Below are 57,411 nucleotides of genomic sequence, written 5' to 3'. Positions count from 1 at the left end.
TCGATCTTGCCATCGTAATAGCCGAGCGCTTTGAGATGCGTCTGCAGTTCTTCGCGCTCATTCATCGTGATTGGCGTGAAAGGACGGTTCCAGTCCTGACGCAGGCCCTGATAACCACCGATACGATCTGCAAGCAGGCCAACGGCAAGAGCGTATTTATCTGCATTATTATAGCGCTTGATGACGGAGAAGTTCTTGGCCATCAGGAAAGCCGGTCCCTGACGTCCGTCGAGGACTTTCAGTGTAACTTTCTCATTGGCATCCGGGAAAGGACGGCCATTGGCACGAACGACACCCAGTCTCTGCCACTCGGCGGCTGAAAGTGAACCAGATGGGAATTTGCGACCGGCAGGAAGCACAACTTCATAGCCCCATGTGCGGCCCGGTTGCCAACCATTGCGATGCAGAAGATTTGCAGCAGTGCCGAGCGCATCAGGAACCGAATTCCAGATATCGCGCTTGCCATTACCGTCCATGTCGACCGCATAGGCCTGATAGCTCGTCGGGATGAACTGGGTATGTCCCATCGCACCTGCCCACGAACCGGTCAGGTGTCCACGGTCAATATCGCCGGTCTGGAGAATTTTCATCGCGGCAATGAGCTGCGTGCGGCCAAACTTGGCACGACGCTGGTCAGCATAGGCCAGTGTGGCGAGCGAACGGATCGTGTCCATCATGACATCGTCACGCTTGAGGATCTCGCCGTAATTGCTTTCCATCGACCAGATGGCCAGCAGGATATTACGGTCTACAGAGAAGCGCTGTTCGATGCGCTGGAGCCATGGACCCCATTTTTTCGCCATGCTCTGGCCGACAGCCACGGAATGCTCATTCACGCGATTGTCGATATAGTTCCAGACAGGCTCGTTGAACTCTGGCTGAAAGCGCGCCTTGCGCAGCACTTCAGGATCGGGCGAATCGACGCCCCTGAACGCACGGTCGAACGTCGATGGAGATACGCCATTCTGGATAGCTGTGGTGCGGAAACTGGAGACCCATTTTCGGAAATTAGCATCAGCGAAAGCGCTGCCTGTTGTCAGGCCAGACACGAGCATTGCCACCGCAACGGTCGCTGTAATCTTGGCGCGCATTCCTCGTCCCAGAGTGAATGGAAATCGCAGCATTCTGTGTTTCCCTTCTGCAATCATGTTTCTGCCGTGTCGAACGGCGAGTTGCCTGTCATGCCGGGCCTGCTTCAATCAGATTGCATCAAGTTGTTAATACTATCCAGTGTTGAATTTGGGGCCGACCCTTTTCAGGTTCACATTAGAGGCTCCAGGTTAGCATTTGGTTTACCATGCCGAAATCGTCGAAAAAAATGCAGAAAGTTTTGCGGAATTTTTGAATCAAGTAAGATTAAGGTAAGGTCATCGAATGTGATGGGGGAAAAGACGGAACTTCGTCATTCCTTAATGAAAACGCCCTATTTGAAATGCAATGGTTTCAATGCTTTGATAGCACAACCGTGTTAGTGAAAAAAATCGAGGAGACGAATGAGTTCGATCCGCAAAATCCGTAAGGCAGTTTTCCCCGTCGCCGGTCTTGGGACCCGCTTTCTTCCAGCGACCAAGTCCATCCCCAAGGAAATGCTCACCGTTGTCGACAAGCCTGTCATCCAATATGTGGTGGACGAGGCACGCGAAGCGGGTATCGAACATCTGATTTTCGTCACTGGACGCAACAAGGCTGTCATCGAGGATTATTTCGATGCACAGGTCGAGCTCTATTCGACCCTGGCTGAACGCGGCAAGACGGCGGAGCTTGAGCATCTGCAGGAATTGCAGCCGCAGCCAGGCACCACCAGCTTCACCCGCCAGCAGGTTCCACTCGGCCTTGGCCATGCGGTCTGGTGTGCACGCGAACTGGTCGGCGATGAGCCTTTTGCACTGCTTTTGCCAGATATGGTCATGCAGTCGAAGAAGGGTTGCCTTAAGGAAATGGTCGAGCTTTATGAGCAGACCGGAGGCAATGTCATTGCCGTGCAAGAATGCGATCCCGAGGAAGCCCATAAATACGGCATCGTCGGCAAAGGCAGTGCGATCGGCAACGGCTTTGAAATCAACCAGATGGTTGAAAAGCCTGCCAAGGGTACCGCCCCTTCCAATCTTTATATCAATGGCCGCTATATTCTTCAGCCGGAAATCTTTGAACTGCTGAGCAAGCAGGAAAAGGGTGCTGGCAATGAAATCCAGCTGACCGACGCAATGCTGAAGCTTGCCGATGCGCAGAAGTTCTTCGGCTTCGATTATCATGGCCGCACATTCGACTGCGGTTCAAAGTCCGGCTTTATTGAAGCCAATGTGGCTTTTGCCCTTTGGCGCAAAGATATTCGTCCAACAGTCGAAGTGTCGATTGCCGATCTTCTCAAGACGATCAAGCCAGAATAGGCCAACAGCATCGGCCAAAAATCGAAATCGATCTTTGAAAAGCACGATGCGTAGACTAAATAGTTTAGAGCGCCATGCGTCCGAAAGGACGCATGGCGCTCTAAACGTCATTCAGAAAAAACAAAACCCGCTTTCAGAATTGAAGGCGGGTTTTTTTGTTCAATATAGATGGTCGCTCCTTTGGCATGAAATTCGCTTCCTTAAAACGACAAGGCGAGAGCATCATCGGAACATGACAATAACAACTGATCATCTGAAAGCGCTTTCGACGCAGCGCGTGAGTGGGCTGGGGCAATTGTCGCTTCAGTTCAAGGATGGCCGTACGCGGATTGCAAAGCTTTATCAGGAGGGGGCAGCCAAGATTCGCATGCCGCGAACGGCGGCTGATCCGCTCGAGGCAATCCTCATCAATACGTCCGGTGGGCTGACTGGGGGAGACCGCCTGAGATGGGATGTGGAACTGAGCGAAAACGCATCTGCTGTTGTCACCACACAAGCTTGCGAACGGATCTATCGTTCCGGCGGCGGCGAGGCTCGCATTGCAACAAGTCTCAAACTCGCAAAAGGCACGCGTCTTGCATGGCTCCCACAGGAAACCATTTTGTTCAACCAGTCTGCAATCACACGCAGGCTTGATGTCGAGATGGAGAAAGCTGCTGAGCTTCTGATCGTGGAAGCAAATGTGTTCGGGCGTCTCGCCATGGGCGAAACGGTTGAGCGCGCCTTGTTTCATGATCGCTGGCGTGTGCGACAGGAAGGGCGATTGGTTCATGCAGAAGAATTGCGCCTTGGGCCTGACGTTGCGGAGCAACTGCAGGCGCGCGCGGTAGCAAATCAGGCGTTGGCAATTGCCACGGTTTTGATGGTTTCGGATGACGCGGGCCGGCATCTTGATGCGGCGCGGACGATTGCCGGTGAGAATGGCGGTTGCAGCATCGTGGTGGCAAATCAGGCATCCAAGCTGATTGTTCGGCTCATTGCGCGCGATAGCTATGAACTACGCAAACGGTTGGTGCCGTTGTTGGTGCTGCTTAATGGAAAGGCAGCGCTGCCTAAAGTTTGGTCAATTTAAGCCGGGTGTGGCTGTGCCGCCTTTCATGAAAAACGATTTGGAACAAAGTTATGAATTTGACGCCGAGAGAAAAAGACAAGCTTTTGATCGCGATGGCCGCCGTGGTCGCACGTCGTCGTCTGGAGCGAGGTGTAAAACTCAACCATCCCGAAGCAATTGCACTCATCAGTGATTTTGTCGTTGAGGGCGCAAGAGATGGGCGCTCTGTAGCCGATCTCATGGAAGCTGGAGCGCATGTGATTACGCGTGAGCAGGTGATGAAAGGTGTGGCCGAGATGATCCACGACATTCAAGTCGAGGCAACTTTCCCGGATGGCACCAAGCTAGTCACCATACACGAACCAATTCGCTAGTGTGGTGGATTTGAAGTTCCGATCATTTGTGTTGCATCCACGTTTAGGAACTTCAAATCCGTAAACCACACTAGGTTCAATATTCTACCAGTATGACTTGGAACCCGAATTTCGGGTTCGCCATACTAGAGCAAGAAGACATAAAAGAGAGAATGAACATGAAGAAATCGATACTTCTTGCAACAGCAATGGCGCTCACGGCAAGTCCGGCTTTTGCGCATCTGAACCCTGCGGAGCATGGCTCATTTGCTGCGGGCTTCACGCATCCGATTTCAGGGGTTGACCATATATTGGCTATGGTGGCAGTCGGTCTCTGGGCTGCAATGCTTGGCGGGCGGGCGCTGTTCGCTGTCCCTGCCGCCTTTGTCGGCGTGATGTTGTTCGGTTTTGTTGCGGCACTCGCGGGTCTGCCGGTTCCGTTCGTTGAACCGGTTATTCTCACGTCGGTGGTTGTGATTGGTCTTTTGGTTGCTTTAGCACTTCCGGTTTCGGCTGTTGCTGGTGCCATGATTGTTGGCTTCTTCGCATTCTTCCATGGCCATGCCCATGGTGGTGAAATCGGTGGAGCGGCTTTCCTCTCCTATGGGTCTGGATTTGCTCTCGCGACGATCCTGCTTCATGCCGCAGGCATTGGCGTAGGCCTTGCAGCGGGGCGTTTGATGACCGGACAAAACGGACGCCTTGTATTGCGCGTTGCAGGTGGTGCGACAGCGCTTGGCGGTCTCATGCTGATGGCTGGGTGAGGTGAGCGATGATACCCGGAGAAATCATTACCGCCGATGGCGACATAGAGCTCAATCAAGGCCAGCCGACGATCACTCTCAAGGTTGCCAATACGGGTGATCGTCCCATTCAGGTTGGTAGCCATTATCATTTCTATGAGGTCAATGCTGCACTGTCTTTCGATCGCGAACAAGCGCGGGGTTTTAGGCTCGATATTGCAGCGGGAACCGCAGTTCGTTTCGAGCCGGGACAGGAGCGTGATGTCACGCTGGTGCCGATCAGCGGGAAACGCGAAATTTATGGTTTCCGTCAGCTTGTCATGGGCAGGCTCTAATCTAGGAAAAAGGGGAATCCCATGCCAGCCAGAATTAGTCGCGCCACTTATGCGCAGATGTTCGGGCCAACGACCGGCGACAAGGTTAGGCTTGCCGATACGGAGCTGTTCATTGAAGTTGAGAAGGACCTGACCGTTTATGGTGAAGAAGTTAAATTCGGCGGCGGTAAGGTTATCCGTGACGGCATGGGGCAAAGCCAGTTGTCACGCGCTCAAGGCGCGATGGATACCGTCATCACCAATGCGCTGATTCTCGATCATACCGGCATCTACAAGGCCGATGTCGGGTTGATGAATGGGCGCATTGCGGGCATCGGTAAAGCTGGCAATCCTGATACCCAACCGGGCGTGACGATTATCATTGGGCCGGGTACGGAGATTATCGCAGGCGAAGGCCGTATCCTCACAGCTGGCGCAATCGATTCGCACATTCACTTCATTTCACCGCAGCAGGTGGAAGAAGCACTCACTTCCGGCGTCACCTGCATGGTTGGCGGCGGCACTGGTCCTGCGCATGGCACGCTTGCAACCACCTGCACGCCCGGGCCGTGGAACATTGCCCGTCTCATCCAGTCCTTTGACGGCATGGCGATGAATTTCGGCGTGTTTGGCAAGGGCAATGCTTCGCTGCCGGGCGCTCTCGAAGAAATGGTGCTTGCTGGTGCGTGCGGTCTGAAACTGCATGAGGACTGGGGAACGACCCCGGCCTCTATCGACAATTGCCTTGCTGTCGCGGACCGGTTTGATGTGCAGGTGGCAATCCACACCGACACGCTCAATGAATCGGGCTTTGTCGAAGATACGCTTGCTGCTTTCAAAGGTCGTACGATCCATTCATTTCACACGGAAGGTGCAGGTGGCGGGCACGCACCCGATATCATACGAGTCTGCCAATATCCGAACGTATTGCCCGCTTCGACCAACCCGACACGGCCTTATACGGTGAACACCGTGGCCGAACATCTCGATATGCTGATGGTCTGCCATCACCTGTCACCGTCCATTCCTGAAGACATAGCCTTTGCTGAAAGTCGCATCCGTAAAGAAACAATCGCCGCGGAAGATATTCTGCATGACATGGGTGCTTTCTCGATCATCTCGTCCGACAGTCAGGCCATGGGTCGTGTCGGCGAAATGATTATTCGCTGCTGGCAAACCGCCGACAAGATGAAGCGGCAACGAGGCGCACTCTCTGAAGATGTACCAGGCAATGATAATTACCGTGCCCGTCGGTATGTTGCGAAATATACGATCAACCCGGCAATTGCGCATGGCATGTCGCATGAGATTGGTTCGGTGGAAGTTGGAAAGCGCGCCGATCTGGTGTTGTGGAATCCGGCATTCTTTGGCGTGAAGCCAGATTTCGTATTGCTTGGCGGTTGGATCGCGACTGCCCCGATGGGCGACCCGAATGCTTCTATCCCCACGCCGCAACCCATGCATTACAGGCCTATGTTCGGCTCGTTCGGCAAGGCGCGCACCAACAGCTCGGTAACATTTGTATCTGAAGCCGCGATGAGTGCCGGTTTGCGGGAGTCGATTGGCGTCGACAAGCAGATGATTGCGGTCAAAAATACGCGCGATGGTATTGGCAAACGCTCGATGATTTTGAACAATGCGATGCCAGAGATGGAAGTTGATCCAGAAACCTACGAAGTGCGGGCCAATGGCGAGCTTTTGACCTGCGAGCCGGTCGATGTCGTCCCCATGGCACAACGCTACTTCCTGTTTTGAAGGTTTGAAATGTTAGAAGTAAAGTCGATAATCCGCGCTCATGAAGTGATCGATGCTGTCCCTGCGGGACATGTAATCCTCGAACGCGATGAGCGTCATCTGCGCCGCAAAGCCATAGCGCTTGAAGACGGTGAGAAAATCTTTCTGGATTTTGCAGAGCCGGTGGTGCTCGACCATGGCGACCGGTTGGTGCTGGAAGATGGGCGCGAGATCGAAATTCGTGCCGCCCGAGAGGCGCTTTATGAGGTTCGGGGTCGTGATGCACTCCATATAGCCGAACTTGCATGGCACATTGGAAATCGGCACTTGGAGGCACAGATTGAACCGGATCGCATCTTCATTCTGCGGGATCACGTAATCAAGGCGATGCTTGAAGGGCTTGGCGCCAAAGTCATCGATACCGTTGAAATCTTCAGCCCATTGCGGGGAGCCTATTCGGGCGGGCATTCCGCACATGATCACCAGCATCACCACCATGACCATCACCACCACGATCACGACTGATCAGAACATTGCTTTGCTGCGCTTGATGGCTTGGCTTTCGCCGGTCTTTCCGGTGGGCTCGTTCAGCTATAGCAATGGGCTGGAACGTGCGGTTCATGATGGTTTGGTCAGTGGCGTTGAGAGTCTGAGGGACTGGTTGCAATCGCTGGTCAGCTATGGGTCTGGCTGGAACGATGCGGTGCTATTTGCCGAAAGCTGGCGACAGGCCGTTTCAGGTGGCGATCTTCAGGAGGTGGCGGAGCTTGGCGCAGCACTGACAGGTTCACACGAACGGGACATGGAAACCATGCTGCAAGGCTCGGCATTTCTGGTGGCTGCCAAAACTTGGGATCATGCAGTTTTCAGACGCCTGCCGTCTGAATGCGCTTATCCTGTTGCGGTGGGTGCAGTGTCCGGCGCGCACGGTATTCCGCTGGGATTGGCACTGAGCGCCTACCTTCAGGCTTTTTGCATCAATCTTCTGCAAGCATCCATCCGGCTTTCCGTTACCGGGCAAACGGGTGTCATAAGCCTGATGGCAGCTATGGAGCCAACGCTTGTTACGACGGCTGCAAGGGCTGCTCAATCCACATTGGATGACCTTGGTTCGGCAACATTTCTTGCTGAAATCATGGCCATGAAACATGAAATACAGCATTCGAGGCTTTTCCGCTCATGACACAGAAAAACGGACCTTTGCGCGTTGGTATCGGTGGCCCCGTTGGCTCGGGAAAGACGACTTTAACGGAAAAACTCTGCAAGGCCTTGCGTGAGAAATATTCGATCGCAGTCATTACAAACGATATTTACACGCGGGAGGATGCGCTCATTCTCGCCAAACATCAGGCCTTGTCCGAAGATCGCATCATGGGTGTGGAGACAGGCGGGTGTCCGCACACGGCGATCCGCGAAGATGCTTCAATCAATCTTCAGGCGATTGCCGAGATGAACAAGCGGTTTCCTGATCTGGATATCGTTTTCATCGAATCTGGTGGCGACAACCTTGCAGCAACATTCTCGCCCGATCTCGCGGATCTGACGCTTTATGTGATTTCAGTTTGTCAGGGCGAGGAAATACCGCGCAAAGGCGGACCGGGCATTACGCGGTCTGACTTTCTCGTCATCAACAAGAGCGATCTTGCGCCCTATGTTCATGTTGATCTCGATATCATGAATGGCGACGCTGTGCGGATGCGTGGCAAGCGTCCTTATGGATTCACCGATCTGCATCGCGGCAAGGGCGTGCAGGAGGTTGTGGATTTCATTCTGGAGAATGGCAATCTTTAGAGCCCCATGCGTCGGCACATGGCGATGAAACTCTTAACCGCCTGCGATGCCTCGCTTTTACGGAAAGCCAGCGCCACATCAGATGTGGTTGGAATACCTGTCACATCAATATATCGGATGCCGGGCAAGCCCACAGCACTCAAGGATTTTGGCGCAAGCGCCACGCCCATCCCGATAGATGCGCGGCTCGCAATTTCGGTGAAATCAAGTGCTTGAGCGCTGATGTTGGGTTCAAAGCCTGCGCTGTGACAGGCTTCGATTGTCGTGCCATGAAAGCCTATATCAGCAGGCTGGCGCGGGGTGATGAAAATCTCGTCTTTTAAAGTTGGCAGTTCGATGGTGGATTGGTGCGCGAGCGGATGGGTTTCGCTGAGCACTGCAACAAGCGGCTCCTTTCTTACCACAAGGCTCGTCAGTCCGGGCAGAAGAAGAGCGGGCCAGCGTACAAAACCTATATCGAGCAAGCCCTCGGAAATGCGCGTTAGTTGCATCCGCAGCTCCATCTCGACCAGATTGACGGACACGCCGGGATAATCCTCCTTGAATTTGTGAATGGTCTCGAACACGACGCCGGAATACGCAGCAGAGGCGACATAGCCGATGGAAATCTGGCCGATTTCCCCCCGTCCGGCTCGATTGACTGCAATCATCGTCGCATCCACTTGCATGAGGATTTTGACGGCCTCACGGTAAAGCACTTCGCCCGATTGTGTGAGTTGAACGGCGCGGCGAGAGCGGTCCAGAAGTGGCGCTCCCAAAATTGCTTCCAGAGCCATGATTTGCTGGCTCAAGCCCGGTTGTGCGATGCCGAGTTTTGCGGCCGCGCGTTCGAAGTTTTTCTCCTCAACAAGCGCACAGAAATAGCGCAAATGACGCAGTTCAAAGGATTTGGACTTGAGGAGCTTGCTGCGGGGATCGGGCATGGCTGTTTCTTTGAATAATTCAAAACAATGGCGGCTTTGATTATCATAATTCGTACTTATGAAAAATGCGCTCTTGAATTATTGGATAGATTGGGAAAAGATGATTATTAGGGTCCAGTTTAAATTTTGAGGGGATCAAAGTGAAAATTCTGGCCCGAAACCGCCACGCATTATCGGTTGTCATGCTTTCCGGCGCGACGGTTGCCACCATTGTTGGAGCACGTGCGCAGGAAACCACGAGCCCCACCGTGCTTGCGCCGATTGTCGTGAACAGCGGTTCGGAAGATCCCACAGCTCCCGTCAAAGGTTATGTCGCCAAAACCAGCATCAGCGCGACCAAGACCGGCACTCCGCTGGTCGAGACCCCACAGTCGATTTCGGTTATTACGGCGGATCAGCTGAAGGCGCAGGACGCACAGACCCTCGGACAGGCACTTGGCTACACACCGGGCGTGGTTTCAGAGCCCTATGGTTCTGATCCGCGGTTTGACTCGCCACTGATCCGTGGTTTCGATGGTCGTCAGGTGCAGTTTCTCAATGGTCTCCGCCTGATGCGCACGGCGGGTGCTTCAGCGGTTGATCCTTATATGCTTGAGCGCATCGAAGTTGTGCGTGGCCCGGCTTCGGTGATGTTCGGTCAGGGCAATCCCGGCGGTCTCATCAATATGATCAGCAAGCGCCCGACCTTTGAGAAATTCGGCGAGATCGGTGTGCAGGCTGGCAGCTATAACACCTACGGCACCTTCTTCGATGTGGGTGGCCAGGTTATGGAAAGTGACCAGTTCGCCTATCGCTTCACAGGCATGGTGCGCAAGGCTGGCACGCAGACGGACGATCTCGACAATGATCGTTACTTTATCGCACCTGCATTCACGTGGAAGCCCGATGAAGACACTAAGCTCACGATCCTCACCAGCTTTCAGCATGACAACCCAAGCTCACCTTCGGGGCTGCCACCACAGCTTACGCTGAACGCGACCAGCTACAGCCTGCCGCGAGATTTCTCTGTTGGCGATCCGAGCTATGATGATTCAAGTCGTAACGTCGTCAATCTCGGCTATGAGCTTGAGCATCGTCTCAATGAAACGTGGACCTTCCGACAAAATGCGCGCTACACCAATCAGCGCTGGGATTATACGGCGCTTGGTATGGCGTCGACTGGGCTTGCCAAGGACGGTCGTACCATCAACAGGACTGCAACTGTTCAGAACGAGCGTTTGAACACGTTCAACATCGATAACAATCTTGTCGCCGAGTTCGATACAGGTCCGGTGGAACACAAATTCCTTGCTGGCGTCGACTACCGCTACTTTGACAACAATGCTGGCACCCAGTTCTGGAGCGCGACGCCACTCGACGCCTTCAACCCTGTTTATGGCGGCCCGATCAAGTATCTGACGGCAAAGCCAACCGTGAACACGCTAGTCGATTCCCGTATGACGCAAGTCGGTATCTATGCACAGGACGAACTCGTCTATGAAAATTGGCGCGCGACTGTTGGGTTGCGTCAGGATTGGGCATCGACACGCGGCACCTCGACCAACCGAAACACCAATATATCGCGACCACTTGATCAGGATGATCAGAAGCTGAGCGGTCGCGCAGGCCTCGGTTATGTGTTTGACAATGGCATCGCGCCCTATGTCAGCTATGCAACCTCGTTCGAACCTGTTGCTGTTTCGGCGACTGCTGGCGTGCTACAGCCGACCACCGGGAAGCAATGGGAAGCGGGCGTAAAGTACCAGCCAAATGGCTGGGATGGTTATTTTGCAGCAGCCGTTTATGACCTGCGTCAGCAGAATGTACCAAATACCGTCTCTCTGCCCAACGGTACAACCACTACTGAACAGATCGGTGAAGTACAGGTTAAGGGGCTGGAACTTGAAGGTGTGGCCAGTCTTGCCCAAGGCCTCGATCTGCGCACAGCTTATACATACATGAAGGCGGAAATCGTTGGCGTCAAGGATGACGGAAATCGCCCCGCAAACGTTCCAGAACATGCGGCAAGCGTCTGGCTGAATTATGCCTTCCAGGAAGGTTCAGCGCTTGAAGGTTTTGGTGTTGGTGGTGGTGTGCGTTATATCGGCCAGCGTTATGGAGATACCGCAAACACCTATGATCTGGATGCGGTCACTTTGACTGATGCTGCGATCCACTATCAGAAGGATGGCATCAGAGCGTCGCTGAATATCAAGAATATTGCGGACAAGAAGTATGTCGCAAGTTGCAGTTCATTCGGATGTAACTATGGTGACGGCAGAACCTACATGAGCAAGCTGACATTTACATGGTAACAGACCCGCAGCGCGGATCGATATTCTCTGATTTGAAACTAAGCCGCCGGAAAGCTCTTGGCCTTCTGGCGGCTTTGGCTTTGCCAAATGTGGCGCGGGCCAACCCATTTGCACGCATTGCGGCAATCGATTGGGCCATGCTCGAATGTCTGGTGGCATTGGGTGTCACGCCAATTGCAGCAACCGAGCTGATCCGGTTTCGTGAAGATGCGGTTGAGCCGCAATTGCCTGCTTCGGTTGTCGATCTCGGTCTGCGTGGCTCACCGAATTTCGAGCTGCTCTATCTGCTCAAGCCTGATCTGATCCTGAGTTCCCCTTTCTATACCCGGCATGAAGAGGCGATGAAATCGATGGCGCCGATCATGACGTTGCCGTTTTACGTGCGCGGCGAGGGGCCCTATGAGAAGTCGCTGCAAGCTGTAACGGCGCTAGGCGATAAGCTTGAACTCAGCGCCAAAGCTTCAAGTGTTATTGAGGCTCAGGCGAAGTTTATTGCCGAGACCAAAGAGACGTTAAAGCCTTTTGCATCGCGCCCGACCTACCTGATCAATATTGGCGATGCGCGCCATTTCCGCGCTTTCGGCAATGACAGTATGTTTGGTGATGTGCTGGAACGGCTTGGTCTGCCAAACGCCTGGACGGATCGCTCGCGCTTTACATTTGCGGCCCCCGTTCCGCTGGAAAATCTGGCAGCAAACCCTGATGCTCGCATCGTCATTATCTCGGATATTCCAGTTGAATCGCGCAACAGCCTGCGCAACAGCGTGATATGGCAGTCGCTTAAGCCGGTCCGAGAAGGCCGGGTTTATATGCTTGATAATATCAATCCCTATGGCGGCATAACTGCGGGGTTGCGGTTTGCCCGGCTTCTGAAAGAAGCCTTGCAGGCAAGTGGGGAGACATCCCTGTGACCATTGGCAAACTCACTTCGAGCGCCGTAATCGGCGTTGCTATTGCTCTTGGATTGTTTCTCTGGAACGCCAACGCCTTTCTTCCATTTGGCGAGTGGCCTGCGCTTCCATTTGATCCGCAAAGTATGAGCACCGAGCAGGTCATTCTGGCCTATGCATTGTTGCCACGCGCATCGGTGGCGATTTTTGCTGGTGCAGCTCTAGGGTTGGCTGGTGCCTTGTTACAGCGGCTTTTGAACAATCCGATTGCGGACCCCTCGACCCTGGGTGTGTCGTCGGGTGCGCAGCTGGCGATCGTAACTGCAACGCTTTTCTTCCCAACCGTACTTGATCAGTTTCGGTGGATAGTGGCGCTTTCCGGTGCAGGCGTGGCCACTGCAATCGTGTTTCTGCTAGGCTGGCGCAATCGGCTTGAGCCGGTCACGATGGTCGTTTCCGGTCTTCTGATTGGCGTCACGTGCAGCGCAATCTCCGCTGCAATGACGCTATCGCAGGGCCAGTATCTCATGTCGCTGGTGACATGGAATGGTGGTTCGCTGAGCCAACAGGATTGGTCATCGACCATTGCGCTTGCGCTGCAATTCTTTGTTTGCCTCATTGCTGCAATCATGCTGAGCCGCCCGCTGACACTCGCAGGCCTTGGCGATAGCAGCGCTCGCTCGCTGGGCGTTCCGTTGGCATGGCTTCGCGTGACGGTCGTTGCGGTTGCCGTGATTCTTAGCGCGAGTGTTGCTGCCAATGTCGGTCTTGTCAGTTTCATCGGTCTTGCGGCGCCAGCAATCGCGCGTGGCTTCGGTGTCAGAAAGCCGAGTTCCATTCTGCTGGCCTCGCCCTTTGCAGGCGCGTGTCTCCTCTGGATTTGCGACGGTGCGGTGCAGCTTTTCGGCGCTAATCTTGGCGAAACTTTCCCGACAGGGGCAGTTACCGCGCTCATCGGCGGGCCTTTGCTATTGTGGCTTATTCCGCGTGTGCGGACGGCCTCGTCGCAACAGTCTTCGCCTGCGCAAATCGTCAAGCGTGCATCCAATGTGAAACTTGTTGTGCTACTCGCAGCACTGCTGGTTGCTGCCTTTCTTGCTCTCGCACTGACGCGGACACCGCAGGGCTGGTTGCTTCTGACGGGCGAAGACTTCCGTGAGATTTTACCTTTACGCTGGCCCCGTCTTCTGGCCGCCGCTGCTGCCGGAAGCCTGCTCGCCATGGCAGGCGCAGTTCTGCAGCGCCTGACCGGTAATCCGCTTGCAAGCCCTGAAGTGATCGGCGTCAGTGGTGGTGCAGGCATTGGCTTTGCCATAGCACTCACAATTTTTGCGGCACCGAACAATGCGCAACTGCTGCTTTGCGCTGGTATCGGCGCATTGATTGCCATGCTTGTGGTCTTGAGCTTTGCGAGCCGCAGAAGGTTGTCATCCGCACGCTTGCTCCTCGCTGGTATTTCGGTTGGTTCGCTCGCTTCAGCCATTCTGAGCATCTTCCTTTCCATCGGCGATCAGCGCTCATGGCAAATCCTTTCATGGCTTAGCGGCTCATCGGCCACGGCAACGCCTGAAAGTGCGATCTTTCTTGTTGTGTTGACGTTTGGTGTGATTGGGCTGGCATTGCTTGCTTCCCGCTGGCTGACGATCCTGCCGTTGGGACAGACCATTCCGATCTCGCTCGGTTTACCCGTGCGTGGGGCGCGGATGCTCACAATTTTTCTGGCCTGTATTGCAAGTGCGGCTGCATCATTGCTGGTCGGGCCTTTGAGCTTTGTGGGTCTGATGGCGCCGCATATGACGCGTCGTATGGGCTTTGATCAGGCCCGGTCGCATGTGATCGCCTCGGCGGTGCTTGGTGCGTTATTGATGGTGATTGCCGATCTTGGTTCGCGCAATGCGACCTTCCCCTATGAATTGCCTCTTGGCCTTTTCGCAGCTCTGGTCGGTGCGCCCTACTTGGCCTGGGCATTAGGCCGAAAGGGATAGTCTGATGGGCACGAAAGCGCCGCTTTGGATCGATTCATCAGAGCGCTACGGACTTGTGAGCCGTGCTCTGCATTGGGCCATGGCCTATATTCTGCTCTGGCAGTTCGTGATGATCCTGTCGTGGAAACTGGTTGGCCCATCGCCTCTGCTTGATGTGATCAGTGGTTTCGGTCCGGGGCATGGGACTGTCGGGCTTCTGACGATTGTGTTGGTTGTTGTGCGGGCCGTCTGGACTTTTATCAATCGCAACCAACGTCCTCCGCATGCAGCAGGACCCATGGGTAAATTGGCGCGTGTCGCACACAATGCATTCTATGTACTGTTGTTTGCCATTCCAGCACTCGCGCTGTTTCGCGCTTATGGCAGCGGCAAGGGACGCGAGCAGTGGGGCATCAATATCGTGCCTGCGACTGGAGAGAAAGTGGAATGGATGATGGCACCTGCAAACGCGCTGCACAGCCTGCTTTCATGGGGTCTGTGCATTTTGATTGTCGCGCATATATCGGTCGCGTTGTTTCACCGCTTGGTGCTTAAAGATGGTATTCTTTCGCGAATGGCTGGCCCGATGCGATCCAAAATCAAAGTTTTGCCGCTAGGAAATCGATAAAGGCGCGGATGCGCGCGGCAAGGTGAGGGTGGCCGGGAAAAACCGCATGGATTTTCTCAGGCTCGGCAGGCGACCATGCCGCAAGCACCTCCACCAGCTGCCCCGATGCAAGATCATCCGAGACGGTATGTTCACCCGTTTTCATCAGTCCGCCGTCTTCGATGCAGATACGTCTCAGGATCGTGCCGTCGCTGCCGAGAAAGTTTCCAGAAACCACCTGTCGAACGGTCTGGCCGGTTTGCGGGTCCGCGAACTCCCACTCGCTTGGCTGAAAATTATAGCGTAGGCAATTATGCGCTTTGAGGTCTTCTGGCCTTTGAGGCGTGCCGTGTTTTTCCAGATAGCCCGGGGAGGCCACCACGAGCCGTCGCATCAGTGTGATGGGACGGGCTTTCAAAGCCGAATCCTTCAACGCACCTGAGCGGATTGCCAGATCGGTGCGTTCCTGCCAGAGATCGATAATGCTGTCGTTGAGCGTTATGTCGAGTTCGACCTCTGGATAAAGCTTCAGAAACTCCGGTACCAGTGGCATAATCACGGTAGCACCGAAGCCGACCGTCGAACTGACCCGTAATGGGCCACGCACTGCCGCCTGTGCACCATCGGTAATCCGAGCTTCCATCTCCGTGAGTTTGTCCAGCAGGCCGCGCGCTTCCGCCAGATAGACCTCGCCTTCCGGTGTGGGTGTCAGGCTTCTTGTGGACCGCACCAGCAATCGCACCTGCAAGCGATCTTCCAGCCGTGAGACGAGACGGCTTACTGCGGACGGCGTCATGTTGAGCTGGCGGGCGGCAGCAGAAAAACTACCCGTCGCTACAGCACGCGCGAAGACTTCCATTTCACCGAAGCGATTATCCAAACGATCACCTGTGAATCTAATGAACAGCTGTATTTGATATTATCAGTCTTATCATTTGGTATCCAGAGAGCGATATCAGGGCAACAACAATTTCAGGAACCCCTCCCATGCCTGTTGCTCTTATCGCGCTTACGATCGCGGCCTATGCGATCGGGACAACCGAATTTGTGATTGTCGGTCTTCTGCCGACGGTCGCTTCGGATTTGCATATCACTCTTCCACTCGCCGGATTGATCGTCAGCGTTTATGCGCTTGGCGTTACCTTCGGCGCTCCGATCTTGACCGCTCTGACTGGTCGTCTTGAACGCAAGCCACTGTTGCTTGGCCTCATGGCACTGTTCATTGCAGGCAACATGGTTGCAGCCTCGGCACCAAGCTATGAAATCCTCATGATTGGACGCGTGCTTTCGGCGTTTGCCCATGGTGTCTTCTTCTCAGTCGGTGCAACCATTGCCGCCGATCTCGTGCCTGAAAACAAACGCGGTTCTGCCATCGCCATGATGTTCATGGGTCTGACGGTTGCAATCGTAACCGGCGTGCCGCTTGGCACCTGGATCGGCCAGAATTTCGGCTGGCGCGCAACCTTCTGGGCTGTTTCGGCAATTGGTATCGTCGCACTTGTCGGTATTGCGGCACTTCTGCCGCGCACTCTTCAAAAGGCTGAACCTGCATCGCTCATGGATCAGCTGCGTGTGCTTGGCTCAGGACGCCTGCTGATCGTCTACGGCATGACCGCGCTCGGTTATGGCGGCACATTTGTGGCATTCACCTACCTGACGCCGATCCTGCAAGATATTACCGGCTTCTCGGAAGGTTCCGTCAGTTACATTCTGATGTTCTATGGCATTGCGATTGCTATCGGCAACATCGTCGGTGGCCGTATTTCAAATGACAATCCGGTTCGTGCACTGACCGTACTGTTTGTGTTGCAGGTGATTGTGCTGGTGCTGTTCAGTTTCAGCGCGGTTTCGCCGCTCTTCACGCTGATTACACTTGCCGCTCTCGGCTTCCTGCAATTCGCGAATGTTCCTGGCCTGCAGCTCTATGTCGTGCAGCTCGCCAAGGAACACCGTCCCGGTGCTGTCGACGTCGCTTCTGCACTCAATATTGCTGCCTTCAATCTGGGCATCGCGCTTGGCGCTTGGCTGGGAGGTCTCGTGGTGGAAAGCCAGCTTGGCCTTATAGCCACCCCATGGGTTGGTGCAATTCTGGTTGGCGGTGCTTTGGTTCTTACAGTTCTAAGCGGCGCGCTTGATCGCCGTTCCGAAACCCGCATCGCTACCGCATAAAAATCAAAGGAAAAACAAACAAATGCATAACGTAACAACAAATGGCGCCACCATTCCCGCCCTCGGCCTAGGCACTTTCCGTATGCCCGGCGAGGATGTGCTTCGCATCGTCCCATACGCGCTCAAGGCTGGCTTCCGGCATGTCGATACCGCGCAGATTTATGGCAATGAAGCCGAAGTTGGTGAGGCAATTGCGACGTCCGGCATCCAGCGCGGTGACATCTTCCTGACCACAAAAGTCTGGGTTGATAATTACAAGCACGATGCTTTCATCGCGTCTGTTGATGAAAGCCTTGCCAAGCTCAAGACCGATTATGTTGATCTGCTGCTTCTGCATTGGCCTAATGAGGCTGTGTCGCTTGCCGAGCAGATCGGTGCGCTCAACGAAGTGGCAAAGGCTGGCAAGGTTCGTCACATTGGGGTGTCGAACTTCAACACTGCGCTGATGGCAGAAGCGAAGGCGCTTTCCAATCTGCCTCTGGTGACGAACCAAATCGAGTATCACCCCTATCTGAACCAGCAGGCCGTGATTGAAGCGGCTCACGCTGCAGGCATGTCGATCACCGGCTATTATGCGATGGCTGACGGCAAGGTGTTTGACGACGCGGTGTTGAAGGACATAGCTGCAGCGCACGGCAAGTCGGTCGCGCAGGTGGTTCTTCGCTGGCTGGTCCAGCAGGATAATGTGATAGCGCTGTCCAAGACGGTTAGCGAAGCCCGCATTCGGGAAAATCTTGCCATTTTCGACTTTGCATTAACTGAGCCGGAAATGCAGGTGATCCACGCGCTTGCCAAGCCCGAGGGACGCATTGTCAGTCCGGATGGGCTCGCCCCTCAGTGGGACTAAAAACAGCAAGGACGGCGAAAGCCGTCCTTTTTTCTTGTTCGTGTTTAGCGTTGCACTTTCATGCCGACATAAATGCTGTTGGCATGATATTCACGATCCGAGATTTGACTGGTCTGAAACTCATGACGCAGTCGCGCATCGATGCCGACAAAACGATTGATCCAGTAAGTCGCGCCGACCTGAGCGCCGATTGTATAGTCGGTACCGGTGCCATCCTTGTTGTCGCGGACATTAAGATCGAGCTTACCGTTGAAGCTCAGGTCTGAACGCACCTTCCGCGTGACTTCGAGGCTCGCAAAATGCAGAAGCGCACCAGAAACGCCCGGTGTCGTAGAGGTATCGACCATGGTTTGCGCATAAAGTTGCACATCAGTGCCGCGTAAAGGCGACCAGTTGATGGACGCTGCAAGCGATGGCCCACTGACATCGCTCAGTCGGGAATCATCGCTATTGGCGCGCATGAAACCCGCAGAGAATTCACCGTTGAACTTTTCACCCCGGTCGAACATCAATCCGCCGCGCACCGCATATTGTGAGCCACTGCGTTCATAGCCGTTGCTGTCCTGGCGTTCATCGAACATGCGCTTGCCCAGCTCAACTTCGGCAAAGGGCTTGAGTGCGGGTGAAATGGCAAAGCCACCGCGCAGCGTTATGCTGGCATAGGTGTTGTCGCGATCTTTCTGACTGACGGTGCCACCCGAAGATAGTTCTGCATCGCCATACATTTCATGTCCGACACGACCGGTTGCGCGACCAAAAAGCAAACCGGTGTCGCGTTCAATACCAAGGCTACCATTGATGGTGTGAACAAGCGGGCGTTTGAGAGCATCGGTTACACCGTTAGGGCTTGATGCACTTTCGCGGCGCAGTTTGTAGCCCGCACCCGCATTGACTGTTGTCTGGTCACTGAGATCAAAGCGAAGATTGCCCTGAACATCGACGCGTGGCTCCGACACGTCCTGACCGGAGATCGACTTGCTCAAAGTGCCTGAAGCGTCCAGCGCTGCCTGATGACGCCCCCAATCGGATTCTGCATTGAGGCGCAGCGTTGTTTCCGAGAGGATGGCGCTCGAGCCGGTTGAGCTGTTATCGCCATTTGTTGTCGCGCGAATGCCCTGTTCAAGTGTCGGGCGCAGCACGAATGTGCCTACTCGAACACCTAAGGGTGCAAAGGGATCAGCTTCAGGCGTTGCACGGCGACCTTGCTCTGGAATGGCGGGCAGGTTTTCGCGACGTGCGCGACCGGTGTCATTCTGTTCTTCCGTTGTAACCGCACCGACGCGCATATTGTCCGTCGAAAGGAAGGGCTGAACTTCCCCGTCCGCAACTGGTGCTGCCTGTGCTGGTTCGGTGGACTGTGGTTGGGCAGTGCTGTCGGCAGGTGGCGTGTAGGAACTATCCGCGAAATCAGCTGATGCGGGCGCGTTCGGGTCGACTGGGTCAATATCGCGATTTGCGGTCTGGTCGGGTGAAGAAACGGAGAGGTTATCTTCATCCGTGCTGCCGCGCAGCTGGGTATCCTGAGAAAAGGCCGTCGAATTGCTGATTACCAAAGCACACCCAGCCAGCAGCAGGCATCGCAACCTGCGGGCAAAAGGCGATGATCCGCCGGATGGGGAATTGGCAAAAAGCATATTGTCTTCAAACCGTTGCAACGTGGTAAGTGAACGGTAAACGGACATGGTTAATTCTTTATTGATAATTGCCTTTTGAGTGTTGGTAATGTGCGGCAACAAATGCTTGGACAAGCAGCAATGAAGGCGCTAACCGTTTGCGTCATGACAAAGCTCGACACGACACAAGAAGCCGCGCCTGCGGAGGATTTGATTGCCTCGGCTCTGCGCACGATCCGGACCGAAAATGCGGGCCTTGTGGCGCTCGAAGAAGCGCTGAACAATGGCCTCTCTGCCCCGTTCGCGGAAGCAGTCAGGACGATTGTTGCCTCAAAGGGCCGTCTGGTTGTGACTGGTGTTGGCAAAAGCGGCCATATCGGCACCAAGCTTGCTGCCACGTTTGCCTCCACCGGGACATCGGCCTTCTTTGTGCATTCGGCAGAAGCCAATCACGGTGATCTTGGGATGGTTGGCCGTGATGATGTGATCCTCGCCCTTTCATGGTCGGGCGAAACGGCTGAACTCAAAGGTATCGTCAATTATTCGCAACGCTTCCGCATTCCGCTGATTGCCATTACGGCGGGCGAAGAATCCGCGCTTGGAAGGGCTGCAAATGTCGCTTTGATTTTGCCAAAGGCACAGGAAGCCTGTCCGCATGGTCTGGCGCCGACGACATCGACAATGATGCAGCTTGCCATTGGTGATGCATTGGCCATAGCACTTCTTGAAGCACGCGGTTTCAGCCCGACAGATTTCAAGACTTTCCATCCGGGCGGTTCGCTTGGCGCGAGCCTTACCCATGTTCGCGAGATCATGCATAAGGGCGAACGTCTGCCGCTCGTCACAGTGGGCACATTGATGCCAGATGCCATGAAAGTTCAGGCTCAAAAGAGCTTTGGCTGCGTGATCGTCGTCAACGACGACGGTACGTTGGCTGGAATTGTCACCGATGGTGATATTTCGCGCAATCTGAGCCGCAATCTTTCGGAACTTTCTGTCGATGATATCATGACACGCAAGCCCCGGACGGTAGATCAGAATCTGCTTGCCAGCGCTGCCTTAAGCATACTCAACGAGCACCATATTGGTGCACTGATTGTGGTTGAAGACAATCGACCGATTGGCCTCGTGCACTTCCATGATCTGCTGCGCATTGGGGTGGCTTAAAGCATTTCCAGCAAAAGTGGGAACCGGTTTTGCGTTCGGAAATGCGTAAAAACAAATAGTTATAGCGGTTCGAACGATTCAATATTTGAGCGCATCCCGAAAAGTGTGAAACGGTTTTCGGACAAAGATGCGCGTTAAAACAGATAATTAGAGCGCCGATCTGATCCAATCAGATCGGCGCTCTAACTGGAACCGCTTAAAGGTTAGGGGAATAGGGCAGTATGTTTTGCTGTGGATGCGATCACATCCCGTAGCATTTAAACAACAGGCTGGATTCTTAGCCTTACTGCCTTAAATTGTCACTTCAACTTCCAGAGTAATCGGATCAAAGGACACGACGCGCACTTCTGTGCCTGCGGGGAGATCAGGGCCTCTGACGCGCCATGTCGTGTCGTTGATATGGATACGCCCGCGTCCATTGACGATAGGCTCATTCAAAGTCGCACGCTGACCGACAAGCTGGTCGCCACGACGGTTGAGCAGCGGCTCTTCCTGCTGATCATTGAAGCCGAAAAAGCGTCGGCCTGCCAGCACGAACGCAATGGCCAGAATGAGAAACAGCACAGTCTGCACTTGCCAGCCAAAGCCGATTATTGAGCCGAGCAGGAAGGCGAGCCCACCTGTGACAAGGGCGGCAACGCCGAACCAGATGAAGAAAAAGCCTGGCGCCATAATTTCCAGAATGAGCAGGACAAGTCCTAAAACGAACCAGCCCCAAAGCCCAAGCTGTGACAGGAAATGAATAATCATGACGCCCTGCCTGACTAACTGCGATTGGTGGTTGGTACGCTGCGCGAGCGCGGAGCAGATGCAGCAGGCGTTGGATCAACCGGATTGTTGCTGGGGCCAAAGACCTCCTTGGCGATTGCTCCGATACCGCCCAGAGAGCCAATAAGTGCACTCGCCTCAAGTGGCATCAGAATGACTTTCTGGTTCTTGGCGCTCGCGATATTGCTAAGTGCCTCTGTGTATTTCTGTGCCACAAAGTAATTGAGCGCCTGAACATTGCCATTTGCAACCGCTTCGGAAACCATTGTGGTCGCCTTGGCTTCAGCTTCAGCCAGACGTTCACGAGCTTCAGCTTCGCGCTTTGCTGCCTCAAGCTTGCCTTCTGCTTCCAAAATCTGCGACTGCTTCTGACCTTCAGCGCGCAAAATCTGCGCATTGCGGTCCCCTTCTGCTTCAAGAACCTGTGCACGCTTGTCACGTTCGGCCTTCATCTGGCGGCCCATCGAACTGATAATATCGGCAGGTGGATTGATGTCTTTGATTTCGACGCGGGTCATTTTCAGACCCCAAGGGTGTGCGGCTTCATCGACAACACGCAGCAGGCGATCATTGATTGCATCACGGTTAGAAAGCAGTTCGTCCAAATCCATCGAACCCATAACACTACGAATATTGGTCATGGTGAGGTTGAGAATTGCATATTGCAGATCCGATACCTGATAGGCGGCCTGAGCCGCGTTCAGCACCTGATAAAAGGCCACGCCATCAACACCGACAATGGCATTGTCGCGTGTGATGACTTCCTGTGTCTGCACATCAAGCACCTGCTCCATCATATTGAGCCTTGCGCCGATCCGGTCGAAAAACGGAACGATCAGGTTAAGACCCGGCATAAGCGTGCGTGTGTAGCGGCCAAAGCGTTCCACCGTGTAGTTGTAACCCTGCGGCACCGTCTTGATCCCTGCAAACAGCGTTGCCAGTACAAGTGCGGCCAAAATCAATAGCGTGATATCAAAACCAGTCATTATGTAGTCCCCTTAGTAAAGGCATAAGTGAACATACTGACTTATTCACCTATTGCCCTATTGCCTTGCAGCGGTTCCAGTTAATATTGAATGGTTGGAACCGCTGTAACTATTTGTTTTTACGCATTTCCGAACGCAAAACCGGTTCCCACTTTTGCTGGAAATGCTTTAAATCAAACCCAGCCCTGCAATTCGCGTCGTACGAGCGTTTCGATAACTTTCATGCCCTCAACGCTATCGTTGAGGCATGGAATGTGGCTGAAATTTTCGCCGCCTGCCTCATGGAACGCTTCGGCAGCTTCGTGGCCGATTTCATCGACGGTTTCCAGACAGTCTACCACAAAGCCAGGATTGAGAACGGCAACTGATTTGACGCCCTGCTTGGCCAATTCTTCCAGCGTCTCATCGGTATAGGGCTGGAGCCATTCTTCCGGCCCGAAACGGGACTGGAAGGTCGAGCGGAACTGCTTGTCATCCATACCGAGGCGGGCGCGCAAAAGCCGTGATGTTTCAAGGCATTGTGCGCGGTATGGATCGCCCTTGTCAGAATAGCTTTTCGGAATGCCGTGATAAGATGCGAGGATCACTTCCGGTTTGAAATCGAGCGTTGCCAGATGCTTCTCAATCGACCGTGCGAGCGCCTCGATATAGACGGGCTCCACTTCATAGGAAGGGATAGTGCGCACGGCTGGCATGAAACGCTTTTTCATCAGCACTTCAAAGAATTTGTCATTCACAGTGGCGGTTGTTGTCGCCGAATATTGCGGATAGAGCGGGAACATCACGATGCGTTCGCAGCCCTGCTTCAACAGACGGTCCGTTACTTCTTCAATCGAAGGTTGACCATAGCGCATGGCCCATTCAACAATGACATTTGGATGGTCTTTGAGTGCAACAGCGAGTTTTTCGCCTTGCGCACGCGTATAGGTACGCAAAGGCGATTCATTCTTCTCGCGGTTCCATATACGATCATAGAGCGCGCCGGAGCGCTTCGGGCGAGTATTGAGAACGATGCCGTATAGAATCGGATACCAGAAAAGGCGCGGCCATTCGATGACGCGACGGTCGGAAAGGAACTCGGCCAAATAACGCCGCATCGGGACGTAGCTTGTGCCATCGGGCGTGCCAAGATTGACAAGCAGAACACCCACTTTAGGTTGCTTCGTACCGCTGGTGCTCAGATTGGCGGTCACTTTATCCGTCTCACTCATATTCCGACTCCTGCTTTGCCGGAAAACTAGACAAAAATAGGCAAATTACAATCCTAACAATAGGCACGGCAGTCGAATTGTCGGGTAATCGATAAAACAACCCATAAAAAAAACGGCACACGCTAAAAGCGCATGCCGTTATTGTTGTCACTCCGGTGCGTCTTACAGCGGTTCCAGTTAATACTGAATCGTTGGAACCGCTGTAACGATTTGTTTTTACGCATTTCCGAACGCAAAACCGGTTCCCACTTTTGCTGGAAATGCTTTAAGCGCGACGGCTCAGCGAGAAACGCGAGCCCGCCGACGAAGTGCAGTTGAGCTGGTTTTGTGAAACGAGTGCACAATTCACCCGCGAAGAGGTGCCGCGCACGATCGAACGCATATCGATCTCAACCAGCTGAGGCGACTGGTAGCGATAGTTACCCTCTGCCAGCTTTTCGTTGGTGTCGGTTGAGCGGGTTTCGAAAATGCCGCCGTTGAAAGAGGAAACGATACCGTTTGGATCAGCCCATTTGCCATCGATACCGGCTGGTGCACGATCAACGACAGGGACATTGCCACCACCGCCAGGGCCAGTCGCAACACATCCTGCAAGCGCGAGCGATACGATTGCCGTAGAGCCAATGATGCGGAAGCGTTTCATGTCCATCTTCTCCGTTAGAATGTTTACCGTGTGATGTATGGAAATTTACACGAATACAAGCCCCTTTGCAGAGGATAGCAGGAATGTTGCGAAACTGCCGCATTCGAGATTGCCCGACATAGAGGGTGTCGTTTTTACCTGACACGCTTTATTCTTGGTTTTTCAACATGTCTCCCAAAACCGATCTCCAGTTTTGAGAGATATGTTTTACGCCGGGCAATCCAATTTACAGCGGCTCCAGTTAAGACTGAATCGTTGGGACCGCTGTAACTATTTTTTGCGCATTATCCAATGCAAAACCGCTTCGCACTTTTTACTGGAAATGCTTTAATCAGCGTACCAGAATGTTTCGGAACTGCCAGGGGTCCTTGGTGTCGATATCTTCTTCAAATAGTTTGCCCCGGCCTTCAAGCGGCGTCCAGTCGGTATAGTAGCCCTTGACAGGACCAAGATACGGCAGCTGAACTTCGAGGCAGCGACGGTAATCGATTTCGTCGGTTTCAACGATACCACTCTCAGGATTTTCCAGTGCCCAGACCATGCCGGCCAGAACCGAGGATGATACCTGCAGCCCTGTTGCATTCTGGTAGGGAGCAAGTTTGCGCGCTTCTTCGACGCTCAGCTGCGAGCCAAACCAATAGGCGTTCTTGTCGTGACCATAGAGCAGCACGCCAAGCTCATCCGAGCCGTCGAGAATTTCGGATTCATCCAACACATGCTGTGCTGGTTGTGCTTTGCCGTTAGCGCCGAACATTTCATCCAGCGACAGGATAGCGTCGTTGCAGGGATGATAAGCATAGTTACAGGTTGGGCGGTATTCGAGCTTGCCCTTCTTGTTGCGAACAGTGAAAAAATCCGCAATTGAAATTGCTTCATTGTGCGTAACGAGTAAACCAAATTGCGCACCATGGGTTGGGCACCATGTGCGAATGCGAGTGCTGCCGCCCGGTTGCTCAAGGAAGATAGCTGCCTTGTTGCCCTTCTTCTGCTTGCGGGCATTCTTCGGCTTCCAGTTTTCATGGCTGCCCCAGCCAAGTTCGGCAGGCTGCAAACCTTCCGCTATGAAGCCTTCGACGGACCAGGTGTTCCAAAATGTATCGAACGGCTTTGGTTCTTTGGCGCGCTGAGTATCGCGTTCGGCAATGTGAATGCCCTTCACACCAGCCTTTTTCATTAGCTTCGCCCAGCCCTGACGATCATCAGTCGCCGGTTCTTCAAAGTCGAGCTTGAGTTCGGTTGCGAGATCGATCAGCGCTTTCTTCACAAACCAGGACACCATGCCGGGATTTGCGCCACAGCAGGAAACGGCTGTCGGGCCGCCCGGATGTTTACGCTTTTCGGCGCGGACGGTTTCGCGCAATGCATAGTTCGTGCGCGAGGCATTGTCGGCCTCTGCGTCGAAATAAAAGCCCAGCCAAGGTTCGACGACCGTATCAATGTAAAGCGCACCCTGTTCGCGGCTAAAGCGCAGCAAATCAAGCGAGCCGGTATCAATCGACAGATTGACGATGAATGGCTGACCACCTCCGTCCTTCAGCAGCGGGCCGAGGACGTCCTTGTAATTTTCAGGTGTGATCGCTTCGTTGATGAAGCGGATCTTCTTCTCGTCGAGAATTTTACGGTTTTTCTCGGATGGGTCGATAACGACCATACGGGATTTGTCGAATTTGAAGTGGCGTTCAATCAGCGGCAGGGTACCGCGCCCGATCGAGCCAAAGCCGATCATGATAAGAGGGCCGGTAATTTCGCCATAGACTGGCCATTTCGCTTTCGCCATTTTCTTTCTCTCTCCTGCTGCAAGGGTGCAGCGCTTGGCATTGTCACGAGTTGGACAATGCTAATTTGCCACGATAGCACAGGTTCATAGAAAGAAAGAAACGTCACAAGCCTATGACATGAATACGTGTTTAACGAATTTACATCGTGACCAGTTGCGCGCGGATCATTCCACGCAAGGAGTTGCCAATAAGAATGTTGCGGGCATTGGCAAGTTCATCGACCTTGATTGTACCTTCCTGAACAACTCCATTGTTCAGAAGTTCGCGTCGCAGGACACCATCAAGAAGTCCGCAGGAAAGTGCAGGGGTGACGCATGTGGTGCCCCCGATATCGAGAAAAATGGAGGTGATTGTGCCTTCGCAAACTTCATCACGATCATTGAGGAGGATCACTTCATCGACTTCCGCTGTCGAATATTCTTCCCGGGCCGCGATATAGGCCTGACGTCGTGTCGTCTTGTGGCGAAGTAACGGATCATCATGGTTGAGACGTGTGCGTGCAACCGCAATGCGCCAGACACTCTGAGGCTGCAGCGGCACGTAAGGGAGAGATGCAATCGTAACCATCCCATCAGGCGCCAGTGTGAGCCGCAGTTTGAGTGGGTTTTCACCTGCACCGATTTCTGCGATTTTCTGATGCACGGTCTCCATTTTGTAATGGAAACCGAGCTCACGCGCTGAGTTCTCAAGTCGCGCCATATGCAGATCGCAACGCAGGATGCCGGATAACGGCTCCCAGCGCATTGTTTCGATCAGTTGATAATCGGGTTGCGCTTTGCTGGCACTTGCCCCGTCGCGAACCGCGCTTTCAGAAGACATTCCTCATACTCCGCTTGCGCTGTGGAATCGAAGACCACGCCGCCCCCGACATTGAAAATTGCATGATTTTGGCTGTGAAGCGAGAGTGTTCGGATGGCGACATTGAATCGCATCCGTCCGCTCGGTTCAATCCAGCCCAGTGAACCGCAGTAAATATCGCGCGGACTGGTTTCCAGTTTACGCAGAATTTCCATGGCGCTGATTTTGGGCGCGCCAGTGATGGAACCGCATGGAAAAAGCGCTTTAAAGAGCGAGCGTAGTGAAACATTGGACTTCAACTTTGCCCGCACACGGCTGATCATCTGATGAACGGTTGGATAGGTTTCCACCCTGAACAGTTCCGGCACATCAAGCGATCCTACTTCGCTCACCAGTGAAATGTCATTGCGCAAGAGATCGACAATCATGCGGTTTTCCGCCTGATTTTTTGGATCATGCATCAGAAACTGGCGGTTGGCCTCATCTTGTTCAGAGGTTGCACCGCGTGGCATGGTGCCCTTCATGGGGTGGGTTTCTATCCAACCGTCATCATCGATTTCAAAGAACAGTTCCGGCGAGCGTGATAAAACAATCGGACCGCCCAGATCGCAATAGGTCGCATAACGGACAGGCTGCCGCTTTGCGAGCGCGTTGAACAGCACGAGCGGGTCGCCGTCCCATTCAGCATAAACGGGGAAAGTCAGATTGCCCTGATAGCAATCGCCTTCTCGTAAATGCTGGTGGAGCCGATCAAACTTTGGCGCATAGTCTTCAAATGACCATTGGGCGACCGGCTCGCGGAGATAAGTGATGTTGTCGCCGCCGCGATGATGCAAGCCTGTATCTGCCGGACCATCAAAGACACCAAAGCACAGGAGTGGCGCTTTCCGGCCATCGGGCAGCAGCGGCTTTAGTTTTGGTTCAAGCAGATATCCGGCCTCATAGGAGAGATAGCCTGCAAGCCATTTTCCGTCTTCATGGGCGCGTTGCATGGCTTCCCATGCTGCGTCGAACTCTTCGGGTTCATCGGCGCGGATGATTGCAGAAGGGGTCGTGAAGAAAACTTCACGACCCGCTTTGTCATCCCGGAAGAGAATAAACGGCTTGTCTGAAACCGACAGTGTCACGTCAGTGCTCAGTCTTCCATGGCTTCGAGTTCATCGATGATACCTTCGATCACCGAGAGGCCCTTACTCCAGAAATCCGGATCAGTTGCATCCAGACCGAATGGTGCCAGCAGTTCCTTGTGATGCTTGGTGCCACCGGCTTTGAGCAGATCGAAATATTTCTGCTGGAAGCCCTTTTCCGAATTCTGATAGACGGCATAGAGCGAGTTTACCAGACAATCGCCGAATGCATAAGCATAGACGTAGAACGGCGAATGGATGAAGTGCGGGATATAGGTCCAGAAGGTTTCATAGCCCGGATTGATGCGGACGGCATCGCCGAGGCTTTCGCGCTGCACATCCATCCAGATTTCACCGATACGCTCTGACGTCAGTTCGCCTTCGCGACGCTCGGTGTGAACGCGGCGCTCGAACTGATAAAAGGCGATCTGGCGCACAACCGTATTGATCATGTCCTCGGCCTTTTGTGCCAGCATAGCCTTGCGCTCGCGCTTGTCCTTGGTGCGCTCAAGCAATGAGCGGAAGGTCAGCATTTCGCCGAACACCGAAGCGGTTTCCGCGAGCGTCAGCGGCGTGGACGCCATAAGCGCGCCCTGTCCACCAGCCAGCACCTGATGCACGCCATGGCCAAGCTCATGAGCGAGCGTCATGACGTCACGCGGCTTGCCCATATAGTTGAGAAGCACATATGGATGAGCAGAAGGGACAGTTGGATGTGCAAACGCACCTGGCGCTTTGCCGGGGCGAACCGGTGCATCGATCCAGTTTTTGTCGAAGAAATCTCGAGCAATATCGGCCATTTCAGGCGCAAAGTTGCCGTAGGCGGAAAGCACGGTTTCGCGTGCCTCGTCCCATGAGATTAACGCCTGCGGCGTTTCAGGCAGGGGCGCATTGCGATCCCAGTTTTCGAGCTTTTCAAGGCCGAGCCACTTGGCTTTCAAGGCATAATAGCGATGCGAAAGGCGCGGATAGGCGTCTTCGACCGCCTTGGCCAAGGCATCCACCACCTCGCGCTCAACGCGGTTGGCAAGATGGCGGCTGTCGGCAATATCGTCAAAGCCACGCCAGCGGTCGGAAATTTCCTTGTCCTTGGCAAGTGTGTTGGTGATCAGCGTGAAGGTGCGCAGGTTTTCGCCAAAGGTCTTGGCCAGGGCCTCCGACGCCTTTTTTCGGACTGCACCATCAGCGTCCTGAAGCAGATTAAGCGTCTGCTCAATCGCCAGTTCTTCGCCATCAATATCAAAACGCAGGCTCGACATAGTTTCATCGAACAGACGGTTCCAGGCGCTGTAACCGGTGATCGACTTTTCATGGAACAGCTGCTCGAGCTTGTCTTCCAGCTCATACGGCTTATCAAGACGCAGATCTTCCAGCCATGGACGGTAATGACCGATCGCCGGATTGGCGGCTATAGCCTTTTCCAATACCGCATCGTCAATACGATTGATTTCGAGACTGAAGAAAATGAGCGGTGTGTTGGCGTCTGTCAGCTTCTGTTGCACATCGCCGAAAAGCTTCATGCGCTTTGGATCGGTTGTGTCGCCGTAATAATAAAGGCCCGCGAAGGATGCGATGCGGCCCATCAGTTCGCTTAGCGCTTCGTATTCCTTGATTGCATCGGCGAAGTCACCGCCATCGGATTTTGCAGCCTCAATTCCGAGTTTGCCTTTCCAGCGGCTTTCAAAGCTTGCAGCATCCTTGGCAGCTTTTTCGAGATCTGCTTTCAGCTCGGCGCTATCGGCAGAAGGATAAAGGTCGGCCAGATTCCATTCCGGCAATTTGCCGAGATCCGGCTTTTTGGCGGCACCGGTGTCGCCAGCTGGCAGATGAAGAGCAGCGTCAAACATGGCTGGCTTTGAAAAACGGTTCATCGCATTGGTCATTGGCATTCTCCTGTTGCCCCCTTCTCGCATGTCTTTTTCGTGACGCCAAGAGGGCGCGCATGAGCTCAAAGGCCTGACTATTCTGAGGATGATGCGTGAATGTCTATGCATCGGGCTTGCTTTCATGAGGAACGATGCCCCAAATGACGCGCCTGAAATATGACACATACTAGGCTCAGGACCTGATAATTTGATGGAAATGGCACCAGATATGACAAAAGCTGCAAGGAGAAACGCGAAGAACGGGGTGGTTGCCTCGGCTGAGCGGTTCGACACAGCAGATAGCCAGTCATCTCGGTGTCCGGACGATGTTGTCCATCCGTTCGGCTACTTCGTCGAAAAGGCTAGAAAATGAACCACATTTCCGTCGCCTTTTCTCCTTGTATGCAAACGGATGGCCTCACACCATTTTCGTCAAATTAACAGGTCCTGAGCCTCAATATTGGGATGTTCCGGCACATACACCACTGGTAGTGAAGCACCCATGAGTACGCGTATTCTTATAGCGGATGATGATCCGATCCAGCGCCGGAGCCTCGAAGCGGCAGTCTTACGTATGGGGCATCGAACCATCCTTGCAGATGGTGGCATAAGTGCGCTCAACTTTATCGGTAATCGCAAGGATATAGCTCTCGTTCTTCTCGATCTGACAATGCCGGATATGGATGGCTGTGCTGTGCTCGCAAAAATGCGGGAAGCAGGTATCAATATTCCTGTTATTGCTCTTGTGCAGAACGATGACATGGAAAAGGCCATGCAGGCGATCAGGCTCGGCGCGGTTGATTTCATGACCAAGCCTGTCGTCTTGGAACGTATGCAGGTTTCCGTCGCCAATGCTTTCAAGCTTGATTCGCTGACGCAGGAACTCAAGCGGACCCGCTCTTCCCAAAAATCCCATATCCTGCTTTCGGAGATGGTGACAAAGAGCCCGGAAATGGAAAAGGTGGCAGCCCTTGCACGCCGCGTGACGCCACTCGATACGCCGTTACTTATCGAAGGAGAGGTCGGAACGGGCAAGGAAACGCTGGCTCGTGCCATCAGCAGCGGCGGTACACGCTGGCAGGGCCAGTTTGTGGCTATCGATTGCCGCTCTCTTGCGAAGGGCAATGCCGATCAAGTCTTGTTTGGACAGCTTGCCGGTCAAAGTTCTTTGAAATCAGACAACGCACCGATCCAGATAGCAGGAAAGGTTGTGGAAGCGCAGGGCGGAACATTGTTCTTTGATGAGGTGAGTGCTTTGCCTTATCGGACCCAGCTTCGCCTTTTTGAGCTTATGCAGGCATCGCAATATGCGATCGCTGCAGAGGGCGATGTACCGCTTTCCGATACCCGCATCGTTGCGTCGAATAGCCATACCTTGGCCGAGCTTGTGCATATGGGTCGGTTTCATCCCGGTCTGTATCATCTGATTTCGTCGTTTTCGATTGAAATGCCGCCGCTGAGAAATCGTCTCGAAGACATTCCAATTCTGGCGCACCAATTTCTGATGCATTTTGCGAGCGAAGAGCGGCTTGGACATATCACGGGCATTACGCCCTATGCCTTGGAGAGCCTCAAGAGCTACGATTGGCCTGGCAATGTGCGGGAGCTGAAGAACGCGATCTATCACGCAGTCCTTTTGTGCGATGAACATGCGCTGACAGTCCGCGACTTCCGTCATATGGGCGAAGGAAGAGCTGCCGCGTCTGGCAGGAGTACGGCATTAAATCCGATGTCCGGTGACAGCCTCCCGATTCAGATCAAAGAAAATTCTGGTGTTGGATCGATCAGCGGCATCACGCTTGAAGGGGAAGTTCGCACGCTTGCGGCTACCGAAGAGGAAATGATCCGGTTCGCAATCGCGCATTACGACGGCCAAATCAGCGAGGTCGCGCGCCGTTTGGGCATCGGAAGAACCACACTTTATCGAAAATTGAAGGAATATGGCATCGATGTGGCATCTATAGCCGGCAAGGGTCGCTTCGATGCAGATGACGATAATGATGCCGATCAGGACCGTGTTGTAAACGGGTAAAATACCCTTAACTTATTGAAATTTAGTAACTTATCAAACATTGCCTGTCGGTGTTGCCAGAATGTAAGCATCGACGAAGATTGTTAATAGTTTTTTTACCATGACGAAAATAGATGCGCCTGTGTGGCTTTTTTGCCATGGTGTTTCCTCATTTGTTGTTCACTAAGCGTCCATTAACCATTAAATCCGACAATCAGGGCTCACACATATTCGTTTCTACGATCTCTGATACGGCCCTTAGGGCGGACAACACGGTAAGGCGATATAATTCAATGAGCAGGATATCGACCATTAAAGCGCGCTTGACGAAAGTCTGGACTGGACTGTCTGCTTCCGTATGTCGAGCTCGTTCTTCTGTTTCCGTATCTTTGGTTGCAGCCGCTGTCGTGACAGCACTCGCGCCGGCGCAAGCCTCGGCAGAAACGCGCACGCTCAAGCTTTATTATGTCCACACCGGCGAGAAGGCCGAAATCACCTTCAAGAAGAACGGCCGTTTCCTGCCTGATGGTCTGAAGAAGCTGAACGTGTTCCTGCGTGACTGGCGTCGTAATGAGCCGACCAAGATGGACCCGCGCCTGTTCGATTTGGTCTGGCAGGTTTATCGTTCTTCCGGTTCCAGCCAGTATATCACTGTCGTTTCCGCCTATCGTTCGCCTGCAACCAACAACATGTTGCGCTCGAAGACCAGTGGTGTTGCCAAGAAGAGCCAGCATACGCTGGGTCGCGCTATGGACTTCTTCATTCCGGGTGTTCCGCTTGCCAAACTGCGCGGCATTGGTATGCGCTACCAGATCGGTGGCGTCGGCTATTACCCGCGTTCCGGTTCGCCGTTCGTACACATGGACGTGGGAAATGTCCGTTCCTGGCCTCGCATGAGCCGCCGCGAATTGCTGGCGCTGTTCCCGGATGGCAAGACTGCTCACCTTCCAGCCGATGGCAAGCCATTGCCAGGCTATGAGCAGGCACTTGCGATGATTGAAAGACAAAAAGCCGGTGGCGGCAGCGTCATGATGGCCAGCAACTCGGCACCACGTAAGAGCAAGACGCTGTTTGGCGCGCTGTTCGGTGGTGGTGGTGCTGACGAAGAAGAAGATAACGGCAATGATTCCGCGCCAGCTCCGGCGATGGTTCGTCCTGCCCGCGCTGCTCCTGCTCGACAGGCTCCAGCGGTCGTGCCGCCTGCTGCTGTTCAGCAGCCTGAAGCCATGGTTGCGTCCTTGCCGACCCGTGAGGCGCCGGTGCCGATGCAGGCTCCGCGTCCTGAAGCCGTGGTCGAAGTGCCACAACAGGCTGAGGAGGTGCCCGTCGCTGCCCTCAATGTTCCGATTCCGGCTCGTAAACCGGCCAATGCTGCTCAAGACGCGATCGCACTTGCGGCCGCCCAACCTGTTGACGCGACAATGCAAGAAGTCGCCGACGCTACTCCCAACCCACTCATGACCGGTTTTGTTCCAATTCCGTCCATGCGTCCACAGCAGGAAACAGCGACGCAGATTGCTGCCGCCGCAGTCCCTAGTGCCCGGCCTGAACGTGACCAGCTGAACCCGCAGGATGCAATTGCGCAGATTGTGAATAACGCTCCTGATAGCGCAACAACTGTTGCCGATGCTGGAAATGCAATTCAGCAGGGTGCAGCCGCAGCTTATCCTGTGCCAAAGGAGGCCCCGCGCGCCAATACGCAACTGGCCATGGTCTCCAAAAAGGATGAAATCGGTGAGCTGATTGCGCCGCCGGATGACGATTTCGACACGCAGCCTCTCGCCTCTGCAAAACGTGAACCTGCAAAGATTGAGCCTGTTAAGACGGCTTCGGTTGCGAGAACTGTACCGGCTCCAGCGCGTCAGCGTGTTGCGGCCAGTGGTCATGGAACCAAAAACAGTGCTCGTTCTTCGGGTAAAGGTGATCGCCATGTAGCCAAGGCAAGTGCGCGTCCAAGCCCGGTCGTGCAGCCTGCAGCAATGCCAACTTCTGCTGTGGCTATGTCGACGGAATCTGTTTCGCAAACCGCACCAGCAACCAATCCGGTTCTGCGCAACGATGCAATGCGCTCGGCACCTGCAATGGTTTACACGACTGGCTTCCAGCGCGGCGACCTGCCAAGCGAACGCGCAAATAAGTTCACTGGCAATGCCGTTACATTTCTAACGGTAGCGAAGTTCACCGAAACGAACTGATCGTTCGAGAGACAAAGAAAAGGGGCCTTACAGCGGTTCCAGTTAATATTGAATCGTTGGAACCGCTGTAACTATTTGTTTTTACGCATTTCCGAACGCAAAACCGGTTCCCACTTTTTCTGGAAATGCTTTAAAGGCCCTTTTGTGTTTCTTCTATTTTTGACGATCAGCCTTTCAAGCCAGCGGCTTCGCTTGCAAGCTTCGTGATGCCGTCCCAATCGCCCGCTTCTACCAATTCCTTTGGTGCAACCCATGAGCCGCCGACGCAGATCACATTTGGCAGCGAGAGATAGGTTTTGGCGTTGGCAAGGCTGATGCCGCCTGTCGGGCAGAAGAAGGTGCCAGCCAATGGAGATGACATCGCTTTCAGGAAAGATGCGCCGCCTGCCTGTTCTGCCGGGAAGAATTTGAGATGCGTGTAACCTTCTTCGCGCAGCGCCAGCATTTCGCTTGGTGTGATTGCCGCTGGCAACAGTGGCACGTCGCTGTCGTTGGCTGCAGCAAGAATATATTTCGTTGCGCCGGGGCTGACGATAAAGCGTGAACCTGCCTTGGCTGCATCTTCATAATGCTTTGCATTGAGAATGGTGCCAGCACCGACAATGGCCTCCGGCACTTCTGATGCAACGGCGCGGATGGCGTCGAGTGCTGCAGCCGTGCGCAGGGTGATCTCGATTGCAGGTAACCCACCTTTAGCAAGTGCGCGCGCCAGTGGAACGGCGTGCTCGACCTTATCGATCAGCAACACCGGAATAACTGGCTGGCCTTGCAATACGGGGACGAGAAGATCGGTTTTCTGCGGCATGGGCTTGCTCTTCTGCTTGGAGATTGAATGGCTAAAATCGATTTAAAGTGCATGGCCTTGTTTGTCTACCGTAGCTGCTAGAATGATGCGCATCAAAACCGATGCATGGGGGATACTCAGGCGGCTTTCAGCATGTGGCTTAAACTTCGATTCCAACGTCCAAACGCTGCGGCCATGCGACTGTCATATTGGTTGCGCGCAAATGCTGGTCCATTGTAGCGACGGGCAAAATTGGGCCAGTCACATGTTTGAAGTGTCTCTTTTAACCCGGCCTTTTTAATAAAACGCAGCATCAACTGAATTTGGCCTGTAACGCCGCTGCGTGCTTCTGCCACGAGTTCATCGACATTGCGATAGCCAAGCCATTCCCAATGTGCGCCCATCACTTGGCCCAGACCCCAGGATGTAGATTCAAGCGCCGCCTTCTTTTGGATAGACACGGCTCTTTCAAGCAGAAGCCAGCGTTCCCGCTGTGTCTTGGGATTGCGAATGCGCCCCGCCTCATAAGCTGATAGCCCTGCCTGACGCGCCCGATCGCGAATACGACCTGAAAGCCTGCGGTCGAAATAATGCCCTTCGAAGCGGATGGACGGTTCCTTTTTACCATTGATATCAAAAAGGGCACGGCCATCGCTTTCCACTTCTGCGACAGCCAGAAGGGCAGCCGGTTCGATCTCCATTTCACCGGCCAATGAAATGATTGCTGCGAAAGTCTCAGTGTCGAACATTTGGTTTCTCCTCTTGCAATCCGTGTTTATCGAGGCCGGATTTTCGCTCGTCTTGAGAGGAGGGGGATAAATAACTTGAATTTGCCGCGTTCGAGGACTAGTTCGAAGGAAATTTGGAAGAGATCGAACGATGAGCAATCTGCCTTTTACCGTTGCTGCCCTTTATTGCTTTGCGCGTTTGCCGCAATATGAAAGCCTGCGCGAGCCGCTGGCCGAACTTTGCTGCGCGAACGGGATCAAGGGGACACTGCTGCTTGCAGGCGAGGGCATCAACGGTACGGTCGCAGGAACAAAGCCTGCGATTGAGAAGCTGGTCGCTTACATCACTGCGATCCCTGAGCTTGCCAATCCGGAACTCAAATATTCACATGCCAGCGAAATGCCGTTCTACCGGATGAAGGTGCGGCTGAAGCGCGAGATCGTCACCATGGGTGTCGATGGTATTGATCCGCTGAAAAGCGTTGGTACTTACATCGCGCCCAAGGATTGGAACGCGCTGATTGCCGATGAAGACACGGTTGTCGTCGATACGCGCAATGATTACGAATATGCCATTGGCACATTTGAAGGCGCTCTTGACCCGAACACCAAGACATTTCGCGAATTTCCGGAATGGGTTGAGCAGAACCGCGACAAGCTTGAAGGCAAGAAAATCGCCATGTTCTGCACCGGCGGCATTCGTTGTGAAAAAGCGACCGCCTTCGTTAAAGGTCTGGGCTTTGATGATGTGTTCCACCTTAAGGGCGGCATTCTGAAATATCTCGAGGAAGTGCCGAGCGAAGAAAGCATGTGGAACGGTGAGTGCTTCGTGTTCGATGAGCGCGTAGCTATCGGTCATGGCCTGACCGAAAGCGACATAGAGCTTTGCCGCGCCTGCCGTCGCCCGATCACGGCTGAAGACAAGCTCTCCCAGTTCTTCGAGGAAGGCATTTCTTGCGCTGGTTGCTATGACGAGCGCACGCCGGAAGACCGTGCCCGCTTTGCCGAGCGTGAAAAGCAGGTCAAGCTCGCCAAACTGCGCGGCTCAAGCCACAAGCATATCGGTCGCTAATAATATGAGATCATGCGGTTCTTTTGCCGCATTGTTCCCGTCAGGACTAGCCAAAGCTAAAACACCTCTTTAAGGTGGCCTCGTTTCCAGAACGATATGAATTCGTTATGGAAATTTGGGCGGCTTTTGCATGGACGCCCGTGTGAAAAGGGTCTGACGGCATCCGGGTCGCGTTTGCCTCCATCATACCCATCATCGCAAGTGAGAGCATCAAACGAAAACTGATGCTCGAGTAAAACAGCGTCGGATTTCTCCGGCGTGTGATGATGTTTGCCCGAAATTGCGGGCACTATGGAGGCCAACAATGAAAAAACTTATCGCCGCGTTTCTTATTACGGTTGCAGCCGGTACTGCCTCGATTGCTCATGCTGCCGAGAAGGTTACGGTGTTTGCCGCAGCCAGCATGAAAGATGTGATCGAGGAAGCAGCCAAGCAGATCAAGGCCAAGGACGGCACGGAAGTCGTCGCTTCCTTTGCTTCGTCGTCTGTTCTGGCAAAGCAGATCGAGCAGGGCGCTCCGGCACAGATTTTCATTTCCGCTGATCTTGATTGGATGGACTATGTCGAAAAAGCCGATCAGATCGACAAGGCTTCGCGCAAAGTGATTGCCGGCAACGCGCTGGTGATTGCGACGCAGAAGGAAACGCCAAAGGGCGAGGCCAAGGAACTGTTGAGCGCTGGTCGTTTCGCAATGGGTGATCCATCAAATGTGCCTGCAGGCAAGTATGGTAAGGCAGCTCTTGAAAAGCTCGACATCTGGAAAGACGTCGAAAAGAACGGCGTTTTCACAGAAAATGTCCGCGTCGCACTGCAGTATGTGAGCCGCGCGGAAGTGAAGGCAGCGATTGTCTATGCGTCTGATCGTGCTGCTGCACCTGAACTCGTTGAAGCCTATCGCTTCCCGGCTTCGAGCCATGCGCCAATCCTTTACCCTGCTGCATTGATTGCAAAGAACGAAAGCGATGCTGCGAAGGCATTTTTGGCTTTCCTTGAAAGCGATGCCGGACAGGCTATCATCAAGGACAAGGGCTTTGTTGGGGCCGCGGAGGCTGCTCAGTAAATGATGGAAGGTAATGTCTGGCAGATTGTTGCTCTGTCGCTCCGGGTTGCCGGAATAGCCATCATTGTCGCTCTGCCAGTCGCCTTTATCGTTGCGTGGATACTTGCCCGGTTCAATTTTCCGGGCAAGTCGTTTGTGCAGGCCATCGTCACCATGCCGCTGGTTCTGCCGCCGGTGGTGACGGGCTACCTGTTGCTGGTTCTGTTTGGATCACGCGGAGCACTTGGTGCGCCCTTGCAGGAATGGTTCGGCCTTTCCTTTTCCTTCCGCTGGACCGGTGCAGCCCTTGCTGCCGGTGTCATGGCGTTTCCATTACTCGTCCGTCCGATACGCCTTTCGATTGAGGGGCTTGATCGTGGGCTTGAAGAAGCGGCACGCACGCTTGGCGCCAACCGGCTCGTTGCATTCTGCACGGTTATTCTGCCGCCGTTGCTGCCTGGCATTCTTGCCGGTGCCGTCTTGGGCTTTGCCAAAGCGCTGGGCGAGTTTGGCGCGACTATTACCTTTGTTTCCAACATTCCCGGCGAAACACAAACACTCTCGCTGGCGATTTACGCCTTGATGCAGACCCCGACAGGGGATGCGGAGGCTTTCCGTCTGATAGCAATTTCGGCAGCCATTTCCATTACCGCTGTGATCTTGTCCGAGTGGTTGCAGCGCAGGCTTGCGGGGGAAGCGAAATGAGCGGTCTTGAAGTTTCTGTCGCTGGTCGCAATGGCAAGTTCGAGGTCGAAGCCGATTTCTCCGCTCGATGGGGTGTAACAGCCCTGTTTGGTCATTCAGGTGCCGGGAAAACAACGCTTCTAAAGATGATTGCCGGGACGTTGCGTCCGGAAAGTGGTCGTATCGCAGTCGGTGATTTCACGCTGTTTGATGCCGAAAAGGGTATCAATCTGCCACCTGAAAAACGCCGGATCGGCTATGTTTTTCAGGAGGCGCGTCTTTTCCCGCATATGAGCGTGAAACGCAATCTGACCTATGCACGTTGGGCTGGAAAACGGCAAAGTATCCGCAGCTTCGATGAAGTGGTGGCACTGCTTGGCATTGCGCATCTTCTGGATCGCCGCCCGGCGACGCTTTCTGGTGGTGAGAGGCAGCGTGTGGCAATTGGCCGTGCGCTTCTGTCCGATCCGGCATTGCTGTTGCTTGATGAGCCGCTTTCCTCGCTCGACCATGCGCGCAGGCAGGAAATATTGCCTTTCATTGAACGTCTTCGCGATGAAAGCCACGTGCCGATTGTCTATGTCAGCCACGAGATTGATGAAGTTGCGCGGCTTGCAGACGAAATCGTCCTGTTGGCGGGCGGCAAAGTGCAAGCAAGTGGCGAAGCCGCTGAAATTTTCCCGCTGATCGATGGTGACGGCGAGGGCGCTGGCGTGCTGCTTGAGGGTATGGTTGCAGCATATGATGACCGTTACAAACTGGCTGAGATTGATCTTGGCGGAACGACATTTCAGCTAAGCGACGCGGGGCTTAAACAGAACATGCATGTGCGTCTTCGGGTCCGCGCGCGAGACGTTTCCATTGCACGTAATGCGCCGGATGCGATCAGCATCCGTAATCTGCTGCCGGTTTCCATTGTGGCGATTGAAGCGGGAGAGGGCCCGAATGCCCATTTAGCACTCGACTTTCAGGGCCGTCGTCTTGGTGCGCGGCTGACGCGGCGTTCGGTCGACGATCTGGGCTTGGCGGTAGGCGATCAGGTCTTCGCGTTGGTCAAGGCTGTTTCAGTGGATCGCGCCGCAATAAGAGAAAAATGACGCAGAGACAATAATCCGGTTTTAGTCACGCGCCTTTTATGCTCCTTGTGTTGATAAATGGGAGCATTGAAATGACTGATTTGCAGAACTGGACCCCTCGACCGAGGCCTGAACGTAAAACGCTCGAAGGCCGCTATGTCCGGCTTGAACCGCTGGATGCGAGCAAACACGGCGATGAGCTTTTTGCAGCCTCTTCCGTAACGGATGCAGATCAGCGATTTACGTGGTTGTTCGAGGTCCCGCCTGCAACACGCGAGGCGTTTGAACCCTGGCTTGAAAAAGTTTCAACAAGTGAAGATCCGCTGTTCTTTGCAGTCATCGATAAGGCAAGCGGCAAGGTCGCGGGCCGTCAAGCGCTGATGCGTATCGATCCTGTTCATGGCGCAATCGAGATCGGGAACATCTATTGGGGGCCGCTCATTTCGCGTAAACCGGCTGCAACCGAAGCGCAGTTCCTATTCATGCAGTATATTTTCGATGAGCTTGGCTATCGGCGCTATGAGTGGAAGTGCAACGATAACAACGCGCCTTCCAAGCATGCAGCGGAGCGTTTCGGCTTTAAATTTGAAGGCACCTTCCGTCAGCATATGGTGACGAAGGGTAACAATCGCGATACATCCTGGTTTTCCATCATCGACAGTGAATGGCCTGCGCTGAGACACGCCTATCAGGCATGGCTTGCGCCGGAAAACTTTGATAGTGAGGGGCAGCAGATTAGAAAATTAGAGGATTTTCGTATTGGTGGCTGAACCGAAGAAGAGCAATCCGGCAATTGCTGCGGCGATCATCCTGATAAGCTTTGGCGTGCTCGCCTATTTCGTGCCGAGTATCATGATCGCGCTCGGTAAGCGCTCGCATGTGGCGGCGGCAATTTTCGCGATACTCTTTGTACTTGGTTTCTTTGGCATATTCTGGCTGCGCTCGCGCCGCCAGAACAGAGATTAACCCACGAGCGACGCGCTGAGCAGCAACGCGCCAGTCAGCGCAATAAACAAGGCGGCACCCACTTCAATCACCGCCTTCAAGCGGCCTGACATGGCGCTGCTGCCTGCGAAACGCAACGCCGTGTTCTTGGCGGTCACGGCAAGTGTGGCGAGAAATGCGACGGTCAGGAATGTGCCGAAAGCCATCGCAAAGACCGAGAGCAATCCGCCAACCAACAAACCATTGAGAAGTGCGAAGGTAAGCACGATCAGTGCGCCCGAGCAAGGACGCAGGCCGACCGAGAAGATCGCTGACCAAGCAGTTTTCCAGTTGAAATCGTCGCCAAGTGTCGATGGATCGGCAATATGGGCGTTGCCGCAGTCAGCGCAGATATCGCCTTCGCCGATAAAGACGTGATCCGCTGTGGCGTTCGCGGGCTTGTAGTTGAGCTTGACCGTGCTGCTTGATGCGAGCGCTCGGGTGCTTTGCGAAACGCTGCCTTGCCAAGCCAGTCCACTGGATGCACGACCGCTGGCCATTGCCGTTTGAGGCGCCGCTGCAAAAAGAGCGCCTGTCGGTGACGGCTCGGCACTGTCTCGCTTCTTGAACAAAAGCGGCAGTTTGCGCGCCAACAGCCACAGACCGAAGAACAGCACCAGCGTGAAGCTTGTAATCTCCATATAGCGTGCGGTCTGGTTCATGGAAATTCCGGTGCCGCGCAATACGAGCCATGCCAGTGCTACAACGAAAACTGCCATGAGTGCCTGCAGAAGCGATGAAATGAACGACAGGAAAATGCCGCGTCGAAGTGCAGTTTCATTGGCGATCATATAGGACGAAATCACCGCCTTGCCGTGACCGGGGCCTGCCGCATGGAAAATGCCGTAAACGAATGACAATCCGATAAGCACTGATGCCTGCCATGGATCATCGCGCATTGCTTTAAGCGCAGTTGTCATGGCGAGATAAAATGTGCGCTGCTGTTCGTTCATCCAAAGGATGATATGTGCGAAAGGTCCGGTCGGTTTCATGGCGACTTCATTGGCGCCGATCCCCAGAGACGATTGTGCCAAGGCATTGGCAGTGATCATCACAAGGGTAGCGGTAAGAATGAAACGGACCGTTTTCTGCATCAGGCTGTCTATCCTTTTGGCGCGCAGGTCACTTCAAGACGGGTGGCAAAAATCTTTGACATATCTGTGCCAGCTGGATCGTTGAAGAAGGCGTCAGTCAATGTCGCCTGGTTCTGGGCGAGGGCTTCGTCCGGATTGGGGCGGATGACTTTGGAAGTGCATCCCTCCGGCAACCCTTTGATGACCAATTCACTATCATTCACATAATCGATAGCCGTGTAAAATGTCGGATCGTAAACCCCGAAGCTCACCGTATGGCCGGGTTCAAGCTTCAACGGTTTTTCAGGCTTACTCGTGAACACAATCAGGAGGTGATTGTCTGTAAAATCTGCCGCCAAATCCTGCGGGCGAGCCATTTTGACGTCTTTGCCATCGGCAAGCACAGTCTGGAAATATTTGAACTCGGCTATGGAGCTGTTAATGACATGGCCAAGATCAATCAGTTCATTCTTGTCGAGCTGTAAATCACCGTTCTTGTCAAACTCCATCAGAACGGTCGAGGAAAATACATCATCGAAACGCCAGATATGGGCGAGCTTTTCTACCGTGCCATCCGGCGTAATCGTCAGCTCCAGCCTTGCGTCGGCAAAGACATGGGGATGAGCCTGAGCAGCCACGGGCGCGAACACTGCCGTCAGTGTTACGGCAAGGCCTAGAGGGCTTTTCAGCCATGTGCGCAAATCAGGCATGAACGAGTTTCCGTGAATGATAGTGCATCCCAAAAGTGTGAAGCGGTTTTCGGATAGATGCGCGCGAAAACAAAAGCTCAAGGGCAAGGCATAAGGGTGAAGGCGGCGAAAGTGGGACCAAACCCATCATTTATTTCGACTTGCTTATAGTTTTGTATTTTCGCGCATTTCGCGTTCCTTGAACCATTGGGTCAGGAAGTCGACAAGAGCACGGATTTTGGCCGGCAGATAGCGACGATGCGGATAAACCGCATAAATGCCGCCGTCCTTGACGGTAAATTCGTCCAAACATGGGATGAGCCGGCCGCGTTCGATCTCTTCCTCGGCGATGAAGGCTGGCAAAGAGCAGAAACCGAGCCCGGCAATAGCGGCTGTTTTGGTGGCGACGGGGCTATTCACTTCAATCGGGCCGTGCACGTTGACGGTCATCATTGAGCCGTCCGTATTGCGGAAATGCCAATTGTTGCGTGAGCGTGCATTGGTGTCGATGATGCACGGCTTATCCGCAAGATCTTCGGGACGCTCCGGCTTGCCCACGCGCGCGATCAACTCAGGAGCGCCACATAACACTGAATGGAATGGCGAAAGCCTTTTCGCAATCAGAGAGGAGTCCTGCAGGCGCGTGATGCGAATTGCGAGGTCAAAACCTTCTTCCACCAGATCTACAAAGCGATCATCGAGCCGCACATCGAGAACAATGTCCGGGTGTGCGAGACAGAAATCAATCAGCGATTGCCCGATAACCGCGTCAGCAAAGGTGCGGGGGGCAGAGAGCTTTATGCGTCCGCGTGCATCGGAGCTGGTTTCGCTGACGGCATCCTGAAGCGCGTCAATCTCGCGAATGATCTCGATGGCGCGGTGATAATAGGTGTGACCGGCTTCGGTGAGCGAAAACTGGCGCGTCGTGCGGTTGAGAAGGCGTGCACCAAGTTCGTCTTCCAGTTCGCGCACATATTTGGAAAGCAGTGCCTTTGAACGTCCAATTTTTCGTGCAGCAGCGGAAAAGCCTTCCGCTTCGACCACGTCGATAAATGCACGCATACGTGTGAGGGTGTCCATGGCTCAGCCTTGTGTCTGAATAAGAATGTGTTTAGCGAGTGTAATCAGCCCGCGATCACTGCCGCGGGGCCCGATGAAAGAAATGCCCATCGGCGCGCCGTGAACCGTGCCGAGTGGCACCGTGATCTGCGGTAAGCCTGAAAGAACGGAGAGGCAGAGCAGGCGCAGCGCCTGTTCGCGATAGGCTTGCAGTGTCTCAAATGGCTCTTTGGCAAAAGGCGCGGCACCTGGTACGGTTGGGAGCGCCAACACCGCATTGTCACCGATGATTGTTTCCAATTCCTGGGTGAAACGCGTGCGGCGGATGCGATGGTGCGCCAGAGCTTCATCGGTGATTTCTGACCCATAAGCAAAACGGTCGGCGACGCCGGGTCCAAGCTGGCGATCGCCTGACGAAATCCATGCGCCATGAGTTGCCCAGGCTTCTGCGCCCTGTATCTGGCGGAAAGTGATATACAGCTCATCTATTGAAAGTGTCGGTTGGCTCGCCGCTTTGAGGCTTGCAAAATGCGGACGCACTTTAGCGAACATAGCTCTGTATGCGTCGGTTTCTGGATGGTCGAGCAGCAGATGCTCCAGCAGCGGCATATAAAGAAGCTGCGAGAATGCAAATGCCTGCTCGTCCTCGCCGAGGAGGACTTTGCCGACGCTTTCATAAAGAGCGATATCGCGTGCAAACCAACCGATCGTATCGAGAGACGGCGCAAGCGGCATGATGCCTTTAAGAGGAATACGGCCATGAGTGGTGCGCAGACCAATAAGACCGCAGAAGCTGGCTGGTGCGCGGATTGAGCCACCCGTATCGGAGCCAAGTGCTATATCTGCCAAGCCACTTGCAACAGCTGCCGCCGAGCCGGACGATGAACCACCTGTAACCCTTTCAGGGGCAGACGGATTGATGGGGTAGGGGTAATGTGAGTTCTGTCCCATCAGTGAAAAAGCCAGCTCGTCGGTCTGGGATTTGCCGATGAAGGCCGCACCTGCTTCAAGCAGTTTTTCAACCGTGGGGGCAGATTTTTCGGCGACAGGTGATTCGGCAAAAATCTGCGGATTTCCGCAGCCTGTTTTCATTCCGGCCACATCATAGATGTCTTTGACCGCAAGAGTTGCACCGTGAAGGGCGCCATGAGCTGCGTGAGCGGGCGCATTTTCGGCTTTTGCAATGATGGCGTTGAAGGAATCGAGGCGGGCCATTGTTCACGACTTGCTGCCGAAATCAGCATTTATGGTTAAAGAAAGGGAAATTAACGCGGTAGATTGTTTCACTAATGTTGAACAATGGCAAGCGCACAGAGCGGCAAGTCAGGGGTAAAAATAATTTTGGCCCAGCCGATATTTGTCATTGAATGGACACATGTTTGCGCTTATATCGCCCTTGCCCAAAGTCGCACGTGCCTGTGGGTGTCCGCCGATCCTCGAATGGTGAGGAATTCGGTACGGTACCTGGACCTAACCGCTCCAGTTGATCTGTAGGCCAACCGCCAGATCAAGGACATCTTGAAGCAACGACGGTGCGGGCCTTTCTGGTGTCTTTCGGCTGTCCAAAAGCCGGAATTACTGAAGAGGCACACCTTCATTGCCAAAAGTGCGGATGCGGTTCTCCAATTCCAATCCAAGGCAGACAAAGCGGAGTAACGCGGGTTTAGCGTTGTTCCACCGCCGCATGAGTTTTCGCGTGACCTCAGCATCTCCAAAGGCTGGCCTCACCGCGGATGCGCTTATGCATACTTTGTCTCTTAGAGAATTTCGTGGCCCATGGTGGGCTCGGTCAGATTCCCTAAGTGTTTTTTCTGCGCAGTCTTTTTCGGGATTGCGCTCTAGATGCGGCAGATCAAGCCGCGCGGGAGAACGACCATGGCAACGCAGCGTATCATTGACTTCCTCAACACCCGCCGTCCCGATGGCCCTTGCCTCGTCGTCGACACCGATGTCGTGCGCGAAAACTATCAGAATTTTGAAAAGGCATTGCCTTATTCGCGCATTTTCTATGCTGTGAAGGCAAATCCTGCCCCTGAAGTGCTGCGTCTTCTTGCATCGCTTGGCTCGTGCTTCGATACGGCATCGGTTGCCGAAATCGAAATGGCATTGGAAGCCGGTGCAACGCCAAACCGCATCTCTTATGGCAACACCATCAAGAAGGAGCGCGATGTTGCGCGCGCTTTCGAGCTGGGCATTCGCCTCTATGCAGTTGATTGCGTTGAAGAAGTCGAAAAGGTTGCTCGTGCTGCTCCAGGTAGCCGCGTGTTCTGCCGCGTTCTGACCGACGGTGAAGGCGCTGAATGGCCGCTGTCGCGCAAGTTCGGTTGCGTGCCTGCCATGGCTATCGACGTGCTGCGTCATGCAAAGTCGCTCGGCCTCGACTCCTATGGTGTGTCGTTCCACGTCGGCTCGCAGCAGACGGACCTCACCGCATGGGATCGCGCTCTTAGCGATGCAGCATCGGTATTCCGCACACTGGCTGACGAAGGTATCGTTCTGCGCATGGTCAACATGGGCGGCGGGTTCCCGACACGTTACCTCAAGGACGTACCGACCGCTCAGGCTTACGGCATGGCGATTTTCGATGCGCTCTCGAAGCATTTCGGCAACCGCATTCCGGAAACCATTATTGAACCGGGTCGCGGCATGGTTGGCAATGCAGGCGTGATCAAGACCGAAGTGGTTCTGGTTTCGCGTAAGTCGGACAACGACAATGTGCGTTGGGTCTATCTCGACATTGGCAAGTTCGGCGGTCTGGCCGAAACCATGGACGAGGCGATCCGCTACCAGATCGTGACTCCACATGATGGTGGCGAAACCGAACCTTGCGTGCTGGCTGGCCCAACCTGCGACAGTGCGGACGTTCTTTATGAAAAGACGCCGTATCCGCTGCCGGTTTCGCTGACCATCGGTGATGAAGTTCTCATCGAAGGCACAGGGGCTTACACCACCACCTATTCGGCGGTGGCATTCAACGGCTTCGAACCGCTCCGATCCTACGTCATCTGATCAATCGGGTTTTCCCGGTCGATCCTCTCAATCTGCCTGGCGCTGCAAAGCGCTGGGCAGGATGTGCGGCTGCCCATGCTTGGGGTGAGATGTCATGAATGCAAATCTGGAAATTCAGGAAAATATCGTAACCGGCCTTTCGCAGCGCCTTCAGACAGCTTTCGCTGTCGTCGGCGAAACTGGCGAGCACGTTGTTGCGCGTGAAGCACTGCTCGACCGCGCAATGGGCGAAGGTCGTCGCAGAAAGTCTTCTGAAAAGCTGCGTCGCGGTCGTCAGCCCGCCGAAGGTCTGGCGTTTGCTGCCACTGGTGCGGGCGGATCGCTCGCGGGCACGGTGCGGCTATGGAATGTCCATGCCGGGCTTGATGGTTTCGGTTTTCCGGTTTCAGCTTTGCTGCTCGGCCCGCTCGCGGTTGATCCGTCGACTGCAGGTTGCGGTATCGGTTCGGCATTGATGCAACACGCGATTGCCGAAGCCAAACGGCTCGGTCACGGTGCTATTCTGCTTGTCGGTGATCCAGAATATTATGAACGCTTCGGCTTTTCAGCGGAAAAGACCGGCGAACTTGCCATGCCCGGGCCGTTCGAAAAGCGTCGCTTTCTGGCAATTGAGTTGAATCCTGGCCATCTCGATGGAGCACAGGGAATTTTGCGCGCCAGCGGCCGCAAACTGCCGCGTGTTGAAACAACTACGCGGCAGACAGCCTGACGCATAGTCGTTAGATTTACTCTAAAGCGTGTCACGCTTAATGGCACCCATAACGCTCGCTCTAGATTCCTTAAATTGCCGCATGTTCGCGAACGCTAAATGAATCCATTTGAGCGGCGACATGCTTTAGGACAAACGCACCAGTCGTCCGAAGTTGCGGACGGCTGTAATAGCAAGGCCTGCCAGAAAACCTGCGATCAGTCCTGCAATCACAATCAGCTTGCGCGATGATCCGGCAGGATCGAGCGGCGGGCGTGCCTCAGAAATTACACGGACATTGGTAGTCGTAATGCCTTGCTGCTCGGTGGTTTCGCGCGAGCGTAGCAGGAACGCTTCATATACGGAGCGCAGCGTTGAAGCTTCGCGGTCCAGTTCCCGCAATTTCACCCGATCATCATTGCTGTTGGCCTGTTGCGACTTGAGTTGTGCGAGGCGTGTGCTGAGATCACGCTCCTGCTGGGCAGAGCGCTGCACTTCAACTTGCAAGGAAGCGCGGATGCGGCGTAGTTCGGCATCGATATCGTTCAGGACAGTCTGCTTTTGTGACTGCAACTGAATGAGTTGCGGGTGGCGTGGCCCAAGTTGAGTGGACGCCCCGTTCGCATTCTGGCTGGCCAGCGCAAATTGTGCACGCAGTGCCGTCAGCGTGTTGGAACGCAAATCTTCCGGTAAGGTACCGGAAATAACGCTGCCGGTTGTCGCATCGTTGAGAACCTGTACACGCGCCTGAAGACGCATGGTTTCAGCGCGCTGATTGGTAAGCTGGTCATTCAGACGAGTGAGATCATTATCACTGATCAACTTGCCATCAACATCGACAAGATCACGCGACGCGCGGAAATCTGCTGTAGCCTGTTCGGCTTTCTCAACGCTTGCACTCATATCGGCGAGGCGTTTCGAAAGTTCTTCTGCATTGCGGCGGGCGGCGTCCGACTGAAGAGAGTCCAGCTCTGTCTGGAACACGGAGCCGACGAGATTGGCAATCTCGGCTGATTTCTCAGGGCTGCGTGTTTTGACCGAAATCGAATAGATGAAGGTCTTGGCGTCGCGCCCGATCGTAAGGCTGTCGTAGAGATTATATAGAACGCGGGTTTCAAGTGCCTGACCCTCGCTCGCGGTATTTGGCTTCATCATGCTTTTAAGCTGCGCGAAAAAGCCAGCAATGCCTGTGGGTACAAAACTGCCGTTGAATTCCGGATCTTTGGTCAGGTCGGCCTGATGAATGACCTTGAGCAAAACACTGCTGGAATCGAGCAATCGCGCCTGACTTTCAGCAATCGCCAGCGATGCATCGGTTGGTAATTGTCCCGGGGTCAGTTCGGTGCCCACGGTCTTGATGCTGCGCGGGTCAACCAGAATATCTGTCGATGCCACATACATTTGTGGAATCGTCATGGCGTAGAGAGCTGCTGCAATGCCGCCGATCAGCGTTGTTGCGATCAGCAATTTGCGCGAACCTTTGACGACTTCAATCGCTATGCGCGGATCAATAAGTGGCTTCCATTCGGTGTTCGACGCTTCGCGCTTAGCGGGCCATGTATCGTCCGTGACAATTGCTTTCGGTTCCGATGTGCTGACTTTGGCCACCTCATCCTTGGACGAATTGGCGCTGTGTTCGCGCTCTGCAATCTTGCGTTCAAGCTCTGCCTTGATCGAAGCCATGCGGCTGCGAAGCTCGGAGACCTCTTCTTCCTTGGCGGCCTTATTTTCCTGCTGCGAGCGGAAAAGTTCTGCGCGTTCCTCAGGGGTGGCAGGTGGGGTCCACGGTGGAGTTATGGGCGGGGTAATAGATTGAGGCTCACGTTTGGACGCGTCAGATTCTTCGCGGCTCGTCTCAGGCGCGTCTGAAAATGCAAGAAGAGGCTTTTCTTCTCTTCCTTTATTGCGCTTGTCGTCACCGCTCATCGTCAAAGATGTCCGTACCCCAGAATAGTCTTCATGCTTCCGACTATAGGTTTTTTATGGAGAACAAATGGTTAAAATGCGTATCGATAATCGCGTTAGTGCTTTTTAATTAAGTCTTTTTCGCTAAGTATCGGTCTACGGTCGACATACACGGCTTAACAAGCAACAGGTAATATAAAGACGAGGCCCTTGGGTGATCGCGAAAGCATTCAAGAAATTATCGGGTAGTCGCGGTGCCGTGGTGCGGGACTATTTCTCGCTCTTCTCTGGTTCTGCCGGAAGACTGGTTGTTTCGCTTCTTTATTTTATCGCGCTTGCGAACACATTGCCGACGGGAGACTTCGGTATTTTTGCCACAGCGTCGGGTACCGGTGTGGTGCTGTCGCGGCTCGTTTCGCTGGGGTTCAGCTCGCCACTTTATCGTATTTCTACCGTGAAACCGCTTTTGCTTGGCACATATACAGCCGGCTATTTGGCGGCGGTTCTTGTCTCCCTACCGCTTTTTGCGATCTGTTCGTGGTTGGTTTACTTCGTCTTCTTCAGCCGCGACATTTCATTTTTGCCGTTTGCCATTGTCGTCATTGCCGAAGCGCTTCTGTGGCGCTCGACGGAGATGATCATCATCGTCAATAATGGGCTGCGGCGGTTCGGTATTTCAGCTTTGCTGGTGATTTTCGGAACCGTAACGCGTGCGGTTGCTGCAGTCTTGTTCATGTTTCTGGCGGCAACGCACGATGTCGCGCATTGGGCATGGTGGTATCTGGCTGCAAATGCCGCAGCACTGATTGTGGCGCTTCGATTCTATCCACGGGTGAAATTGCGCTTTGAGCCGCGCCTTTATGCCCGGCGCATATCTGATTCCATCGCTGTGATGGGCGCTGAACTTCTGTTCTATATTCAGAGCGAGCTCGATAAGCTTTTGGTGCTGAGCATCGGCGGACCAACAACGGCAGGCATCTATGCGATCATCATGCGCCTGGTCGATTTGACTGCACTGCCGATCCGTTCCTTTAATATGATGCTCGTACAGAAGCTTATGCGTACGCCCGATATGCTGGCGTCGCTGCGTATCAGGGCTGGGCTGGAGTTTGCGGTCTTTGCCATATCGGTAGCAGGTTTGGGCGCAATGGTGATCTTCCTGCAATTTTTCCCCAAGGCACTTGGCGCAAGCGTTGCACCAATTGTCGGGCTGTTGCCTTTGGTGTTGCTGGTGCCGGGTTTCCGCAACCTGATCGAGTATCAGACCGAGATTCTCTACGCGCGTGGTCAATCTGGTCTGCGTACATTGAACATGGTGCTGATGACTGCAGCCAAGGCTTTGTTCGTGTGGCTTCTGCTGATTTATTATGGAAACAGCAATGACTGGATTGCCGGCCTCAATTTCGTATTTGCGGGGATTTATATCCTGTCGCTGGTTTTCACCTATACGAGCATCAAGCGGCCCGCGAAGCGGGTCTAAAACCCAGAGCGCCACAATTCGGCGCTCTGGGTTTTGACGATCTCAACCACCTATGATGCGGCGAATATCATTGACCGACAGGCTGAGGAAGGACTGCATGCCGATGGCGACCTGATGCGGTTCCATTTCGGCAATGAAAGTTCTGAATTCTTCTTCCGTTGGCGGTGGTGCAAACCACTGCATGCGGCAGAGATCGTGTGTATCGTGAAAGTGGCCCGCGCCTTCCAGAACATCATCGACATAATGGCCGTAGATGAAACATTCGGAGAAGCGGCGGACGTTGCCGATAGCCGCTACCCAATGCTGGCCCGTATGTTCCTCGATACGCTCACACATGCCGACGACCGAATCTCTGCGCCATGAAACGAGCTGGCCGATATAATCATTCAGTGCGCTTTTGCCATTCGGGACACCAAGAAGCTTTCCTGCATTTTCAGCCCAAACAGGGTGTTCCGGCCATTCGGGATTGGCAAGCGCATTGGGCCGGTAGAACAGGCGCAGTTTGTCACCTTGCCAGAGCGTGCTGCAATCAAATGCGCGCACGAAAGCAGTGTCGGAATCGGTGTAGAGAAGACCGTCTTCTTCCACCTTGCTTGCCAGTGCAATACGGCGCAATTGCTGCACATGCCATCCGCGCAATGGCTTGGTTTTGAACGACAACCAGACGCGACGACGTCCGAGATAGGTCGGATCGGGAAATGCGCGCAGCCATGAGGGCAGCAGATCGCGTTCATCAATCACGATGCGATTGGCGCTTTCTATCTGCCGGAACAGTGCCACATCTTTGCTGTCGACAAGTATGTAATGCTTGGTGAAACCGGTGACATGTTTGTCCATGGTTTCACACAGGAGCTTGCAACGCTCAAAGTCCTGATCCCAGCTTGCGGTAACGATAGCTGTCTTCAAGGTTTACCCCCTGACAGCTTTTCCTTGGCCACACGCCAGAGAAAGACCGGATTGCCGACGAGATAGCGCTTTGCCAGACGGCGCGGTTCTTGCAACAGGCGGTGTACCCACTCCATCTTGAGTGTGCGGACCCAATGTGGTGCGCGTTGTACGCGGCCGGTGTGCAGATCGAACAGAGCACCGACAGCGCTTGCAATCGTGCAATGTTCCGCTTTGATGTATTTATCGATGAACAGTTCCTGCCGCGGGACGCCCATGGCGACGAGCAGAATATCGGGATGATAATCGGCCAGCTGACCGAGAATGCCATCAAGATCGGCTGGTTTGAAATAACCGTCTGAAATAACGCGAAAATCATGTTGCGGTATTTGCTGTTTGAAAAGTTCTGCGGCTTCAGCAGCAACACCCGGACCGCCGCCCAACAGGGCGACCTTCATTGGACGCTTGATGTGCTGCATCAGGCCCGGAATAAAATCTGTGCCGTTGAGATTGGCCGGGAATTTCGCGCCATAGGCTGCTTTGCTGGCAATATCGACGCCAATACCATCAGGCAGAATCAGGAAATCTTTCAGCGCGGCCATATAGGCTGGGTCTTCATGCGCAATATTGGCATTGTTGGCATTGAGCCAGCCCTGCTTCATGAATTCACGGCTCTCGATCCGTTTTTCAAAATAGGCGAACGAACTGTCCCAGTCGAAACAGACAACCTTGATGCCGAGAATATTTCGATATTCGAGTTTTGCGGGTGCACTATTCGTCATGTCAGTTTGCTTTTCCTGTCACGTCCTGAAGTTTCTTTAAGCCTCGGGCGATCGCGCTGTCCATGCCTTTGATTTGTGCCTGTTTGAAGGCTTTGCCATCCAGTTTTTGACGGTCCCCATCGTTTATTGCTTTTAGACGCTGAACAACAGCTGCCGCAAATTCCGCAGGCTTATCAGCAATCGTGCAATTTGCGGGAATATAACGGATTCCACGAACCGAATGTGCAGTCGCGACACTTGGCATGCCAAGTTCAAACGTCTCGATGGATTTGAGCTGAACGCCAGTGCCGGCCCGGCTGATCAGCGGCACAAGCTTTCCACTTTCTACAAACTCGGTTGCATCCGGCACTTTGCCGACGAAATTGACGCCCGGCCATGCTGCAATCAAATCAGCCGGTGTATTACCAGCGATGGCTATTGAAATGTCTTTCGGCAGCAGTGGTTTTACTTCGCGCAGAAACCATTCAAGCCCGATGCGGTTCGGGTGCCATGTCCATGTCCCGATCAGCGCCAGATCGTATTTCGCTGAAGGCGCCTTTGTAGCCGCATTATTCCCCGGCATGACAAGCGGTAGTGTTGCAAACTTATCGTTGTTAAGGCCCAGTGCCGGACCGTCGTCTTCCGCAAATGTGAAAACGAAACTTGCCTGTTTGCACAGTCTGTTTTCCAACTTTTTCAGAATGCGTGCTTCGCGGCCGAACAGGAATTTCTGTACTTTACCTTTGGCGTCTGCGGCATTTTCTTCCGCAGAGCGATATTCGACATTGTGCGCAACGAACAGAGATGGCTTGTTCTTGAAAATTTCTTCAAACGCTCCGGGCAGCGTGACACCGTTGAGAACATAGGCATCAAAGTCGCCAAGTTCGGTGATTGCATTATGCAGCTCGATAGCAGGGATCACGCGCAGTTTTGCTGAGGAAACCGTCAGCCCGGTGAGGAAGGATTTTAGCACCCATCCGATCTTGCGCTTGATGCCTGCACCTTCCGTGCGTACTTCCACTTCGCCAAGGACGATTGTGTCGGCACTTTCAGCAGCTTTATGTCCCGGCCACGTAAAACCCAACACGGTCACATGCGCGCCTGCGCGACGAAGGCCATCAATGACGGCTGCGTTGGCAACTTCATATCCGGTTGAGGCGACGGCATGGGGAACAAGTGACGTCACGAAGACAAGACGAAACGGTTGCAATTCAACTCCTGACGGCTCTTAATGAATGTTTATTGAAGTTAGTGTCTACAGCCATGCGGTGAACTTTTCTTTAAGCGTTTATCAATAGTGGCAAGATAAACATAAAATCATAATTCTCTGAAATAATCGGAAGCTGAGATGCCAGATTTACCGGATCATATTGAAGTAATCGCTAAAACACCTGGTCTCGCCTATGACGAGATCGACATCGTCGTTTCGCTCCCGACATTTATGCGGCCCGAGCATCTGATACGCACGCTCGACACGCTGAATGCGCAGACCACCAAGCGTAAATGGGCTGTCGTTGTGATCGAGAACGAAACCGAAAAGAAGGAAGGCGCAACCGTTGCCGCCCCGCTTTTCGAAGCCGGTAAATATCGGGGTATGCTGATCGGTGAATCCCATCGCGGCAACTGCAACGCCTATAATGCTGGCTGGCTGACCGCGACTAAGTTTTTCCCGAATTTTAAATATGTCATCGTGATCGACGATGACGAACTGGCTGATCCTGACTGGATCGAAAACATGGTTTCGACCGCTGAGCGTTATAACGTTAGCCTGGTTGGCGGTCCGCAGTATCCGATTTTTGAAAAGCCGAATTCGGAACAGTGGGCAAAGCATCCGGTCTTCCTACCGCATTATACCAAGACAGGCCCGGTTCCGATTATCTATTCGTCGGGCAATCTGCTGATTGCGCGCCCTGTGCTTGAAGCGCATGGTTATCCGTTTATGGATCTGAAGTTCAACTTCACCGGCGGCGGCGATTCTGACTTCTTGTCCCGCTCAATCGCTAAGGGCTTCAAAGTTGCCTGGTGTGCGGAAGGTATCGTGCGCGAAACCATTCCGGCACGTCGTCTCGAAAACGACTGGATCAGATCACGCGGCTTGCGCAACGGCGTTCTTTCGACCTTGATTGAACAGCGCAAGCGCAAGGACGAGCCACTCGGTCAGGTGCGCGTGTTCCTCAAGAGCCTCGCGCTTCTGGCTTATTCGCCGATCAAGGCTGTGAGAAGAGGTGTTGCCGCTGGTTTTGCACCTGTTGGTACCTACTTCATCCATATCGGTCTGGGCCGGGTGATGGCGCATTTTGGATATTTGAATGAGCAGTACCGCAACCCGGACAAGAACTAATCCAAGTTCGTCCGATCCGATGCGGGTGACGATGCGCCAGATAGCGCTCGTCACCGCGACGGTTATATTCTGCATTCTGTTGATTTCTTTTCGCCCGTTTTCACCGGCTGTTCCTGCCGATGGTCAGCAGGCGGGTGATGCCGTCAATCAGCTTGGCTTTGGCCTCGTCGGGGCCATAGCATTGGCGTCGCTTGCAATGTTCGCCGAACCTGGCAAGGTTTTGCGGCTTGTCAGCCTTGGTTGGCTGCTGATGTTCGGCCTTTTGTTGGCTTCAGCTTTCGTTAGTCCCGATCCTTCGACCGCCATTCGTGGCATCATGCTGACGCTGATCGGTGTGCTGGCCATTGTCGCTGTCCTTGCCCTGCCGCAAGATGCCGATGGCTATTCGTGGATGTTGCTTGTTGTGGCGTCTATCGTTATTTTTATCTCCTATGCCGGTGTGGTGCTTTTGCCTAATCTTGGCACCCACGGTGTAGATGCTGGCGAGCCGCAGAATTCATTTCTTTGGCGGGGTGTCTTCACCCACAAGAACATTGCCGGGCCTGTCATGGCGATTTTCGCTTTTGCGGGTATTTATCTTTGGCGGCGCGGCTGGCGGTTCAGCGGTGCGCTGATTGCGTTATTTGCATTGTTCTTTGTGGCGCATACAGGTTCGAAAACCACTGCCGCATTGGTTCCATTCGCCATGCTTCTGGTCATCGGTTCCGGCATGTTTGGTATGCGCGGACTGGCACCTCTGATGATCTTTGTCATTCAGGTTGTGTTTGCGCTTTTCACCATTGGCACAGTGCTATTTGAGCCGTTGCATCAGATTGTTTTGCAATTCTCGGTCGATCCGACTTTTACAGGACGCACCTCGATCTGGGCCTTTGCGATTGATGCGTTGCACAACCGTCCATGGATCGGATTTGGTTATGAGAGCTTCTGGGGGGCTGAGCGGGTCAAGGAAGCCGCCAACCCTTATTATCTCGACTGGGATGTGCGCGGCATCGTGCATGGCCATAACGGCTATCTCGATATCACGCTTTCGATGGGTCTTATCGGTCTTATCTGCGCAATAGTCGTGATCATCATCATGCCGCTGGTCAACTATATGCGATGCAGACCAACTCGCGAGAACCTGCTTCTTGCTGATTTCTTCCTGATGTTTGTGTTTTTCGGCACGCTCAATGCGATGCTGGAAAGCTTCTTTTTTCGTCGCATGGATCCAGTGTGGCTCATGCTTATCTTTGCGATCTTTGGTCTGCGCATGACGGCCAAAGTCACCATTCCCAAGCGGGCTATCTAGAGCGTGTCGCGCTTGTTCGTACCCGCTGCGCTGACTCTATCTTCTTGTTTTCACGCATGTCGTTGTCGGAAAACCGGTTTCCACTTTTCCGCGACATGCTTTAGCCGGAGTTACCATGAATATCGCTATCATTGGCACGGGCTTTGTCGCCGATTACTACATGACCACGCTGCGCAATTATCCGCAACTCAAGCTGCTCGGTGCCTTCGATCGATCGCCGGAACGGATCAAGGTGTTTGCCGCACATTATAATGTGCGTGCTTATGAGAGCTTTGAGGCCGTGCTGGCTGATAAAGACGTGCAGATTGTCTTGAACCTCACCACACCGGAAAGCCATTTTGCCATTTCGCGCGCAGCGCTTGAGGCTGGCAAGCATGTCTATTCCGAGAAGCCTTTGGCAATGGATTTCAACGATGCCAAAGCGCTGGTCGATTTTGCTGCCGCCAATGGTCTGACGCTTGCTGCGGCACCCGCCAATGGCCTCAGTGACGCGCAGAAACTTGTTTCAAGTTCGATGAGCGAGATTGGCACGCCGCGTCTGGTTTATGCTGAAATGGAAGACGGTCCGGTGTTTCGCGATAAATGGGCGACATGGCGCTCACAATCGGGCGCGCCATGGCCGGGTCTGCATGAGTTTGAGATTGGCTGCACGCTGGAACATGCGGGCTATGCGCTCTCATGGCTCGTGTCGCTTTTCGGCCCAGTTGAAAGCGTGACTGCTTTCTCTTCGGTCACCTTCCAGAATAAGGGGCCGGGCACCGAACATCTGCGCATGGCACCGGATTTTTCCGTGGGGTGCCTGCGCTTTAAATCTGGCCTCGTTGCGCGTCTGACTTCGGGCCTCGCAATGCCAAAAGATCGCAGCCTGACGATTGTGGCCGATAAAGGCTCGATTACGGTCGATGATCTCTGGGATAACCGTTCTGCGGTTCGGCTTGAATCGACGACCAGAAAACGTTCCATTCTGTCGCGGGTGTTTGGACGTCTTGAAGCCAAACTTGGTAAGACACTCGCATGGAAACCGGCAGTTGGCAGCAAGCTTACCTATCCAAAAGGCGATACGGTGAGCCTGCCGTCATTCCCATCGCAAATTGATTTCATGCGTGGTGTTGCCGATCAGGCGCGCGCCATCGAAACCGGTAAGACGGCCTTTTTCTCAGGCGCTGTGGCATTGCACATTACCGAAGTGGCTCTTGCACTTAACAATGCTGGCGAGAATGCAGCGCCTCATAAGGTGCAGAGCAGCTTCTAATCGGGTTTCTTTGCAAGCACAGTGCTGACGATGTTTGCGACGGCAGCACTGTGTTCAAGCGGCATGATTGGACTGGAAATCTCGCCACGTGATACGGCATCGCGCACGGCTTGCGCCTGAAACTGAAGCCCGTTGCCTGCAAAGCTGTGATGCTCGACCGTTCTTCCCGGCAGTGGCAAGCGATTGAGAACCTTGCCGATTAATCCGCCTGGACCTTTGGGGCCGATGGCAGAGCTCATTGCTTTTGCAGAAAAGATTGTGAGGCGCTGTGCTTTGAGGAACGGTGCGTGCAGCAGAATTGCTCCCCCTGTGCCCTCAATCAGCATCTGGTTTTTACCGTTATGGTCAAAACCGCATGAAAGATGCGCTTTGGCGCTTGCATATG

General features: G+C 53.9%; 53 protein-coding genes (2 of these 53 only partly in view). 30 read left to right on the top strand and 23 right to left on the bottom strand.

Annotated elements, in window-relative coordinates; genetic code table 11:
• On the bottom strand, positions 1–1,124 hold the 5' portion of the coding sequence (locus OIV19_RS14030) for a lytic murein transglycosylase (protein ID WP_151093069.1). Its footprint begins 115 nt before the window's first position; 1,124 of the gene's 1,239 nt are visible here — the first part of the coding sequence; the start codon lies at positions 1,122–1,124; its stop codon lies off the left edge, out of view.
• A gap of 369 nt (positions 1,125–1,493) precedes the next feature.
• On the opposite strand from OIV19_RS14030, the gene galU reads away from it, so the two are divergent.
• The 9 genes from galU to ureG all read left to right on the top strand — a co-directional run bounded on the left by galU (position 1,494) and on the right by ureG (position 8,373).
• The gene (gene galU / locus OIV19_RS14025; protein ID WP_151093067.1) at positions 1,494–2,387 is read left to right on the top strand and encodes a UTP--glucose-1-phosphate uridylyltransferase GalU; all 894 of its coding nucleotides are present in this window, start codon (positions 1,494–1,496) and stop codon (positions 2,385–2,387) included.
• A 232-nt stretch (positions 2,388–2,619) separates the two neighbouring features.
• A complete protein-coding gene (locus OIV19_RS14020) occupies positions 2,620–3,459 on the top strand; it encodes an urease accessory protein UreD (RefSeq protein WP_264232020.1) in 840 nt (279 codons plus the stop codon).
• A gap of 50 nt (positions 3,460–3,509) precedes the next feature.
• The gene (locus OIV19_RS14015; RefSeq protein WP_264232019.1) at positions 3,510–3,812 is read left to right on the top strand and encodes an urease subunit gamma; all 303 of its coding nucleotides are present in this window, start codon (positions 3,510–3,512) and stop codon (positions 3,810–3,812) included.
• 158 nt (positions 3,813–3,970) lie between these two features.
• Positions 3,971–4,555 (top strand): HupE/UreJ family protein, encoded by a 585-nt coding sequence (locus OIV19_RS14010; RefSeq protein ID WP_264232018.1) that lies wholly within the window; start codon positions 3,971–3,973, stop codon positions 4,553–4,555.
• 8 nt (positions 4,556–4,563) lie between these two features.
• Positions 4,564–4,869 (top strand): urease subunit beta, encoded by a 306-nt coding sequence (locus tag OIV19_RS14005; protein WP_264232017.1) that lies wholly within the window; start codon positions 4,564–4,566, stop codon positions 4,867–4,869.
• 21 nt (positions 4,870–4,890) lie between these two features.
• Positions 4,891–6,603 carry an urease subunit alpha gene (gene ureC, locus OIV19_RS14000; protein WP_264232016.1) on the top strand — a complete coding sequence of 571 codons (1,713 nt, stop codon included), beginning with the start codon at positions 4,891–4,893 and terminating at the stop codon, positions 6,601–6,603.
• A 9-nt stretch (positions 6,604–6,612) separates the two neighbouring features.
• Positions 6,613–7,107, top strand: coding sequence for an urease accessory protein UreE (gene ureE / locus OIV19_RS13995; RefSeq protein ID WP_264232015.1), 495 nt, complete (start codon positions 6,613–6,615; stop codon positions 7,105–7,107).
• The gene (locus tag OIV19_RS13990) at positions 7,079–7,765 is read left to right on the top strand and encodes an urease accessory protein UreF (RefSeq protein WP_264232032.1); all 687 of its coding nucleotides are present in this window, start codon (positions 7,079–7,081) and stop codon (positions 7,763–7,765) included. The genes ureE and OIV19_RS13990 overlap by 29 nt, the downstream gene beginning before the upstream one ends.
• Positions 7,762–8,373 carry an urease accessory protein UreG gene (ureG, locus tag OIV19_RS13985; protein ID WP_151093053.1) on the top strand — a complete coding sequence of 204 codons (612 nt, stop codon included), beginning with the start codon at positions 7,762–7,764 and terminating at the stop codon, positions 8,371–8,373. Before OIV19_RS13990 ends, ureG begins: the two co-directional genes overlap by 4 nt.
• Here the strand turns inward: ureG and OIV19_RS13980 are convergent.
• A complete protein-coding gene (locus tag OIV19_RS13980) occupies positions 8,370–9,296 on the bottom strand; it encodes a LysR family transcriptional regulator (protein ID WP_264232014.1) in 927 nt (308 codons plus the stop codon). The two genes, ureG and OIV19_RS13980, sit on opposite strands and share 4 nt — an antisense overlap.
• Positions 9,297–9,478: 182 nt before the next feature.
• Here OIV19_RS13980 and OIV19_RS13975 point away from each other — a divergent pair, with 182 nt between their 5' ends.
• Genes OIV19_RS13975 through OIV19_RS13960 form a run of 4 tightly spaced genes read left to right on the top strand, consistent with a single transcriptional unit; the run spans position 9,479 to position 15,072 of the window.
• Complete coding sequence (locus OIV19_RS13975) at positions 9,479–11,590, top strand: TonB-dependent siderophore receptor (RefSeq protein WP_498831051.1); 2,112 nt, start codon at positions 9,479–9,481, stop codon at positions 11,588–11,590.
• Positions 11,584–12,501 (top strand): iron-siderophore ABC transporter substrate-binding protein, encoded by a 918-nt coding sequence (locus OIV19_RS13970; protein ID WP_264232012.1) that lies wholly within the window; start codon positions 11,584–11,586, stop codon positions 12,499–12,501. Before OIV19_RS13975 ends, OIV19_RS13970 begins: the two co-directional genes overlap by 7 nt.
• Complete coding sequence (gene fhuB, locus OIV19_RS13965; RefSeq protein ID WP_498831049.1) at positions 12,498–14,465, top strand: Fe(3+)-hydroxamate ABC transporter permease FhuB; 1,968 nt, start codon at positions 12,498–12,500, stop codon at positions 14,463–14,465. The genes OIV19_RS13970 and fhuB overlap by 4 nt, the downstream gene beginning before the upstream one ends.
• A gap of 4 nt (positions 14,466–14,469) precedes the next feature.
• The gene (locus OIV19_RS13960; protein ID WP_264232011.1) at positions 14,470–15,072 is read left to right on the top strand and encodes a cytochrome b; all 603 of its coding nucleotides are present in this window, start codon (positions 14,470–14,472) and stop codon (positions 15,070–15,072) included.
• Here OIV19_RS13960 and OIV19_RS13955 read toward each other — a convergent pair.
• On the bottom strand, positions 15,044–15,931 hold the full coding sequence (locus OIV19_RS13955) for a LysR family transcriptional regulator (protein ID WP_191792945.1): 888 nt from the start codon (positions 15,929–15,931) through the stop codon (positions 15,044–15,046). The two genes, OIV19_RS13960 and OIV19_RS13955, sit on opposite strands and share 29 nt — an antisense overlap.
• 107 nt (positions 15,932–16,038) lie before the next feature.
• Between OIV19_RS13955 and OIV19_RS13950 the strand changes: the two genes are divergently transcribed.
• Together OIV19_RS13950 and OIV19_RS13945 are read left to right on the top strand one after the other, a co-directional pair.
• The gene (locus tag OIV19_RS13950; RefSeq protein ID WP_264232010.1) at positions 16,039–17,220 is read left to right on the top strand and encodes an MFS transporter; all 1,182 of its coding nucleotides are present in this window, start codon (positions 16,039–16,041) and stop codon (positions 17,218–17,220) included.
• A gap of 22 nt (positions 17,221–17,242) precedes the next feature.
• On the top strand, positions 17,243–18,067 hold the full coding sequence (locus tag OIV19_RS13945) for an aldo/keto reductase (protein ID WP_264232009.1): 825 nt from the start codon (positions 17,243–17,245) through the stop codon (positions 18,065–18,067).
• Between the two features lie 44 nt (positions 18,068–18,111).
• Here the strand turns inward: OIV19_RS13945 and OIV19_RS13940 are convergent, their stop codons facing one another.
• A complete protein-coding gene (locus tag OIV19_RS13940; protein WP_498831048.1) occupies positions 18,112–19,749 on the bottom strand; it encodes an outer membrane beta-barrel protein in 1,638 nt (545 codons plus the stop codon).
• A 96-nt stretch (positions 19,750–19,845) separates the two neighbouring features.
• Here OIV19_RS13940 and OIV19_RS13935 point away from each other — a divergent pair, with 96 nt between their 5' ends.
• Entirely contained in the window at positions 19,846–20,847 is a 1,002-nt protein-coding gene (locus OIV19_RS13935) for a KpsF/GutQ family sugar-phosphate isomerase (RefSeq protein ID WP_151093204.1), read from the top strand.
• Between the two features lie 291 nt (positions 20,848–21,138).
• On the opposite strand, the gene OIV19_RS13930 is transcribed toward OIV19_RS13935, so the two are convergent.
• From OIV19_RS13930 to OIV19_RS13895, 8 genes are all read right to left on the bottom strand, one after another.
• Positions 21,139–21,597, bottom strand: a complete 459-nt coding sequence (locus tag OIV19_RS13930) for an NfeD family protein (RefSeq protein WP_151093037.1) — start codon at positions 21,595–21,597, stop codon at positions 21,139–21,141.
• A 14-nt stretch (positions 21,598–21,611) separates the two neighbouring features.
• Positions 21,612–22,601, bottom strand: a complete 990-nt coding sequence (locus OIV19_RS13925; RefSeq protein ID WP_151093035.1) for an SPFH domain-containing protein — start codon at positions 22,599–22,601, stop codon at positions 21,612–21,614.
• 173 nt (positions 22,602–22,774) lie between these two features.
• Positions 22,775–23,812, bottom strand: coding sequence for a ferrochelatase (gene hemH, locus OIV19_RS13920; RefSeq protein WP_264232008.1), 1,038 nt, complete (start codon positions 23,810–23,812; stop codon positions 22,775–22,777).
• A gap of 265 nt (positions 23,813–24,077) precedes the next feature.
• The gene (gene omp10 / locus OIV19_RS13915; protein WP_151093029.1) at positions 24,078–24,455 is read right to left on the bottom strand and encodes an outer membrane lipoprotein Omp10; all 378 of its coding nucleotides are present in this window, start codon (positions 24,453–24,455) and stop codon (positions 24,078–24,080) included.
• A gap of 331 nt (positions 24,456–24,786) precedes the next feature.
• Positions 24,787–26,232 carry a homospermidine synthase gene (locus tag OIV19_RS13910; protein ID WP_151093027.1) on the bottom strand — a complete coding sequence of 482 codons (1,446 nt, stop codon included), beginning with the start codon at positions 26,230–26,232 and terminating at the stop codon, positions 24,787–24,789.
• A gap of 139 nt (positions 26,233–26,371) precedes the next feature.
• A complete protein-coding gene (locus OIV19_RS13905) occupies positions 26,372–27,052 on the bottom strand; it encodes an aminotransferase class IV family protein (protein WP_191792947.1) in 681 nt (226 codons plus the stop codon).
• The gene (locus OIV19_RS13900; protein ID WP_264232029.1) at positions 26,986–28,152 is read right to left on the bottom strand and encodes an aminodeoxychorismate synthase component I; all 1,167 of its coding nucleotides are present in this window, start codon (positions 28,150–28,152) and stop codon (positions 26,986–26,988) included. The genes OIV19_RS13905 and OIV19_RS13900 overlap by 67 nt, the downstream gene beginning before the upstream one ends.
• Positions 28,153–28,166: 14 nt before the next feature.
• Entirely contained in the window at positions 28,167–30,029 is a 1,863-nt protein-coding gene (locus tag OIV19_RS13895; RefSeq protein WP_264232028.1) for a M3 family oligoendopeptidase, read from the bottom strand.
• A 496-nt stretch (positions 30,030–30,525) separates the two neighbouring features.
• On the opposite strand from OIV19_RS13895, the gene OIV19_RS13890 reads away from it, so the two are divergent.
• Complete coding sequence (locus tag OIV19_RS13890) at positions 30,526–32,055, top strand: sigma-54-dependent transcriptional regulator (RefSeq protein WP_151093023.1); 1,530 nt, start codon at positions 30,526–30,528, stop codon at positions 32,053–32,055.
• Positions 32,056–32,327: 272 nt separating this feature from the next.
• Positions 32,328–34,229 (top strand): peptidoglycan L,D-endopeptidase MepK, encoded by a 1,902-nt coding sequence (locus OIV19_RS13885; RefSeq protein WP_264232007.1) that lies wholly within the window; start codon positions 32,328–32,330, stop codon positions 34,227–34,229.
• Between the two features lie 166 nt (positions 34,230–34,395).
• Here the strand turns inward: OIV19_RS13885 and OIV19_RS13880 are convergent, their stop codons facing one another.
• A complete protein-coding gene (locus OIV19_RS13880; RefSeq protein ID WP_264232006.1) occupies positions 34,396–35,034 on the bottom strand; it encodes a 2-dehydro-3-deoxy-phosphogluconate aldolase in 639 nt (212 codons plus the stop codon).
• Between the two features lie 116 nt (positions 35,035–35,150).
• Positions 35,151–35,762 (bottom strand): N-acetylmuramidase family protein, encoded by a 612-nt coding sequence (locus OIV19_RS13875; protein ID WP_264232005.1) that lies wholly within the window; start codon positions 35,760–35,762, stop codon positions 35,151–35,153.
• Positions 35,763–35,892: 130 nt separating this feature from the next.
• On the opposite strand from OIV19_RS13875, the gene trhO reads away from it, so the two are divergent.
• The 6 genes from trhO (at position 35,893) to OIV19_RS13845 (ending at position 40,578) form a co-directional block, all read left to right on the top strand.
• On the top strand, positions 35,893–36,813 hold the full coding sequence (gene trhO, locus OIV19_RS13870) for an oxygen-dependent tRNA uridine(34) hydroxylase TrhO (protein ID WP_151093015.1): 921 nt from the start codon (positions 35,893–35,895) through the stop codon (positions 36,811–36,813).
• Positions 36,814–37,117: 304 nt separating this feature from the next.
• A complete protein-coding gene (gene modA, locus OIV19_RS13865) occupies positions 37,118–37,873 on the top strand; it encodes a molybdate ABC transporter substrate-binding protein (RefSeq protein ID WP_264232004.1) in 756 nt (251 codons plus the stop codon).
• The gene (gene modB / locus OIV19_RS13860; RefSeq protein WP_151093011.1) at positions 37,874–38,557 is read left to right on the top strand and encodes a molybdate ABC transporter permease subunit; all 684 of its coding nucleotides are present in this window, start codon (positions 37,874–37,876) and stop codon (positions 38,555–38,557) included.
• Positions 38,554–39,633 carry a molybdenum ABC transporter ATP-binding protein gene (gene modC / locus OIV19_RS13855; protein WP_264232003.1) on the top strand — a complete coding sequence of 360 codons (1,080 nt, stop codon included), beginning with the start codon at positions 38,554–38,556 and terminating at the stop codon, positions 39,631–39,633. Before modB ends, modC begins: the two co-directional genes overlap by 4 nt.
• 71 nt (positions 39,634–39,704) lie before the next feature.
• Positions 39,705–40,382 carry a GNAT family N-acetyltransferase gene (locus OIV19_RS13850; RefSeq protein ID WP_264232002.1) on the top strand — a complete coding sequence of 226 codons (678 nt, stop codon included), beginning with the start codon at positions 39,705–39,707 and terminating at the stop codon, positions 40,380–40,382.
• The gene (locus OIV19_RS13845; RefSeq protein ID WP_151093005.1) at positions 40,375–40,578 is read left to right on the top strand and encodes a hypothetical protein; all 204 of its coding nucleotides are present in this window, start codon (positions 40,375–40,377) and stop codon (positions 40,576–40,578) included. Before OIV19_RS13850 ends, OIV19_RS13845 begins: the two co-directional genes overlap by 8 nt.
• Here the strand turns inward: OIV19_RS13845 and OIV19_RS13840 are convergent.
• The 4 genes from OIV19_RS13840 to OIV19_RS13825 form a co-directional block, all read right to left on the bottom strand.
• Positions 40,575–41,690 carry a nickel/cobalt transporter gene (locus tag OIV19_RS13840; RefSeq protein ID WP_264232001.1) on the bottom strand — a complete coding sequence of 372 codons (1,116 nt, stop codon included), beginning with the start codon at positions 41,688–41,690 and terminating at the stop codon, positions 40,575–40,577. The genes OIV19_RS13845 and OIV19_RS13840 overlap by 4 nt on opposite strands.
• An 8-nt stretch (positions 41,691–41,698) precedes the next feature.
• Entirely contained in the window at positions 41,699–42,379 is a 681-nt protein-coding gene (locus tag OIV19_RS13835; protein WP_264232000.1) for a DUF1007 family protein, read from the bottom strand.
• A gap of 144 nt (positions 42,380–42,523) precedes the next feature.
• A complete protein-coding gene (locus tag OIV19_RS13830) occupies positions 42,524–43,438 on the bottom strand; it encodes a LysR family transcriptional regulator (protein WP_095445398.1) in 915 nt (304 codons plus the stop codon).
• 3 nt (positions 43,439–43,441) lie between these two features.
• The gene (locus OIV19_RS13825) at positions 43,442–44,632 is read right to left on the bottom strand and encodes an amidase (protein WP_264231999.1); all 1,191 of its coding nucleotides are present in this window, start codon (positions 44,630–44,632) and stop codon (positions 43,442–43,444) included.
• A 660-nt stretch (positions 44,633–45,292) separates the two neighbouring features.
• On the opposite strand from OIV19_RS13825, the gene odc2 reads away from it, so the two are divergent.
• Together odc2 and OIV19_RS13815 are read left to right on the top strand one after the other, a co-directional pair.
• On the top strand, positions 45,293–46,426 hold the full coding sequence (gene odc2, locus OIV19_RS13820; RefSeq protein ID WP_264231998.1) for an ornithine/lysine decarboxylase: 1,134 nt from the start codon (positions 45,293–45,295) through the stop codon (positions 46,424–46,426).
• A gap of 94 nt (positions 46,427–46,520) precedes the next feature.
• Positions 46,521–47,135, top strand: coding sequence for a GNAT family N-acetyltransferase (locus OIV19_RS13815; RefSeq protein ID WP_264231997.1), 615 nt, complete (start codon positions 46,521–46,523; stop codon positions 47,133–47,135).
• A 126-nt stretch (positions 47,136–47,261) separates the two neighbouring features.
• On the opposite strand, the gene OIV19_RS13810 is transcribed toward OIV19_RS13815, so the two are convergent.
• Positions 47,262–49,040 carry a GumC family protein gene (locus OIV19_RS13810; RefSeq protein WP_264231996.1) on the bottom strand — a complete coding sequence of 593 codons (1,779 nt, stop codon included), beginning with the start codon at positions 49,038–49,040 and terminating at the stop codon, positions 47,262–47,264.
• A 193-nt stretch (positions 49,041–49,233) separates the two neighbouring features.
• On the opposite strand from OIV19_RS13810, the gene OIV19_RS13805 reads away from it, so the two are divergent.
• Positions 49,234–50,499 carry an oligosaccharide flippase family protein gene (locus tag OIV19_RS13805; RefSeq protein WP_264231995.1) on the top strand — a complete coding sequence of 422 codons (1,266 nt, stop codon included), beginning with the start codon at positions 49,234–49,236 and terminating at the stop codon, positions 50,497–50,499.
• Positions 50,500–50,541: 42 nt separating this feature from the next.
• Here OIV19_RS13805 and OIV19_RS13800 read toward each other — a convergent pair whose 3' ends face one another.
• The 3 genes from OIV19_RS13800 to OIV19_RS13790 are packed head-to-tail and all read right to left on the bottom strand — an operon-like array spanning position 50,542 to position 53,355.
• On the bottom strand, positions 50,542–51,405 hold the full coding sequence (locus OIV19_RS13800; protein ID WP_151092991.1) for a DUF6492 family protein: 864 nt from the start codon (positions 51,403–51,405) through the stop codon (positions 50,542–50,544).
• A complete protein-coding gene (locus OIV19_RS13795) occupies positions 51,402–52,166 on the bottom strand; it encodes a WecB/TagA/CpsF family glycosyltransferase (protein WP_264231994.1) in 765 nt (254 codons plus the stop codon). Before OIV19_RS13795 ends, OIV19_RS13800 begins: the two co-directional genes overlap by 4 nt.
• Before the next feature lies 1 nt (position 52,167).
• Entirely contained in the window at positions 52,168–53,355 is a 1,188-nt protein-coding gene (locus tag OIV19_RS13790) for a glycosyltransferase family 4 protein (RefSeq protein WP_264231993.1), read from the bottom strand.
• A 138-nt stretch (positions 53,356–53,493) separates the two neighbouring features.
• Here OIV19_RS13790 and OIV19_RS13785 point away from each other — a divergent pair, with 138 nt between their 5' ends.
• The 3 genes from OIV19_RS13785 (at position 53,494) to OIV19_RS13775 (ending at position 57,026) form a co-directional block, all read left to right on the top strand.
• Positions 53,494–54,486, top strand: a complete 993-nt coding sequence (locus tag OIV19_RS13785) for a glycosyltransferase family 2 protein (RefSeq protein WP_024895930.1) — start codon at positions 53,494–53,496, stop codon at positions 54,484–54,486.
• Positions 54,455–55,774 (top strand): O-antigen ligase family protein, encoded by a 1,320-nt coding sequence (locus OIV19_RS13780; RefSeq protein ID WP_264231992.1) that lies wholly within the window; start codon positions 54,455–54,457, stop codon positions 55,772–55,774. The genes OIV19_RS13785 and OIV19_RS13780 overlap by 32 nt, the downstream gene beginning before the upstream one ends.
• 115 nt (positions 55,775–55,889) lie before the next feature.
• Positions 55,890–57,026, top strand: coding sequence for a Gfo/Idh/MocA family protein (locus tag OIV19_RS13775; RefSeq protein WP_264231991.1), 1,137 nt, complete (start codon positions 55,890–55,892; stop codon positions 57,024–57,026).
• Here the strand turns inward: OIV19_RS13775 and OIV19_RS13770 are convergent.
• On the bottom strand, positions 57,023–57,411 hold the 3' portion of the coding sequence (locus OIV19_RS13770; protein WP_264231990.1) for a Gfo/Idh/MocA family protein. Its footprint extends 667 nt past the window's final position; 389 of the gene's 1,056 nt are visible here — the last part of the coding sequence; its start codon lies off the right edge, out of view — the gene reads right to left on this strand; it ends in the stop codon at positions 57,023–57,025. The two genes, OIV19_RS13775 and OIV19_RS13770, sit on opposite strands and share 4 nt — an antisense overlap.

Origin of the sequence: Brucella sp. HL-2 (assembly GCF_025846885.2) — a bacterium.
GTDB lineage: Bacteria > Pseudomonadota > Alphaproteobacteria > Rhizobiales > Rhizobiaceae > Brucella > Brucella quorumnocens.
This window is presented reverse-complemented; position numbering and strand designations above follow the sequence as displayed.

Excerpts from the sequence above, each read along its gene's own strand:
- modB (WP_151093011.1), top strand. The coding sequence starts at position 37,874 with ATGATGGAAGGTAATGTCTGGCAGATTGTTGCTCTGTCGCTCCGGGTT.
- OIV19_RS13810 (WP_264231996.1), bottom strand. The coding sequence starts at position 49,040 with ATGAGCGGTGACGACAAGCGCAATAAAGGAAGAGAAGAAAAGCCTCTT.
- galU (WP_151093067.1), top strand. The coding sequence starts at position 1,494 with ATGAGTTCGATCCGCAAAATCCGTAAGGCAGTTTTCCCCGTCGCCGGT.
- OIV19_RS13935 (WP_151093204.1), top strand. The coding sequence starts at position 19,846 with ATGACAAAGCTCGACACGACACAAGAAGCCGCGCCTGCGGAGGATTTG.
- ureE (WP_264232015.1), top strand. The coding sequence starts at position 6,613 with ATGTTAGAAGTAAAGTCGATAATCCGCGCTCATGAAGTGATCGATGCT.
- OIV19_RS13795 (WP_264231994.1), bottom strand. The coding sequence starts at position 52,166 with ATGACGAATAGTGCACCCGCAAAACTCGAATATCGAAATATTCTCGGC.
- OIV19_RS13970 (WP_264232012.1), top strand. The coding sequence starts at position 11,584 with ATGGTAACAGACCCGCAGCGCGGATCGATATTCTCTGATTTGAAACTA.
- OIV19_RS13945 (WP_264232009.1), top strand. The coding sequence starts at position 17,243 with ATGCATAACGTAACAACAAATGGCGCCACCATTCCCGCCCTCGGCCTA.
- OIV19_RS14005 (WP_264232017.1), top strand. The coding sequence starts at position 4,564 with ATGATACCCGGAGAAATCATTACCGCCGATGGCGACATAGAGCTCAAT.
- OIV19_RS13905 (WP_191792947.1), bottom strand. The coding sequence starts at position 27,052 with ATGTCTTCTGAAAGCGCGGTTCGCGACGGGGCAAGTGCCAGCAAAGCG.
- OIV19_RS13890 (WP_151093023.1), top strand. The coding sequence starts at position 30,526 with ATGAGTACGCGTATTCTTATAGCGGATGATGATCCGATCCAGCGCCGG.
- OIV19_RS13780 (WP_264231992.1), top strand. The coding sequence starts at position 54,455 with ATGAGCAGTACCGCAACCCGGACAAGAACTAATCCAAGTTCGTCCGAT.
- modC (WP_264232003.1), top strand. The coding sequence starts at position 38,554 with ATGAGCGGTCTTGAAGTTTCTGTCGCTGGTCGCAATGGCAAGTTCGAG.
- OIV19_RS13825 (WP_264231999.1), bottom strand. The coding sequence starts at position 44,632 with ATGGCCCGCCTCGATTCCTTCAACGCCATCATTGCAAAAGCCGAAAAT.
- ureG (WP_151093053.1), top strand. The coding sequence starts at position 7,762 with ATGACACAGAAAAACGGACCTTTGCGCGTTGGTATCGGTGGCCCCGTT.
- odc2 (WP_264231998.1), top strand. The coding sequence starts at position 45,293 with ATGGCAACGCAGCGTATCATTGACTTCCTCAACACCCGCCGTCCCGAT.
- OIV19_RS14015 (WP_264232019.1), top strand. The coding sequence starts at position 3,510 with ATGAATTTGACGCCGAGAGAAAAAGACAAGCTTTTGATCGCGATGGCC.
- OIV19_RS13895 (WP_264232028.1), bottom strand. The coding sequence starts at position 30,029 with ATGAACCGTTTTTCAAAGCCAGCCATGTTTGACGCTGCTCTTCATCTG.
- trhO (WP_151093015.1), top strand. The coding sequence starts at position 35,893 with ATGAGCAATCTGCCTTTTACCGTTGCTGCCCTTTATTGCTTTGCGCGT.
- OIV19_RS13815 (WP_264231997.1), top strand. The coding sequence starts at position 46,521 with ATGAATGCAAATCTGGAAATTCAGGAAAATATCGTAACCGGCCTTTCG.
- ureC (WP_264232016.1), top strand. The coding sequence starts at position 4,891 with ATGCCAGCCAGAATTAGTCGCGCCACTTATGCGCAGATGTTCGGGCCA.
- OIV19_RS13835 (WP_264232000.1), bottom strand. The coding sequence starts at position 42,379 with ATGCCTGATTTGCGCACATGGCTGAAAAGCCCTCTAGGCCTTGCCGTA.
- OIV19_RS13950 (WP_264232010.1), top strand. The coding sequence starts at position 16,039 with ATGCCTGTTGCTCTTATCGCGCTTACGATCGCGGCCTATGCGATCGGG.
- OIV19_RS13840 (WP_264232001.1), bottom strand. The coding sequence starts at position 41,690 with ATGCAGAAAACGGTCCGTTTCATTCTTACCGCTACCCTTGTGATGATC.
- OIV19_RS13830 (WP_095445398.1), bottom strand. The coding sequence starts at position 43,438 with ATGGACACCCTCACACGTATGCGTGCATTTATCGACGTGGTCGAAGCG.
- OIV19_RS13910 (WP_151093027.1), bottom strand. The coding sequence starts at position 26,232 with ATGGCGAAAGCGAAATGGCCAGTCTATGGCGAAATTACCGGCCCTCTT.
- OIV19_RS13875 (WP_264232005.1), bottom strand. The coding sequence starts at position 35,762 with ATGTTCGACACTGAGACTTTCGCAGCAATCATTTCATTGGCCGGTGAA.
- OIV19_RS13925 (WP_151093035.1), bottom strand. The coding sequence starts at position 22,601 with ATGACTGGTTTTGATATCACGCTATTGATTTTGGCCGCACTTGTACTG.
- OIV19_RS13930 (WP_151093037.1), bottom strand. The coding sequence starts at position 21,597 with ATGATTATTCATTTCCTGTCACAGCTTGGGCTTTGGGGCTGGTTCGTT.
- OIV19_RS13775 (WP_264231991.1), top strand. The coding sequence starts at position 55,890 with ATGAATATCGCTATCATTGGCACGGGCTTTGTCGCCGATTACTACATG.
- OIV19_RS13785 (WP_024895930.1), top strand. The coding sequence starts at position 53,494 with ATGCCAGATTTACCGGATCATATTGAAGTAATCGCTAAAACACCTGGT.
- omp10 (WP_151093029.1), bottom strand. The coding sequence starts at position 24,455 with ATGAAACGCTTCCGCATCATTGGCTCTACGGCAATCGTATCGCTCGCG.
- OIV19_RS13960 (WP_264232011.1), top strand. The coding sequence starts at position 14,470 with ATGGGCACGAAAGCGCCGCTTTGGATCGATTCATCAGAGCGCTACGGA.
- OIV19_RS13880 (WP_264232006.1), bottom strand. The coding sequence starts at position 35,034 with ATGCCGCAGAAAACCGATCTTCTCGTCCCCGTATTGCAAGGCCAGCCA.
- hemH (WP_264232008.1), bottom strand. The coding sequence starts at position 23,812 with ATGAGTGAGACGGATAAAGTGACCGCCAATCTGAGCACCAGCGGTACG.
- OIV19_RS13975 (WP_498831051.1), top strand. The coding sequence starts at position 9,479 with ATGCTTTCCGGCGCGACGGTTGCCACCATTGTTGGAGCACGTGCGCAG.
- OIV19_RS13885 (WP_264232007.1), top strand. The coding sequence starts at position 32,328 with ATGAGCAGGATATCGACCATTAAAGCGCGCTTGACGAAAGTCTGGACT.
- modA (WP_264232004.1), top strand. The coding sequence starts at position 37,118 with ATGAAAAAACTTATCGCCGCGTTTCTTATTACGGTTGCAGCCGGTACT.
- OIV19_RS13990 (WP_264232032.1), top strand. The coding sequence starts at position 7,079 with ATGACCATCACCACCACGATCACGACTGATCAGAACATTGCTTTGCTG.
- OIV19_RS14010 (WP_264232018.1), top strand. The coding sequence starts at position 3,971 with ATGAAGAAATCGATACTTCTTGCAACAGCAATGGCGCTCACGGCAAGT.
- OIV19_RS13940 (WP_498831048.1), bottom strand. The coding sequence starts at position 19,749 with ATGTCCGTTTACCGTTCACTTACCACGTTGCAACGGTTTGAAGACAAT.
- OIV19_RS14020 (WP_264232020.1), top strand. The coding sequence starts at position 2,620 with ATGACAATAACAACTGATCATCTGAAAGCGCTTTCGACGCAGCGCGTG.
- OIV19_RS13850 (WP_264232002.1), top strand. The coding sequence starts at position 39,705 with ATGACTGATTTGCAGAACTGGACCCCTCGACCGAGGCCTGAACGTAAA.
- OIV19_RS13980 (WP_264232014.1), bottom strand. The coding sequence starts at position 9,296 with ATGCCCGATCCCCGCAGCAAGCTCCTCAAGTCCAAATCCTTTGAACTG.